This is a genomic window from Amycolatopsis albidoflavus (assembly GCF_039525725.1).
Classification (GTDB): domain Bacteria; phylum Actinomycetota; class Actinomycetes; order Mycobacteriales; family Pseudonocardiaceae; genus Amycolatopsis; species Amycolatopsis albidoflava.
On sequence record NZ_BAAAHV010000015.1, the window covers coordinates 7,325 to 63,709 of the forward strand.

Consider the following 56,385-nt stretch of genomic DNA (forward strand, 5'->3'; position numbering starts at 1 on the left):
CCGACGCGATCCCGCGTTGTGGCTGGGGGGGGGTGATCAGGCGCCGAGGCGGTTGGCTAGAACGGTGGCGAAACGCAGGGCGCTGCCGTCGCTGAAGGGGAGGTTGAGGGACGGTTCGCAGATGTCCAGTTCCAGCACCCGCGGCTGTCCCCGGTCGTCGCGGACCAGGTCGACGCGGCCGTACAGCAGCGGGCGGTCCAGGCCGAGATGGTTCGCGGCGGCGTCGAGAGCGGCGGACGCGACCGCGCGTTCGTCCTGGTCGGCTACGCGCGGTTTGCGGAAATCGAGCGTCGGGACGTGCACGGTTCCGTCCGGCATCAGCATCGCGGCCTTGCGGATCGCGTGGCTGTACTCCCGGTCGAAATAGATCAGGTTCGTTTCGCCGTCCCGGTCGACCGACTCGAGATACGGCTGGACGAGCGCGTGCCCGCCTTCGCCGAAGAGCTTCGACAGGTGCGCGGCAGCTTCAGCAGCAGCCGGCCGGGTGAATCGGCGGACATTACGCGAATACGCGCCGACCCCCGGTTTGACGACGATTTCCGTCGCGTCGCGATGCTGCTCCAGCACTTCCCGCACCACGACGTCCGGGTCGTCCCCGGGGGCGGCGAACCGGCTCGGGACGACCGGGACGCCGAGCGCGGCGAGGTCCGCGAGGTAGGACTTGTCCAGCGCCCACCGGGCGACCACCAGCGGGTTGAGCAGGAGCGTCGCCTCCTCGACCCGTTCGCACCACGCCAGGAACTCCGGCAGCTGGTCCACGTAGTTCCACGGCGAGCGCAGCACGACCGCGTCGAACCGGGACCACTCGACCTCGGCGTCTTCCCACTGGCAGACCTCGGTGTCCAGGCCGACTTTCGCGCAGGCCTCGCGCAGCAGCGGCATGTCGTAGTCGATGGGCAGGCTGACCCGGTCGGTCACGAGGGCAACGGTGCGGGTCACCACGGCAGGACCTTCCCGGCGTGCACGTAGCTGCCGCTCGGCCCGTCCTCGTCGAGAAGCGCGAGTTCGACGCTGGTCACGGCGCCGTCCGCCGGTTCTAGGTCGCCGGCTCCGTCGTTCATCCCGGTCTTGGTGTAGCCGGGATGCGCCGAGTTGACCTTGATCGGCGTGTCCCGCAGCTCGTACGCCAGGTGCACGGTCCACGAGTTCACCGCGCTCTTCGTGGCGCTGTAAGCCGGAAGCGCCTTGAAGGTGTCGCTGTGGGTGTAAGACTCGGGATCGCTGTGCCGGGTGAGCGAACCGAGCAGGCTCGACACGTTCACGATCCGCCCAGCGGCCGACTTGCGGACCAGCGGCAACATCGCCAGTGTCGTCTCGACAGTGCCGAACAGGTTGGTGTCGAAGGTTTCCCGCCATTCGGCGAGGGTCTGCTCGGACGGCTGTTTGCCGTACTTCTCGATCCGCACCGCCGCGTTGTTGACCAGGATGTCGAGCCGTCCGTACCGGGTTTCCAGCTCCGCCGCGGCGGCAGCGATGCTCTTCGGGTCGGTCACGTCGAGCTGAAGCCCTTCGACGGCGAGGCCCGCGTCGCGCAATCCCGTCGCGGCTGTCTCGACAGCGGTTTCGTTGCGTCCGCTGAGCACCACGCGGACGCCGCGTTCGGCGAGCTGCCGAACGATCTCGAACCCGATGCCGCGGTTGGCCCCGGTGACCAGGGCAATGGTGTCGTCCAAATCGGTCTCGCTCTCTTGTCTTCTCCGGCGGTCACAGGGTGGACAGGAATTTCGCCACCGGCGGCCCGAAACTCTCGAGGTCCGCCAGGAACGCGTCGTGGCCGAGGTCGGATTCCAGGGCGAGGAACTCGACGTCCGCGCCGCCCGCCCGCAATCCGTCGGCGATCTGCCGCTGCTGGTGCAGCGGGAACAGGATGTCCGTCTCGGTGCCGATCACGAGCGCTTGATCGACCCGCAGCCGCGCCAGCGCCTCCGCGGTGCTGCCGTCGCACAGTTCGCCGAGGTCGAACCAGTCCATGCTGCGGCTGAGGTAGAGGTAGCTGTTGGGATCGAACCGGCGCACGAAGCGGCGCGCGTGATGGTCCAAATAGAACTCGACGGCGAACTCGGGGCCGAACGCGGCGTCCCCGGCCCCGGATCTTTCGCGGCCGAACCGGCGTTCCCATTCCCGCGCCGACCGGTACGTGGTCATGCCGATCTTGCGCGCGGTCAGCATGCCGCGTTCCGGATAGCGTTCCGGAAGGTACTGCCCATCATTCCACAGTGGATCCGACCGGATCGCTTCCCGTTGCAGGGAACGGATCGCGATCGAGTACGGCAGCGAATGTGCGGCCGCGGAGATGCTGACGTGACTGCGCGCCAGCTCCGGATGCCGCGCCAGCAACGCGAGCGCGCTCATCCCGCCCATCGACGCGCCGACCACGCACGCCAGCTGCTCGAATCCCAGGTGCCGCACCGTGTTCGCCGCGGCGTCCGCGATGTCCTCAATGGACAGTTCGGGAAAACTGAGCCGGTACGGCTGCCCGGTCGCCGGATCGCGCGACGCGGGCCCGGTCGATCCTTGACAGCCGCCGAGCGAGTTCACGCAGATCACGTGCCACTGGTCGGTGTCGATCGGCTTGCCCGGCCCCAGCATCGACTCCCACCAGCCGGGGGCGGGGTCCTCCGGGCTGGACGCGGCGTGCGCGTCCGGCGAAAGACCGGTGAGCAGCAGGACGACGTTGTCCCCGGTCGCGGAGGGCCGTCCGAAGGTCTCGTAGGCGACGCGCGCGCCGTGCAGCACGCCGCCGCGTTTCATGGCGAATCTCTCCGGCAGCCGGGCGAACCGCGTGGCCGGAGGAATGAATTCGTGCATCATGCGTCCCAGGTGGTCGTGCGCTCACTCGCCGAGCGAGGCCAGCCATTCGTCGTCCGAACCGTCGCTGATCCCTTCGAACCAGAAGCCGGACAGATACCGTTCACCGGTGTCGGGCAGCATCGCGAGCAGCACCGCGCCCTCGGGCGAGCTCTCCGCTTCGCGCAGCGCGGCCGCGAGCGTCGCGCCCGCGGACATTCCGGCGAAAATCCCCTCCTCGGCGGCCAGGCGGCGCGCGGTGTCCCTGGCCAGCTCGTCGTCGATCGTCACCAGCTCGTCGATCACGGTGCGGTCCAGCACCCCGGGGACGAAGTTCGGAGCCAATCCCTGCAGCTGGTGCAGATTCCACGACTGCCCGGCCAGCACGGCCGCCTTTTCCGGTTCCAGCACGACGGTCCGCACGTCGGGCCGGGCGAGCTTGAGCATCTGCCCGACGCCGGTGATCGTGCCGCTGGTGCCGAATCCGGTGACGAAGGTGTCCAGCCGTTTCCCGGCGAAGTCGGAGAGGATTTCCGCGGCCGTCGTCTCGCGGTGGTACGCGGGGTTAGCCGGATTCTCGAACTGGCGGGCGCGGAACCAGCCGTGCTTCTCAGCCAGTTCGTCGGCGATCCGGTTGCCGCCGAGGCTGCCGAGATGGCCGGGGAACAACAGCACCTTGCCGCCGTACGCGCGGATCAGCTTGCGCCGCTCCACCGAATACGTGTCGCCGAGCACCGCGACGAACTGGTACCCGCGCGCGGCCGCCACCATCGCCAGCGCGATGCCGACGTTGCCGGACGTGCACTCCACGATCGTGTCGCCGGGCTTGAGCTCTCCCCTGGCCTCGGCGTCGAGGACGATGGCCAGCGCCAGCCGGTCCTTCACCGAGCCGCCCGGGTTGAACGACTCGACCTTGACGTACACCGAGACGTGCCCGGGCGCCATCCGGTTCAGCCGCACGATCGGCGTGCGGCCGATCGCGTCAAGAATGCTGGAGTACAGCGGCATGACGGAATTCTCCTTCGTACACAGTCGTGGCCGGACCGGCCAGGACGATCGGCTCCTCTTCGGACGGCCAGCCGATCCGGAGCTCTCCGCCGGGCACCTCGACCGTCACGTTCCGGTCGAGCCGTCCGGCCCGGATCAGCACCGCGGCGGCGGCACAGGCCCCGCTGCCGCAGGCGAGCGTCTCGCCAGCACCGAATTCGTGGACCCGCAACCGAATCCGGTCGCGAGCCACGACCTCGGCGAATCCGACGTTGACCGTCGGCGGCAGTCCGGGCAGCGCTCGCACAGCCGGGCCGAGCCGGGCCACCGGGGCGCTGCCGACGTCGTCGACCTCGAGGACCACGTGCGGGTTTCCGGTCGAGGCCGCGGCGAAGCGGACGGGAGTCCCGTCCGCCAGCGCGGCCTCGTACCGGCCGTCCCGGCTCGCGAAGCCGGACAACGGGATCTGCTCGGGAGCGAACCGAGGGACGGTGAGCCCGATGCTGAAGGCGTTGTCTCCCAGCACTTCCACCGGATGCGTCCCGCTCGGACTGTCGATCTCGAACGACGGCGGACGCGCCAGCCCGGCCCGGACGAGCCAGGAGGCGACGCAGCGGGCGCCGTTGCCGCACTGCATCGAGCTTTCGCCCGTCCCGGTCCAGATCTCGAACGCGGCGACCGCGGAAGCGCTGCGCGGCGGCCGGATCCCGAGGATCAGGTCACAGCCGACGCCGGTGTGCCGGTCGGCGAGCGCCCGGCACAGTTCCGGCGACGGCGCGGGCGCGTCCCGCAGGTCTAGTACGACGAAATCGTTGCCGCACCCGTGCATTTTGGTGAACGGAAGCGTAGGACTCACCCGCGCCGCCTTACGACGGCCGCCGGGTTCATCGCACCGCCGCGGTCGCGAACACCGGAGCGACCATGTCCATAATGGACTCGGTCGCGCGCGCGTCGGTGCTTTCGTCGCCGGTCGCGGCGAACTCGGCCAGTTCGAGGCCGAGGACGTCGGCGGCCGGAATCGCCTCCAGGATCTCGCGGATCCGGCCCGGCGCCAAGCCGTCGGGCACGTGGTAATCGGCGGGCACCGTGCCCGGTTCCAGCACGTCCCAGTCGATGTGCACCCACACCCGCGCGCCGCCGACGGCCGCCGCGACCCGCTGCCCGGTGACGTCCGCCGGGGCGAGGATCCGCACGCCCGCCTTGTCCAGCAATTCGCGTTCGGACGGATCGATGTCGCGCGCGCCGACGAGGACGACCCGGCTGGGGTCGACGCCCGCGCCGTGCCCGCTTTCCCACAGGCCGCACGCGCCCGACAGCGCCATTCCGCCGAGGTAGCCCGATTCCGTGGTGTCCGGGGTGTTGAAGTCGCCGTGCGCGTCTATCCACAGCACCGCGCAATCCGGGTGCGCCCGGACCGCGGCCGGCAGCGTCGCCAGGCTGGCCGAGCAGGTGTTGGCCGCGAGCACCGTGCGCCGTCCGGCCGCGACGCTCGCCGAAACCGCTTGCGCCAGGCCGGAAAGCGTCTCCTCCGCGGCCGGGAGGCTGACTGTCCAGTCGTCGTCCTCCGGGCCGGCGGGAGTGCCGACGAAGCGCGGCTCGACGCCGTACCGCTCGCGCAGCGCACGCGCCGTGCGGGCCGCGCCCTCGATCATTCCCGCGCCGCGATCTCCTATGCGGCCTTGGGAAACGATCACTTCCATCATCGCCTGTCTCCGATCAGGTAGGGGCCGCGGCCCCGTCCGGCTGCGCGGTTTCGGGTGCCCGGAAGGAAAACGGGCAGGAATCGGTCCGGTCGACGTCGTCCTCGGGCAGGCCGTACTGCCACCATTCGAGCCCGGCGACGCCGTAGGAGCCGAGCTGGCGGGCGCGCGGGGCCAGGTCGTAGCGGTCGATCCTCGCCCGGATGTTGCTGCGGACCTTGCGGCCGCTCGGGGTGTCGCCCGCGACCACGTCGAACCGCTCGCGCGGATTGACCACGAGCACGAAGTGCGCGCCGAGGTTGCGGCTGCGGCGGACCTCGTGCGCGGGGTTGCTCATGTTGACGAACAACGGCATTCCGTTGAAACACATGGACCAGGAGCTTTCGCCGGGGTCGGTGCCGACGTTTTCCGGCCACGGTGCCGGGTCGACGTGGTGCAGCTTCTGGATCACCTCCCAGCCGAACGCCTGGTACCCGGCGACCGACCGGGCCGAGACGGCCGAAGGCGAGAACACGATCAGCAACGGGTACGCGGTGTCGAGATGGCCGTTCCAGTTCCGGGAAAGCTCGACGTAATCGGCGAGCGCGGCGCCGAGTCTCGCCACGCCGTCCGGTCCGGCGTCCTCGGCGAAGGCGAACAGCAGCAGCCTCTTCCGGAACGCGTTTCTCGAGAAGACACAAGGGAAACCGCGGTCGGTGAGCCTGGACTCGACGTCGCGGAACGCCGCGGCGCGCCATCCGGCTCGGACTGTTTCGGCCTCCTGCTGGGTGATCAAGGTCGTGCTGCGGGATTCGAGCAATCGGTGCATTCCGGCCCTCCGGGAATATTCTTCCTCGGGATACGTGGTCCTCTCCGCCGTCCGGCCGGGCCTCAGTCGCGGGAGCCGGTCGTGCGGGATTTCTCCGGCGGACCCGCGGAACGGATTCCGGCTGGTCGACGGCCGCCCCGGTGCGGCGTCGATCGTCCGGGCATGCGAAGCGCCGCCAGCCGGTGCGGACGGAGGCGCGGGTGGTCATGGTGGTGCTCGGCTGCGCGGTGCTCGGGGCGTGCTTCACTGCCGTGCGGTTGCAGAGTGTTCGCGCAGCCGACCGGTCCGAATCCGTGCGCGGCGCGTCCGGGGCTCACCCGCACCCGTCCATACCCGGCACGGCCGTGTGCGAGCCGCGATGCGAAGCCGCTGGCGGTTATTCCCCCACTGGACCAGCGCTGCTCCTCAGACTCTATGGACCCGGGCAAACCGGCGCAGCGACCATCCGGGTGAACAACATTCTACGCGAAAAAATGGAATGTCGGAGAATTTGTCGAGACAATACGCGGAACCGAGCAATTCGCTTCCGGCATCCGGCGCAATTCCCGGACGGGAGGGTGCGGGATCGACCGCGACCGCCGGTCCGGACCGCGGAAAACGCCTGGCGGAGGGGACAAAACGGCTTCGTCCACAGTAGACTTCCAGTACTCGCCGGTTCCGCGCCGCGCAGGCGTTCCGCAGGACGAAGGCCAGGTCCGGCTCCGCCGGTCGGCCGCCGGACCTGCCGCGACCGTAGCCTGATCGGCCGCCGCGGATTCCGCCATTCCGCCCCCTGCGGAGGCGAAACTTCGCATATTCACGATGAAGCGGACTTTCGCCGACATCGGCCACGCGTGAGCGCGAGACTTCGAAGACATTCGGTATTTCTTGGCGAATTGCTCATCGGTGCTTCACCCGCCGGAGCAATCCCGATCGTGCACGGCAAACCGGGAGCGGAGCGCGCTAGGCCTCGCTGGCATCGGAATAGGTCGGAAGCCGCCCGTCTCCGCTACGGTCTTCTTGGGCGAATCGCGCCGCCAGTTCGGGAATCCGCAGAAACGCTGCGTCGCTGGACATCTCGCAAACGCGGCCGGGAGGTCGCCCGGGTTCTGGGTGAGCTCCCGGCCAGGACGCAGGCGCCGACCGGCACGGCGGAGGTGCCCGTGCCGCTGCGGGTAGAGCCGCAGTACCCGGCGTCCCGCATGCCTCCGAGGAACCGTCGGGGCTGCCGGCACCCGCCCCCAGGGCACGGGGGCGTCCGGACTGTCCGAACAGGACGCGCGGACGGCGATGCTCGCCACCAGCCGTTTCACCGTCGGGAGCGTCCTGGAGGAACCGGCCAACGCCGAAGACGCTCCGGAAATCGCCGGGCACCCCGGCCCGGACCCGGCGTCCGCGTTCAACGACGGCCTGGCCCAGCGCGGTTGACTCTCGTCGCCGGTCTCCGCTCGCCGGGCCGCCTCCGGGATAGCATTCGCGGCAGAGGATCGACCATGGGGGCGAAGATCGACGAGACGGACTGGGCCACGCTCACGCGCATGCCCGCGAAGCGCACCGCATACCGCCGCGAAACCTACTTCCGGGAAGGGGCCCGCGACGTCGCCCGGTTCCTCGGCGACCGCGCCGCGGAAGTCCTGCGCCGGCACGCGCTGCTGATGGTCAAACCGGACGGCATCGCCGCGGGCAAGGTGCGCCCGGTGCTCGACTGGCTGACCGAGCAGGGCTTCGCCGTCCAGGCCGTGCAGCGCCCGGAGTTCACCGGGTTGGTGTGGCGGGAGATGTGGCGATACCAGCTGACGTCGGCCACCGTGGACCGGCTCGCGCTGAACGACCTGATCTACGTCGGCTCCGGCCTGCTGTTGCTGCTGCGAGACGAGCAGCCAGGCCCGATGCCCGCGACGACGCGGCTGGCCTCGCTGAAAGGCTCAGCCGACCTGGCGCAACAGAAGCCTGGCACGCTGCGCGCCCTGCTGCGCCAGCACAACCGCAACTTCAGCTACGTCCACGTCGCCGACGAGCCCGCCGATCTGGTCCGGGAACTCGGCCTGCTGCTCGATCCGGCACAGCGGCGGGAAGCACTGAACGGACTGGCCTCCAGCGAGCCGACCGGTCTCCCGTTGCTTGAAGAAGCGCTCGCCGCCGAAGCCGCCGCTGTCCCGCAGATCTTCGACGCCGACGCGGCCGCCGATGCCGTGGCGGACGCGCTCAAGCGGTCCGAACACGGCAACCAGGCGCTCCAACTGCTGGAACGCTTGCGGTTCGGGGAATCCGTGCCTTGGGTCGAAATCGCCGAGGCCGTCGCCGCGAGCGGGGCCGAGGTCCATCGCTGGGACCTCGCCGCGGTCGGGGCGAGCCTGATCGAATGCGACGAACCCGGCGAGACGAAGCTGATCGCCAATCCGGAACCGGTGCTCTGGGACCGGCCGCGGGTGCGGCGTCCTTTGTAGACGAACTGGTCAGCCGACGACCGGGCGTTCCGTCCACGCTTCCGGCGTAACCGCCGGCAGCAAGGCATGCGGCACCGGGCGTTCGTTGTGCACCACGAACGACGCCGTCACGATCACGTCCCAGCGGTCGGCCTTCTCGAAGGGCACCCACTCGGCCAACTCGTCCCAGCCGATCCGATCGCCGCCCGCCACGACTTCCCGCAGCCGTGCGACCGTGGAATCGCCCGTTGCCGGAGCCAGCCGATCGAGCGTCGCGTCGATATCCAGGTCATGCGCGGGGCAATCCGCCTCGATGGCAGCGATTTCGGCCCGCGCCTGTGCCGTGCGGTCCTCCGCGAGATGCGCCCGCAGCTCCTCGAGAAACCGAAGCCGCGCCGGACGGTCGAGGAAGATCGCCAGCTCGCGCACGATGTCCGCCGGTTCGTCGCCGACGTGCACGAAATTCAGGATCCGGTTGGGCGGGTTCAGCTTCGTGCGCAGATGATGCGGCTTGCGCTGGGCCGGATCGCCGACGCCCTTCAGCTCGCAGAGCCGGACCGTCGCGGGCAATCCCGCGACCGGGCGGACGTCGCGCGCCAGGAAGAGCAGCACGTCGTTGGCGAGATAGTAGAAAGTGCACAGCTGCAGCCGGTCGACGGTGTAGATGTGCCAGTCGTAGCGCCACACCTCGCGCATCGAATGCCGGGTGTAGCCGAAGCGCGTGGTGGCGACCGGCACGAAACCGTTGTCCGCCAGGTACTCCATGACGATGCCGAGCCTTCGGCCGACCACCGCGTCCGGTTTGACCACGAGCATCGCCAGCCCGCCGAGCACACTGGTCGCTTCGCCGCCGAAGACCGAGAGCACGTCCGCCCAGCCCTCGCGGAAGTACAGGTCGTAGCCGAAAACCTCCCGTTTCTCCGGCACGGCCGACAACTGCCGCCACTCTTCGGCCGTCGGCATGCCGTCGACCCGGTCCTCCCTGCCCGGCGTCCAGATCATCTGTTCATCGTGCCACAGCGGCGCACTCCGCCATTCCCGTTCGCGCGGCGGCAATGCCTGCCGTCCGCTGCCGCCGGGGTATCGTCGACGGCCCGGACGACAGAAGGGGTTGAAGCGTGGCCAGGCAGCGGGTTCCGGTAGTTCTCGTCGCGGGTTTTCTCGGCGCGGGGAAGACCACAATGCTCAACCACCTGCTCGCCAACCGCCAGGGCGCCAGGGTCGGCGTGGTGGTCAACGACTTCGGCCGCGTGAACATCGACGCGCTCGCGGTCGCCGGGCAGGTCGACACGATGGTGTCGCTGGGCAATGGGTGTCTGTGCTGCGCGGTGGACGCCAGCGGGCTGGACGCGATGCTCGGCAAACTGTCCCGGCCGGAGGCTGGCATCGACGTCATCGTCGTGGAGGCCAGCGGGATCGCGGAGCCGCGGGATCTGCTGCGGTTGATGATTGCCAGCGAGAACCCTGATATTCGGTATGGCGGACTGGTCGAGGTCGTCGACGCGGTGGAGTTCGAGGCCACCCGGGAGCGGCATCCGGAGCTTGCCGAGCATTTGCGGGTGGCTGACCTGGTGGTTCTCAACAAGGTCGATCGGGCTGACGCCGACGCGGTGGCCAAGGTGCGGGGCGTGGTCGAGGAGTACGCGCCTGGGGTGCCCATGGTGCTGACGGAGCGCGGGCGGGTTGATCCGGCGTTGTTTTTCGATGCCCGGCCGCGGGAGAGTGACGGGCAGTTGTCGTTTGACGATCTTCGTGAGCATGATCATTCCGAGCATTTGCACGCGCGGTACGAGAGCGTCACGTTCACGTCTGATCGGCCGCTTTCTCCTCGGCGGTTAATGGCGTTTCTGGAGAGCCGGCCTGGTGGGTTGTATCGGGTCAAGGGACAGGTCGATCTTGGGCTCGAGGGCGGCCGGTCTCGGTTCGGGTTGCATACGGTGGGGGCGTTTGTGCAGGTCGAGCGGTCGGCTTGGCCTCGTGGGGAGCGTCGGACCGAGCTGGTGTTGATTGGGGCCGGGATTGATTCCGCCGCGGTGGAGCGGGAGCTTCGGGCCTGTGTGGATGAGCGTGCTGGGCATGACGAGCGGGGGCTTTTGCGGTTTCTCCGGTATGTGGACGAGCCGGACGGGGAGTCGTCGCGCCACGCCGAAGACGGCTAAAAGCGATGATTGGCGGGGTGGGAGTCGCAGTATGGCCGGGTAGCTCGAAGCAGCCTCTTTGGAGGACGAGTTCCCATGGCGGAGACGATTGCGGCTCGGTGGTATTTGGTCGGTGCGCTGCCGGAGGAGGATCCGGTCGCGCATCTCATGACTCGCGCGGATGATCTTCGGTATCGGCGGTCTGCGTGCGGGGAGCGGGATTCGCGGACCTGGACGCCGGTGGATTTGACTGAGCCTGGGACTGGGGATGTGACGCCTTGTCCTGGGTGTGTGGCCAGTCTTTCCGGGGCTTCGGCGGGGGCTGGTTCTGAGGAGCAGCTGGCGTTTGATCTGTCGTTGGGGTGACGGGGTGGCTCGTCGCCTGGCGGCGACATTGGCCTCCCTTGGTTGCGTGGGGCACCCCGAAGTTTGATTGTCCTGACGGCCTGGGGGTGCTTGTCAAGGCGGGAAAGATGCCTTGACAAGCACCCCCAGACCGCAGAGGAGGCTTCGTATCGGGGTTGGGGCAGGGCTGGGTGCCTCGATCGTTGGGTGCACCGGCTGCGGGGGGGAGGGGGTTGGGGTGTTACTCCTCGGTGGTGGCTGCTTTTTTTGCTCTGCTTGGTGCTACGCGTGGGGGTTCGTTCGGCATTTTTGGGTAGACCGGTGGCGAGGGGGCGTCCATTAGGCCGCTGGCCAGGTCTTCTTGTGACATTTTCAGCAGTGCTTCGATCGATTGGGGGTGGTCGTTGGCGGCTGCCCAGGGGTCGCCTCGTTCCTCGACCAGGGCGGGGACGGTCGAGAGGGTCAGGGTGTCTGGCTCCACTGTTGCCAGTTCGTCCCAGGTGATGGGCGTCGAGACTTGTCCGCCTACCCTTGGTCGGACGCACCAAGCGCCGAAAACTGTTTTGTGCGGGGCGTTTTGATTGAAGTCTACGAATACTCGTGAGCCGCGTTCTTCTTTCCACCATTGTGCGGTGATGAGGGTTGGGTGGCGGCGTTCCAGGGCCCGCGCCAATGCTACTGCGGCTGCTCTTACTTCGTAGCCGTTCCATCGTGGTTCCAGGATGGAGTACAGGTGCAGGCCTCGTGAGCCGGAGGTCTTTACGTAGACTTCGATTCCCAGTTCGGCCAGGAATTCGCGCACCAGTATCGCTGCTTCGCGCAGTTGCGGGAAGCCGATGCCGGGTGATGGGTCCAGGTCGATGCGCAGTTCGTCGGCGATATCCAACGCTGTTGCGCGGTTCGGCCATACGTGGAAGCCCAGGCAGCCTTGGTTTACCGCCCACAGGACGTGCGCCAGGTTCGCGGCCACCAGGGCGTCGCTGGTGGTGCCGTTCGGGGTGGAGACGACGGCCGTGGTCAGCCAGGAAGGGGCGTTCTTCGGCGTGCGCTTTTGAAACCAGGATTTTCCGCCTGCGCCGTCTGGATAGCGTTCCAAAAGGAGCGGCCGTCCGCCTAGCCGGGCCAGTAACGGTACCGCGACGGCTTGGTAATAGCGTACTAGATCAAGTTTAGTCTCGCCTCGTTCCGGGAAATAGACCTTGTCGGGACTGGAAATGGTCAGTTCCACGCCGTCCAGTTCCAGTGTCACGCCGCTCATCGGGCCTCCCCGAACAGGTCCGCCAATTCGGCCGGCGGGGCTTCGTCTAGTTGGGCGTAGGTGCACGAATCCGGAGTTCGGTCGGGACGGAAGCGGACCAGCCGGCCGCCGTGGCGGAAACGGCCGCCTTGGAGGTGTTCGTAGCGGACTTCGGCGACTTGTTCCGGGCGCAGCGGTTCCCACGACAGGTCCTTGTCGGGGGCCCATCGGCTGTTCGCGCCTGGACGGCGGACCTCGTCGGCCTGCCATTCCGCCCAACTGCGCCAGGGATGTCCGTCGAGTGCGTTCTCCCGCCATGGGGCCAGCTCTTCCACCAGCTCCCGGCGCCGCGCGGCGGTGAAGCTGCTCGCGACGCCGACGTGGTGCAGCGAACCCTCGTCGTCGTACAGGCCGAGCAGCAGCGAGCCGACGCCCTTGCCGTCCTTGTGCCAGCGGAAACCGGCGACGACGCAGTCCGCGGTGCGCTCGTGCTTCACCTTCAGCATCACGCGTTTGTCCTGCTCATACGGCAGATCGGCGGGCTTCGCCATGACCCCGTCGAAGCCCGCGCCCTCGAACCGGGTGAACCAGTCCTGCGCGGTGTCCGGGTCCGTCGTGAGCGGGGTCAGGTGCACCCGCTGCAAACCGCTCGAAGGGGCGAAAATCCCCTCCAACGCGCGCCGCCGCTCGGCGAACGGTTGCTCGGTCAGGTCCTGCTCCCCCAGCGCGAGCAGGTCGAACGCGACAAAGCTGGCGGGAGTCTCCTCCGCCAGTTTCCGGACCCGGCTGGCTGCCGGATGCAGCCGCAGCTGCAACGCGCCGAAGTCCAGGCCGCGCGGCGTGACCAGCACGATCTCGCCGTCGACGACGCATTTGTCCGGAAGCGCGTCCCGCAGCAGCTCGACCAGCTCCGGGAAGTACCGGGTGAGGGGGCGGTCGTTGCGCGAGCCGAGTTCGACCTCGTCGCCGTCGCGGAACACCACGCAGCGGAAGCCGTCCCACTTCGGCTCATACCAAAATCCGCCATCGCGCGGCACCTCGTGCACAGCTTTGGCGAGCATCGGCCGCACCGGCGGCATCAGGGGTAGCTCCACCTGCGCGATCCTAAGCGGAACAGACGCTGACCTGCACCTTTTTACCAGCGCGCTAGGACCAGCCCGCCCCGCGGCTTAGGTGTGAAGTACGTGGCCTTCCGCGGCATCCGGCGCCCCGCCGCGTGCACTGCCTGCACCGTCTCGAACGGCACCGGGGCCAGGTGCACCACGGCGTCCGCGTCCGGCGGGAGCGGGCTGCCCGGCAGCAGCGGGCGGACGTGCGGGCCGTCCGGGTCGAGGCCCAGCGCCGAGCCGAGAAGCAGCTGTTCCACCACCTCGTGGTCGATCACCAGCGGATCCGACCCGGGCAGCCGCACCCGCAGCACGCGCGATCCGGCCAGCACCACCGCGGTGCCGGGGCAGGAAGGCGGGGTCGGGTCATCCGACCAAGCCACGTCCAGCCCGGCCGCCTGCCAAGCCGTGAACAGGGCCTCGGCGGTGTGCCCGGTCCCGAGGAGCACGCGGTTGATCGCCCGGATCTCCAGCTGCGAACCCGCCGTGATCAACGCCAGCAGCTGACCGCTTCCGGCGGCGGCCGCGACCCGGTGGTTCCCGTCCGCCACCAGCAGATCGCTCGCCGACGCGGCCTCCAGCAGCCGTTCCTGCATCTCGCCGGGGCCCACCACCCACAGCTCGTGCGACAGCCCGGCTCGGTCCACAGTGGACACATCCGGATCCGCGGAACTCGCCGCTTCCTTGACCGCCGCGGTCAGGTCCGCGCCGTCGCCGACCGGCACGAGGAGCGCGGCGCTCGTCGCGCAGCCGAGGCCGTCCAGCACGGCCGCGCGTTCGGCGACCACCTCCGGATAGACCTCCTCGGTGTGCTTCACGTGCGCCCCGGCCGAGGTCAGCTCCCGGACGTCGACCACGCACAGCACGCCCGCGATGGTTTCGCCGATCCGATAGGCCGCGACGAACGCGGTTTCCGGCCGGTAATGCCCGGTCAGCAGCCGTTCGAGGGTCGCCCGCGCCTCCGGCAGCGCGGCCTCGACGTCCAGCCCGGCCGCCAGCGCCGCGGGAGTCCGCGCCGGATGCTGCGCGGCCAGCAGCGTGTCCCCGCGAGCCGTCGCGAGCGCCCTCGTCACCGCCTCGGGTTCAGCGAACTCGTCGACATCCGGTCCCGGCACCGTGCCCTCGACGACCCAGCCCCGGCCGATCGGCCGCACCCACCTGTCCATCCCTCCATGATGACGGCCAGGCGAACACCCGTGCACCGATCGATCGGCTGGGGAATGCTTGCCGGTGCGAAGGAGTTTATTCCCGGCATGGGAACCACGAGCAGTCCGCCCGCGGCGAAACGCGCCGCCGTAGGCCTTCGTTCCGAGCGGGGCCCCGTCCTCGCCGCCGTCATGCTGAGCACCGGCCTCGTGGCCCTCGACAGCACCATCATCGCCACCGCGGTCCCCTCGGTGGTCCGCGACCTCGGCGGGTTTTCCCAGTTCCCGTGGCTGTTCTCGATCTATCTGCTCACCCAGGCGGTCACCGTGCCGCTGTACGGCAAGTTCGCCGACGTCCTCGGCCGCCGCCCGGTGATGTTCTTCGGCATCGCCGCGTTCCTGCTCGGCTCGGTGCTGTGCGGGGTCGCCTGGAGCATGCCGGTGCTGATCGCGGCGCGCGCGGTGCAGGGCATCGGCGCGGGCGCGGTCCAGCCGATCAGCATGACGATGGTCGGCGATCTGTACACCGTCGAGGAGCGCGCCCGGGTGCAGGGCTACCTCGCCGGAGTGTGGGCGGTCGCCTCGGTGATCGGGCCGACGCTCGGCGGCGTGTTCGCCGAATACCTCAGCTGGCGGTGGATCTTCTTCGTCAACCTGCCGCTCGGCGCGCTCGCCGCGTGGATGCTCTACCGCAAGTTCACCGAGCAGGTGAAACGCACGCGGCACAAGGTCGACTACGCCGGCGCGACACTCCTGACGCTCGGCTGCGCGCTGCTGATCCTGGCCTTGCTGGAGGGCGGGGTCGCGTGGGGCTGGACCTCCGCGCCGAGCCTGGCGATCTTCGCCGTCGCCGTCCTGATGCTGGTCGCGTTCGTGCTCGTCGAACGGCGCGCGGAGGAACCCGTGCTGCCGCTGTGGGTGTTCACCCGGCGCACGCTGATCGGCGGAAACCTCGTCGCGCTCGTGACCGGCGCGGTGCTGCTGGGCTTCAGCTCGTTCCTTCCGACGTATGCGGAAGGCGTGCTCGGCACGGACGCGCTCACCGCGGGCTTCGCGCTGGCCGCGCTCACGATCGGCTGGCCCATTGCGGCGTCACTGTCCGGAAAGGTCTACCTGCGGATCGGATTCCGCGACACCGCGTTGATCGGCAGCGGATTCCTGCTCGTCGGAGCGGTCATGGCGACGTTCCTCGGCCTGGACTCGGTGGTCTGGATGGCCGCGGCGGCCGTGTTCGTGGTCGGCATCGGGCTCGGGCTTTCGTCGAGCCCGACCGTGGTGGCCGTGCAGTCGACTGTCGGCTGGGAGCGCCGCGGGGTGGTGACCGCGACCAACATGTTCAGCCGTTCGCTGGGCAGCGCAGTCGGCACGGCGATCTTCGGCGCGATCGCCAACGCCACCCTCGCCGGCCGGTTCGCTAACCCGCCTGCCGAGGTCGCCGGCCACCTTCCGGCGAGCGTCGACGCCACCAGCCGCATCCTCACCGGCGCACACGACAACTCGCCGGCCACGGCGTACGTGCGCGAATCGCTCGCCGGGGCCACGCACAACGTGTTCCTCGCGATCGTGGCGGTGTCGGTGCTCAGCGTTGTCGCGCTGCTGCTCATGCCCCGCAAGACCGAACAGCTGACGTTTTAGTTCTGCAGCGGAACGAGTTCGCGCACGAAATCGTCGAGGAACTGCCGGTAGTCGCCGGAGTATCCGGGCCGGACCACGAATTTCGTGAGTCCGGCCTCGATGTGCTGCTCGATCATCCGGCGCGCCTCGGCCCAGCTGGTGGGCACGAGTTCGGTGGCCGGACGGCCTGGGTTTCGCCGTTCGGCCACCTTCCGCAGCCCCTCCGGAATTCCGTGCAGCGCCAGGACCATGCTCAGGCCGAAGTGGTCTGATTCGACCTCTCGGTCGGCTTCGGCCGCGGCTTCCTGAATCGCGAGCCGCGCCGCGCGGGACTGCTCCGGCGTGTGGAAACTGCCGAGCCATCCGTCGGACAACCGGCCCGCTCGACGCAAGGCCGCCGGAGCAGCCCCGCCGACCCAGACGTCGAGCCGCTTCGCCGGACGCGGCCCGATCGTCACGCTGTCGACCTGGAAAAACTCGCCGTCGAAGGACACGTTGTCCTGTTCCAGCAACAGGCGCAGCAACGCGAGCGATTCGTCGAACACCGCCGCGCGACGGCCGTCCGGCACCGGGAACAGGGCGCGTTCGGCGGGCTGCGCGGGCATCAGCCCGAACACCGGAAGCACCCGTTTCGGAGCCAATCCAGCGAGCGTGACCAGCTGTTTCGCGACCAGCACCGGATTCCGTCCGGGCAGAATCGCCACGCCGGTGCCCAGTTTGAGCCGGTCAGTGCGAGCGAGCGCGTGCGTCATGCCGATCAGCGGGTCGACGTCCGGCGAATAGAGCACTTCCGACAGCCACAGCGAGTCGACGCCCGCCGCCTCCGTCAGCTCCGCCAAACCGGAGAATTCTTCCGGCCCGGTCCCGAGCCCCGGAGCCACCCCCACCCGGATCTTGTCCACGTTCGCTCCGCTCAGTCGGCACATTCCCTTGAGCAGAACCGGATCCGGGCGCTGGTTCTTCCCGCTAGGCGGTCGCTTCGATCACCCGGCCCAGCGCGGCGTGCAGCGCTTCCAGCTCGGAAACCTCCATGCCGAGCCGCTCCACGACGCGATACGGGATTTTCTCCGCCTCCGCGCGCAGATTCCGGCCCTTCTCGGTGAGCTCGACGGTCAGCTGGCGCTCGTCGGCCCTGCTGCGGCCTCGGGTCACGTACCCGACCGCCTCCAGCCGTTTGAGCAGCGGCGACAGCGTCGCGGGCTCGTGCCGCAACGCCGTGCTGAGGTCCTTCACCGAGCGCGGCGACTGCTCCCACAGCGCCAGCATCACCAGGTACTGCGGATGCGTCAGCCCGTGCGGCTCCAGCAGCGGCCGGTAAATCGCGATCACGCTGCGCGAGGCGACCGACAGCGCGAAGCACACCTGCCGGTCGAGCTTCAGCGGGTCCTCGCCAAGGTCGATCTCGGCCACTCGTCCTCCTCGTGCTCGAGCCCACCCTAGCGCGGGCTGCACCACACTAATAGTTAGTGTACTAATTATTAGGGTACCCTGGTCGCAGACTCCGAGGAGGCACGATGACCGAACGGCCCGGCGTTCTCCGCTGGTTCTGGTACGCCGTGAGCGGACGGCTCCCCGAGCGCTACCAGGACTGGCTGCTGCACGACGCGACGTCCAAGCACTGGAAGGCGCGGCACGTCCTGCGCGCGTCGGTGGGCATCGCGCCGCTGTGCCTGGTCTGGCTGCTGCTGCCGGCCCCGCTCGGGCTGCGGCTGGCGATCGTGCTGATGGCCGCGCTGGTGTCGTACTTCTACTCGTGCGCCTACATGGAGGAAAGCATCGACCACCGGTTGGCCCGCAACGGTTTCCCGCCCGGGACCGGCAAGCGGATCCGGCGCGAGAAAGCAGCCGAGGCCAACGCCGAGGCGACCGCCCGCTACATCGCGGCCTACCGGCGGAACCCCGCCGACTAGACTCGGGAGCCGATGAGACGCAAGCGCCCGGCCCCGATCCCGCCCCGGCACGGCCTAGACCCGGCCCGGCTGCGGCTGCCCGACGAGGGCCCGTGGACGACCCTGCTGGAGCACCTGGTCGAACGCCTCCCCCGGGTCGCTCCCGCGCGGATCGAGGAAATGCTGCACGAGCAGCGGATCCACGGCGAGGACGGTCCATTGGGGATCGACGCGGCGTACGTCCCCGGTTCGTTCATCTGGTTCCACCGCGACCTGCCGGACGAGGTCCCGGTGCCGTTCGACGTCACCGTCGTGCATCGCGACGAGCACCTGCTGGTGGTCGACAAACCGCACTTCCTGGCGACGATTCCACGCGGGCGGCACGTCTTGGAAACCGCTTTGGTGCGGTTGCGCCGATCGCTGGACCTGCCCGCGCTGTCCCCCGCGCACCGGCTCGACCGCGTGACGGCGGGGTTGGTGATGTTCGTGATCACGCCGTCCGCGCGAGGCGCATACCAGACGATGTTCCGCGATCGGTTGGTGCGCAAGGAATACGAGGCGATCGCGCCGTACGATCCTTCTCTGGAGCTGCCCCGGACCGTGCGCAGCAGGATCATCAAGGAACGCGGCGTGCTGGCCGCGCAGGAGATTCCCGGGCCGCCGAATTCGGAGTCCACAGTGGAGCTTCTGGAGCACCGGGAAGGGTTGGGCCGCTATCGCCTCACCCCCGCCACTGGGCGTACGCACCAATTGCGGGTCCACATGTGTTCCCTGGGCGTCCCCATCCTCGGCGACGATTTTTATCCGGAGCTGCACGAGAAACCGCTGGACGACTTCACCAAACCGTTGCAGCTGCTGGCGAAAGTGCTGGAATTCGACGATCCGCTGAGCGGCGAGCCTCGCCGGTTCACCAGCCGCCGGACGCTCACGGCCTGGGATTCGCTGGACGAATGGGCTGGTTGACCGCTACGGCAAGGAAATGCGCGCTGGCGTTGATCAGGAGCGGATCCTGCTCGACCAGACGGGCGCAGCGGAGGGCCGCGTCCACGCGTGCGTCGAATCCCCCGATCCCGGCGACGTCCAGCGCGGGCCAGGCCGGGCCTTCCACTCCGTACACCGAAATCTCCGACAGCCCAGCGGTTTCCAGTTCGCCGCGTAGCTCGTCCGCGGTGTGGAAATGCGCGGCGACGAAGCCGACGTGGCCGTCATAGCGTCCGGTATCGAGGACGGCTTCCACCGACGGTGTCAGCTGTTCGGTGAGCCGACCGTTGGTTCCGGTCTCCATGACCGAGAGATAGCGGCTGATCGCGGCGGCGAACACCATGCCGCCCGGACGAAGCACGCGCCGGGCTTCGGCAAGCGCTTGCGCGCGGTCGCCGGGTTCGGTCAAGTGATAGAGCGGACCCATCAGGAGGACGACGTCCGCGCTGTTGTCCGGCCAGGTCAAAGCTCGCGCATCGCCGACTTCCGCTGTGACGCCTTCGATTTCCGCCGCCTCCGCGACATGGCCGGCCACCGGATCGACTGCGTGCACTGAATGTCCGTCCGCGGCCAGCCATCTGGCGTGCGCCCCGGTCGCCCCGCCGACGTCGAGGATTCTCTGTCCTGGCGCGGATATCGCTCTTCGCACCAGTTCCTGCGTGCGCCGGAATTCCAGCCTGCCGTGCGGCGATCGGAGAAGCCGGGTGTTCTCGGTGGTTTCGGTGTCGTAATGCTCGACCAGAGTCATGACCGCCACAGTGACCGAATTTCGGTGCCGCGGCAACGGAAATTCGCCCGGGTTCGCCCGCCGGACGGATGCCAGGCGGCGGAGAAAGCACCCGTCCGGCGAGCAAGCGAATCACCTGGTCCAGAACTTGATTCCGCTCCACTGCACGGTAATCGGCCCGGCGCCGCTGGCCGTCCGGTACGACCCGAACTTGTCGTAATAACTACCCGATGGGCTGTCGTCCGTCTGCTTCAGCGAACCGTTGATGTATACCTTGTGGGAGCTGCCGACCTCGTTGATCGTGTTGACTCGCACCGAAGTCCCGACCGTCGCGCCGGTCGCCACCGTCTGGCCGTTCTCCACGGTGTAGAGCCTGCCGCCCTTCTCCACCGCCAGCAGGAAATACGGCCCGGCGTTGGAACCGTCGCGGAACGTCTGCTTCAGGCTGATCCGCGAACCGCCCATGCTGGTGATCTTGAACGAGCCCTCGAACTGGTGCGTGCCGCCGGTGTAGGTGTCGTAGCGGCGTTCGGCCCGCTGCTCGCCGCTGCCGTCGGAGCAGGCGAGCTTGAAGGTGAGCCCGCTGACCTGGCCGCAGCCCTTCTGCTGTTCCTTGTACCCCGGCGACCAGGGTTTCCAGGTGCCGCCGCCGACCTGGGCGTCCGCGACCGGGGCGAGAATCGCGACCCCGCACACCGCCGCCGCCAGTGCTCCGCCGATCCGGGTTCTCGTGCGCACGTGCCAACCTCCGTGGAACTCAGGGCGGCGGTAGCGGTACAGGTCCAGACCACTGGGTGATCACTGTAGGTCCCCGGCCGGTCGCGGACAAGAGCGTTTCCCTTGACGACTTTGTTTGTCACTGCTTGGCTCAGGGGATGCAGGACGTCGAAGTGATCGAGGACCCCGCCGTCGCGGCGGCCGCGCTGGACCCGGTGCGCGCCCGCCTGCTGGCAGCGCTGACCGAACCGGCGTCCGCCGCGGCGCTGGCCGCCAAGGTGGGCCTGACCAGGCAAAAGGTCAACTACCACCTGCGCGCGCTCGAATCGCACGGCCTGATCGAACCCGCCGGAACCCGACAGTGGGGCGGCCTCACCGAACGGCTTTTCGCCGCCACCGCCGGCGCCTACCTGGTCTCCCCCGCCGCACTCGGCGCTGCCGGTTCCGCCCGGGTAAAGCCGGACCGCCTGTCGGCGAGCTACCTGCTCGCCGTCGCCGGCCGAACCCTGCGCGAGGTCGCGGGCCTGACTCGACGCGCGGCCCGGGCGGGCAAACCGCTCTCAACACTGACCCTGGACGCGGAAATCGCCTTCGCCTCCGCCCGCGACCGGTCGGCCTTCACGGACGAGCTGACCACCCTCGTGACCGACCTCGTGTCCCGCTACCACAACGAATCCGCCCCCGACGCCCGCCTGCACCGGCTCGTCGTCACCACGCACCCCAAGCCCGCCGAGTAGTTCATCCGAACAGGTGTTCGATCGTCGTGTAGCTTGGAGGCATGAGTCAGGCATTTCAGGGCTCGCTGTTCGGTGCGAGCGGGCCGGCCACACTGGGCCCGTTGTCCGGCGTGCAGCGCACCGAACTCGGGCAGGGCGCGTGGATCGACGTGCTGCCGGGCTGGCTCGACGGCTCGGACGAGCTGTACGAGCACTTGGCGGCCGAGGTCCCGTGGTACGCGGAACGCCGGCAGATGTACGACCGGGTCGTCGCCGTCCCGCGGCTGCTGTGCTTCTACCGGGAGCACGCGCCGCTGCCGCATCCGGTCCTGACCGAGGCACGGGAGGCACTGTCCGCGCGCTACGCGGCCGAACTGGGCGAACCGTTCCGCACGGCCGGGCTCTGCTACTACCGAGACGGCCAGGACAGCGTCGCCTGGCACGGCGACGACCTCGGCCGCGGCCGGACCGAGGACACCATGGTGGCGATCCTGTCCGTCGGCGCGGCCCGGCACCTGGCGCTGCGCCCGAGAGGCGGCGGGGACTCGGTGCGATACCCGTTGGGACACGGGGATCTGATCGTGATGGGCGGGTCCTGCCAGCGAACGTGGGAACACGCGATCCCGAAGACGGCCCGGGCGGTGGGGCCGAGGATCAGCGTGCAGTTCCGGCCGAGAGGGGTGCGATGAGGCGAGAGGTGCGGCGAGGGAGCGGTGAGGGAGGTGCCGTGAGAGGGCTGAGGTGACGGGTTCCCGAGGACGGACGCTGTCGGTTCGAGCGTGCCCGCCGTGCGGACTACGAGGGTGCCGTTGAGGTGGCGGCGGCGTTCAGGTGACCGCGTTTTCGAGGCGAGCGCGCGATCCAGGCGAGCACGCCGCCCAGGCGATCGCGCCGTCCGCGTGACCGCGTTGTCCAAGCGAACGCGCCAGCCATCCGACCGCGCCTGCCCAAACGAACGCGCCATCTAAGCCATCGCGCCATCCCAGGCACCCGCGCCACCCACACGACCGCGCTGCCCAAGCAAGCACGCTGCCCAGGCAACCGCGTTTGTCCAAGCCACCGCGCCGTCGGCGCCGCCGCTGCCCCCAAGCCGTCCGCTGGGGCATTTCCGTCGCACCCGGCGGTCAGCCGGTCGGCGGTCGGCGGTCGACCCCGCCAACCGAGCCACCGCCGTGCTCAAATCCGGCGCGCCAGCCACGGCCCGCCCCAGGAAACCGCCCCTCGCCGCCCGGGGATTCGGCGTCAGTCCACCAGCACCGGCAACGAGTCGAGCCCGTACACGATCGACACCTTCCGGAACGCCAGTTCCTCCGGCTGCACCGCCAGCCGCAGGTTCGGGAACCTCCGGACCAGCGCCGGGTACGCCGCCCGGAGCTCCATCCGGCCCAGTTCCGCGCCGATGCACCGGTGGATCCCGTACCCGAACGCCAGGTGCGAGGACGGCTCCCGGGTCGGGTCGAAGCGGTCCATGTCGCCCTTGCCGAGCACCGGGTCGCGGTCCGCGACCGACAGCGACACCAGCACGATGTCGCCCTCGCTGATGTGCACGCCGGCGACGTCCAGGTCCTGCTTCGCGAACCGCGGGAACGCCATCTGCACCACCGTCAGGTACCGAAGCAGCTCCTCGACGAACCGGTGCACCGAATCGTCGTCGCCGCGGACCGCCTCGAACGCGGCCGGGTCGCGCAGCACCACCAGCGCGCCCAGCGCCAGCATGCTCGCGGTGGTCTCGAGGCCGCCGGTGAGGATGCCGTCCGCGAGACCGGCGAGTTCGCGGTCGTCGATCTCGTCGCCGTGTTCCTTGATCAGCATGCCGAGCAGGCCGTCGCCGGGCTGTTCGCGCTGCTTGCGGACGATCTCGAGCAGGTACCCCAGCGACTCCGAAATCGCGCCCAGCGACGCGCCCGCGCCGCTGAACAGGTCGAACCGCGCCGTGCTCAGCCGCTGGAAGTCGGCCCGGTCCTCATAGGACACGCCGAGCAGCTCGCAGATCGTGAGCGACGGGATCGGCAGCGCGAACTGCTCCCAAAGGTCCACCGGCCCGTCGGCGGCGGCCATCGCGTCGAGCTGGCCCGCCACGATCTCGTCGATCCGCGGCGTGAGCCGGGACAGCCTGCGCATCGTGAACTCCGGCGTCAGCAGCTTCCGCAGCCGCGTGTGCACCGGCGGGTCGGCGAAACCGAGGCCGCCCGGGTTCTGGTCCTCGGTGACGCCCGCGTTGCCGACGAGGTTCGTGAAGTCGTTGCTGAACTCCGTGCCCTTCCCGAGGACCGCCTTGGCCTCCTCGTACCCGGTCACGAGCCAGGCGTTCATCCCGAACGGCAGGTCCAGCTTGCTGATCGGCGCCTCGCCGCGCAGCCTGCCGAGGTCCGGAACCGGGTCGAGGCCCTGGCGGCGCAACGGCTCCAGCGCCGAATCCGGCAGCAGCGCCATCTTCTCGAGATCGAAACCGCGCTTCTGCTGGCGGGCGATGTACCGGCGGCCGGCCCAAGCGAGGACGCGCGAACGGAGACTCCCCATGCCGGCGACAGTACCGCAACCACCCCGCGCGCCGGTCCTCGGCGGAGACGCCCGTCACCCTGTGACCAGCGCCGGTCCACAGTGGACTCCCGTCACCCGGCTAGGTGACGAGGCACCGGAAATTGTCAGACCCCCCGGACAGAATGGCCCGCATCGACCGCGACCGACACGACCTGCGTGACCAGCCGGTCGCAGCCGGTGAAAGCACGAGACGGCATCGCGAGTCCGTGAGAGGCTCGCAAGGAAAGGGAGGAACCGGACATGACTGCGGCGCTGATCGGGCGGGCCCACCCCGCCTCGACACTGCGCGCGCAGCTCTCGCGCGCCACCGCCAGCCACGGCGGCCTCACCCTGGTCACCGGGGAGGCCGGGATCGGCAAGACCACGCTGGTCAGCGCAGTGGCCGACGACGCGCGCGAGGCAGGCGCGCTCGTCCTCGGCGGCACCTGCTGGGAGTCCGGAGCCGCGCCGGGCTACTGGCCGTGGGTCCAGGTCATGCGCGGGCTGCGCCGGGAAGCCGCAGCGCACGAATGGGCCGTCGCCAGCTCGCCGACGCTGTCCGCGCTGCTCGGCGAAACCCCCGAACCACCGGCTGACGACGGGTTCCAGCTGCCCGACGCCGTCACAAGGGCGCTGGTCACGGTGGCCCAGGAGCGCCCGGTGGTCGTCATCCTCGACGATCTGCACTGGGCCGATCCGGCGTCGCTTCGCCTGCTCGAATTCGCGGCCCGGCACACGTGGTTCGAACGGCTGCTGCTCATCGGCACCTACCGCGACGTCGAGGTGGACGCGCCCGGCCATCCCCTGCACCAGCTGATGCTGCCGCTGCTCGCGAAGGCGACCACGATCACGCTCACCGGCCTGGACGAAACCGGAGTCGCCGAGCTGATGAGCCGCACCGCGGGCACTGATCCAGATGCTGAACTGGCTTCCGACGTGCACCGGCGCACCGGCGGAAACCCGTTCTTCGTCGAGCAGACCGCGCGGCTGTGGCGCAGCGGGAACACGGTATCCGCGGTCGCGCCGGAAGTCGCCGACGCACTCCAGCGACGGCTGTCCCTCCTCCCCCGCCCCGTCACCGATCTGCTCACCAATGCCGCGGTGCTCGGCCGCGAGTTCTCCCTCCAACTGCTGGCCGCCACCGCCGGCGCGCCCGTCGCACAGGTCGACCATCTGCTCACGCGCGCCGTAGCCGCCCGGCTCGTCCTCGCGCTCGGCGAGGGCCGTTTCGCCTTCGCACACGACCTGGTGCGGGAATCGAGATACGCCGAACTAACCCCCGCCGAAGCGCAACGCCAGCACGCGGCAGTCGTCCGCGCCAGCGAACACACCCCGGCCCTGACCGGAGTCGCCGAACGAGCCCGGCACGCCTATCTCGCCCATGCCGACCTCGAACCGCGACACGTCGTCCGGCTGCTGCTCGCCGCGGCCAAAGACGCCGGCGCCCGGATGGCGTTCGAGGAATCCATCGCGCACCTGCGCCGAGCCCGCGAACGCGCCACGGACGAACGCGGCCAAGCCGTCGTCGCGCTGGAATTGGGGACCGTGCTCTGGCGCCTGGAGGAGAAGGACGAGGCCTGGCTCCTCTGCGAGGAAGCTGTCGCCCTAGCTCGCCGGCTGGACAACGCGAACCTCCTCGCCCGCGCCGCCCTCACCCTGTCGAAATTCGGCACCAGCGGCGCCCGGCGCGAGTTCACCGCTCACCTTCTCCGCGAAGCACACGAAAAACTGTGCGGCGGCAACGCGGCCGAACCTCTCTCGCTCGACCGCATCCGGCTGGAACTCACCGCCCGCGCCACGATCCTCGCCCGAGACGACGAGGACGACGATGCGCTGGCGTTTACCTTATGGGCGCGGCACGACGCGATCTGGGGCCTGGGCAGCGGCGCCGAACGCGAGCGGCTCACCGATGAACTGACGGCCGTCGCGAGGCGCACCAACGACCACGAGAACGAGTTCTTCGCCGCCTCGCTCAAATGGGTCGCGATGCTGGAACAAGGAGACCCGCGCTACCTGGACCAGTTCCAGATATTCCAAGCAATCGCCGACGAAGGCTTGCCAGCCGCGAAAGTGGCGGAAGCAATCGATCGCAGCATCATCTGCACCTTCCGCGGCCGATTCGCCGAAGCCGACACAGCACTCGCCGAAGCTATGGCCGCCCCAGAACTGTTCGGCACCAACGAGTACGGCTATCTGCCCGACCAATTGCGCTGGAGCGCCTTGCTCGTCCAAGGCCGCTTCGCCAAAGCCGCCGACCTCCCGGCAAAGATGACCGACGCCGGTTTCCCCCACCCCGCCCTGCTGCGCACCCTGACCGCGGCACTCGCCGGCGACGCCGCGACCACCCGGCACGAACTGTCCGAAGCATCCGCGGACGGCCCGTACGGCCGCGCCTTCACCCCGCTCTGGCTGCGCTGCCAAGCCCAAGCCGCCGCAGTGTTGAAAGACCGCGCCGCAGCGGAACGGCTCCTGCGCGAACTCTCCCCACACTCCGGCGAATGGCTGGTCTCCCTCTACGGCTGCGAATTGAGCGGCCCAGTAGACCTGTGGCTAGGCCTGCTCCACAAAACCCTGGGCGACGCCGAAACAGCCGCCGCGCGCTTCACTTCCGCCGCCCGGTCCGCAGATCGGCTGCGCGCCCGCCCGTGGGCAGCCGAAGCCCGCAACCACCTCGCCAGCACGGTGCAGGACCTGGGCGACACCGAGCGCGCAACCGCCCTGGCCGATGCCGTCACCGCCGAAGCAGCCGAACTGGGCTTGCAGCATCTCACCGCCCGCCCCCGCCCAGCACCGTCCGTTCCCGCCAACGAATTCCACCGAACCGACGCAGTGTGGACGCTGCGCTTCGCCAACCGGGAAGTACGCATGCCAGACGCGAAAGGCCTGCGAGACCTGAATTTCCTGCTGAGCAGACCAGGAACCGAAACCCCCGCCGCACAACTGCTCTCCCCCGACGGCGGCGCCGAATCAGAAGCCGCCAAAGCCTTCAGCGGCGACCCCATCCTCGACGACACCGCGAAAGCCGCCTACCGCCGCCGCCTCGACCAACTGGACGAAGCCATCGACGCCGCCGCCCTCCGCGGCGACGACGCCAAAGCCGCCGCGTTGGACACCGAACGCGCAGCGCTGCTCGACGAACTCCGAACGTCCACCGGCCTGTCCGGCCGAACCCGCCGCCTCGGCGACGAAACGGAACGCGCACGCAAAGCCGTGACCGCCCGAATCCGCGACACCCTCCGCAAACTAGGCGACCTCCACCCGGAACTGGCAGACCACCTCCGCACCACCATCACGACCGGCTCGTCCTGCAGCTACCAACCGGAGAAGCCCATGACCTGGCGCTTGTAACCGCCCAGCACGCCCAGGAGCGCCGCGCCGACCCCGCAGCCCGACCCGCCAGGCATCGGAACGAGCGCGCCGCCCGGGGGAGCCGACGCCGTCGGGCAGGAAGGACCGACTCGGCGAGCGCCGCGCGACAGCACCAACCGGGGCATGCGGGCCGCCGATCAGGGGTGACAGCGGTGCACGAGGTTCCTCGCGGAGGTGGCTAGCGGCGTCGCGAAACCGCGATACCCGCTGGCGGATGCCCGAGCGAGAGATCGAGTTCCTTCACCCGCTGCCGGTGAAGCGATTGCGGGAATCGTGGCGTCGGCGAAGCCGCGAAGAAGCGTCCGCAGCGCGAGCAAGCCGCCAAAAGCTGCTCGGGCCGTTGCGGAGGTCCAAGCGGCCGGGCCGAGCAGCCGGGCCGAGCGGCCGCGCGACGGGGTTGCCCGGGTGGCAACTCGCGGCGACCCTGCGCGGCGCGGCTCCGCAGTGGGTCAGCGCGACAACCCCGGTGCGGCGGGTCGGTACGGCGAGTCAGCGCGGCAACCCGGCGCGGCTAGCTGCATCGCGGCCTTGCCCACGTGTCGACCGCGCTGCGCATCGACACTCTTTCCCGGTTCCAGCAATGGGTCCCGGCGGTCCGACGGTTCTCCTACGCCCTCTCCCCACGACCTGAAGCCACCGCACCGGGACGAGGCGGGCAGCCCCCGACGCCGGGCGTAACGAGCGGAAGCTGACACGACTGACTCGGACGGCCCTCCGGTGCGCGGCTCCCGCTGAGCACCGGAGGGCCTCCCGTGCGAGGCCTCCCGCTGAGTCCGGGTCATTTCCGGTTGTACAGCCGCATCGTCAGCGTCCCGAACACCGCGGTCAGCGCGGCCGCCGCGATCAGGGTCCACATGATGGCGCTGCCGTCCCAGGCGCCGGACATCGTCGAGCGCACTGCGGTCACCAGGTGGCTGATCGGGTTGGCCGAGACGCCTGCCTGGAGCCAGCCGGGCATGGTGGACGGGTCGACGTAGATGTTGCTGAGGAACGTCAGCGGCATGATCACCATCATGCTGACGCCCATCACCGATTTCTCGGACCTCAGCAGCAGCCCGAACATCGTCCACACCCACGACAGCCCGAACGAGAACACGAGCAGCAGCAGGACGCCCACGGCCACGCCGCCGATTCCGCCGTCCGGGCGGAAGCCGAGGATCAGGCCCACGACCATGATCACCACGGACGCGATCAGGTACCGCAGCACGTCGCCCAGGAGGTAGCCGACCATCGGGGCGGGCCGCCAGATCGGGAGGGTGCGGAAGCGGTCGAACACGCCCTTCTCGATGTCGGTGTTCACCGCGACGCCGGTGTACATCGTGATCATCACGACGCTCGACGCGAGGATGCCCGGCAGGAAGAACTGCAGGTACTGCGTCGGCGAACCGGCCAGCGCGCCGCCGAACAGGTAGGTGAACATCAGCGTCATCATGATCGGGAACGCGGTGACGTCGAACAGTTGCTCCGGCACGTGCTTGATCTTCAGCACGGCTCGCCAGCCGAAGGAGAACGACGCGGATAGCGCGCTCGGCCGCGGCGGGCGTTCGGTGGCGAGCAGGACCCCGGCCAGTTCGTCCGGCTTCGGGGCCGCGAGGTCGAGATCGGGTTCCTTGACGGTGGTCACGCCGCCTCCTCGGTGGCTGTGCGGTCGGTGAGGGCCAGGAAAACCTCGTCGAGGCTGGGCTGGCCGAGCGAGAACGTGTCGACGGTGACGCCGGCCTTGGCGAGTTCCGCGAGAGCCCGCGACGCGCGGTCGGCGGCGGCCTCCTGTGCGTCCGACGACAGCCGGGCGGTGATCGCGACCGGGTCGTGATCCAGTTGCACGGTGGCGGAAAGCGCGCGCTCCAGCACTTCGGCGGCGGTCGCGCGCTGGTCGGCGTCGCGCAGTCGCAAGTGGACAGCGCCGACTCCGACCGAGGCCTTCAGCTCGCCCTTGGTGCCCTCGGCGATGACGCGGCCGTGGTCGATCACCGCGATGCGCGACGCCAGCTGGTCGGCCTCGTCGAGGTACTGCGTGGTGAGCAGGACGGTGGTGCCCTGCGCGACGATCGCGCGGACGATGTCCCACACCTGGTTGCGGCTGCGCGGGTCGAGGCCGGTGGTCGGCTCGTCGAGGAACAGCAGGTCCGGCGTGTTGAGGATGCTCGCGGCGATGTCGAGCCGCCTGCGCATGCCGCCGGAGTAGTTCTTGACCTGCCGGCGCGCGGCTTCGGTGAGCCCGAACGCCGCGAGCAATTGGGCCGCCCGATCGCGTGCGGCAGCGCTGCGGTGCCCCAGCAGCCGGCCGAGCAGCACCAGATTCTCTTGCCCGGTCAGGTCTTCGTCGACCGACGCGTACTGGCCGGTGAGGCTCACCCGGCTGCGCACGGCGTCTGCCTCGCGCACCACGTCGTGGCCGAACACCCGCGCCTCGCCGCCGTCCGGGCGGGACAACGTGGCGAGCATCCGGACGGTGGTGGTTTTGCCCGCGCCGTTGGGCCCGAGGACGCCGTACACCGTTCCGGCGGGCACCACGAGGTCGACCCCGTCCACCGCGCGGGTCTCGCCGAACACTTTGACGAGCCCGGAAGTCTCGATCGCCGGTTCCCCGGCTGCGTTGCTCATGCCTGTCCTTTCCCCTCAGTTCCTCATCCGCGATACGGCCGCGCGCGGCGGCCCTCGCGCAGTGCCAGTCCCCACCAGATCAGCTCGTCCAGTAGAGCAGAGGCCGCGTGACCTGCGGATTCCCCGTGCGGACCCGCGCCGGGGTCGCCGCATTCGTGCTCGAGCAAGTCGAGGCACACCGAATCCCGCACCGTCGCCGTGTGCAGTTCGGTGAAGACGTCCCGAAGGTGCTCCACCGCGTAGCGCCCGGCCGCGCGGTAGCCGTAGGAGACGAAGCCGACCGGTTTGGCCCGCCATTCCTCGTACGCGCAGTCGATCGCCTGCTTCAGCGACGCCGGGAAGCTGCGGTTGTACTCGGGCGTGACCACCACATACGCCTCGGCCACCGCGATCCGCTTCGCGAACCCGGCCATGCCAGCCGTCGGCTCGGCGGGCAGCCGGGCCGGGATCGCGAACGTCGCGAGGTCGAGCACGTCGAGCACCACCCCGCCGTGCCCGGCGGCCCGCTCGACGAACCATCGGCCGATCTCGCCGCCGACCCGGCCTTCCCGGGTGCTGGCGACGAGCACGGCTACCCGCAGCTCCTCGTCCACACTTCTTGGGCGCCAGATCGGTGCGCGAGGGTGCCAGGTTGGATCTAGCGGGCGTTGTGGCCGGTCAGACAGACGATTCGGTGCGCGACGGCACCAAGTCAGATCTAGCAGGCGTTGCGGCCGGTCAGACAGACGATTCGGTGCGCGACGGCACCAAGTCAGATCTAGCAGGCGTTGCGGCCGGTCAGACAGACGATTCGGTGCGCTACAGCACCAAGTCAGATCTAGCAGGCGTTGCGGCCGGTCAGACAGACGATTCGGTGCGCTACAGCACCAAGTCAGATCTAGCGGGCATTGTGGCCGGCCAGAGAGACGATTCAGTGCGCTACAGCACCAAGTCAGATCTAGCGGGATGTTGTGGCTGGTCAGAGAGATGACGACGAAGAAAGAGGAAGCGGCGGCGAGTGCGCCAGGCGAGGCTTCCAGAGGTGCGAGGCCAGATGTGGCGCGGCTGGCCACGCCCCGGCTCGAGCTTCTTCGCCGTGGCCGTCAGCGATTCGCCGCCAATCGAATGGGACCGAGACCGCCATCGCGGGCAGGATCACCGGCATGGACTCGGATCTGCCCACAGTCGGCCTGCGTTTGTGGCGCGCTGATGCCGTGGTGCTGTTCGACTGGCTGATGACAGTCGACCTGAACACGGTGCCGATCACCCACCCCGCGCAGAAACAAGCGCTCGCCGACCTGCTGTCCCGATTGGAATACGCCACGGACAGCGACGTCGCCGGGTCCACAGCCGAAGAAATCGCGGCCGCGCAGGAGGAAGTCGCCAAGGACCTGGGCTGGTAGACGCGGGCAATCACGTCAACCGCGTCGGTGCCCTACGCCAGGAGCGGCGCGCAAGAAACCCGGCGAATACTTGGTACCCGTGACCGGCGAAGCGTCCAAACAACCCCGCCGGTCACGGAGTCTTACTCGGCCCGCAGCGCCAACGCCACCGCGCCCAGCAGCGCTGCGTCCTGGTCAAACCGCGCGGGCACCAGCTCCGGCGGGAACGGCACCGCGGCCGCCAAACGTTCCCTCAGGGCAGGCAAAAGCACATCAGCCGACCGAACCAACCCGCCACCGACGGCAATCCGCGCGGGGTCAAAGGCGATCGCCAGGTTGGCCACGTGCATCGAGAGCTCGTCCAAAGCCGACGCGACCAGCTCTTTGGCCTCCGTATTTTCCCGCGCCAAGGCGAACAACTCCCCCGCCGTGACCGGGCGGCCGAGCAGCGCGGTCGCCCGCGTGCCCAGCCACCGGCCTCCGACGGCTTCCTCCAGCGGCGCCGCTCCGCTGGCGAATCCGTCGGCGTCTTGAGGGGTGCGCAGGTTGTACCCGATCTCCCCGGCCGCTCCGTTGGCACCGGTCAGCAGGCGGCCGCCGACCAGGACCGCGGCCGCGATGCCGGTGCCGAGAGAAAGGAAAACCGCGGGGTCGGCACCGGTCAGGGTGCCCCAGGTCCATTCCGCCAGTGCGGCGGCTTTCGCGTCCGTGCCGACGGTGACCGGAACCGCGGGGAAGGCCGCTGACACCAGCTCGGCCAGGTGGAGTTCTTCCCAGCCGGGCACGTTCGGGGCCAGCAGGATCCGGTCCGGCAGCACGATTCCGGGACTCACCACGCCGATCGCGGCGAGCTGAGCACCGGAAGACAGCTCGACAGCGGCGGCCAGCGCCCGGGCGACCACCTGTTCGGCGCCCGCTTCGGCGTCGGTGTCCAGGCGGCGGGTCGCCCGCAGCGTGCCGGTCCGGTCGGACAGACCGAGCGCCACTTTCGTGCCGCCGAAGTCGATGCCCAGGATCAGGTCTTCCGATGTCACTCGCGGGTCCCCTCGATGACCGGCGGGACAGCGCCCTGGCTGTCCCGGTGCGGACCGGCCGGTACCACGACCCGGCCGGTGTTGAACCCGTCGACGCTGACGGTCGGTCGGGCGCCGTGGAGGTCGGCGGCCCGGTAGCGGACGGTCAGCGTCTGCGACTGGCCCGGCCACAACGTGATGTCGTTGTCGTCCCAGGTCGCGGCTGGCAGCTGGGACCCGTCCGTGGAGCGGCGCACGTCCGCGCGCAGGAAGAAACTGACCGCGGTCTTGGACGTATTGGCGACCGTGACCGTCGTCGCGGTGTCCGTGCCGTCCGGGCCACGCGACGGGCGCGTCGAGGCAGACACCCCGACCTGCGACTTCGGCAGATCGCGCAGCGCGGTCAGATCGCTGTACTGGCTCATCGTCGCCTGCGGATTCTGCAGCGTCTTCGCCCAGTCCACGACGTCCTTCTGCGTCGACATCCAGTAGACGTTCCGGTCCACGACCTTCCCGGCCTGCCGCACCTGCAGTTCCACGAAGTACACCTGCGCCTTCGCCGGTGCCTTCGTCTCAGCCGGGACCTTCGGCTTCAGCAAACCGGTCGCGACGCCCTGGCTGTCCAGCGAAACCGCCGGAGCGGTCTGGTCGTCAAGCACCTTGCCCGCGGTGTCGTACACCTTGGCCTGCACGGAAATCCCGTTCTGCCGCGCGGCGCCCAGGTTGGACAGCGCGACCGCGCCGGTGTCGTAGGCGTACAGCGCGTGCAGCGGCTTATTCGCCTTCTGCGCACCGAAATACGCGCCCGGCTGGTCGCCGTCGTTGTTGTACAGCGACCACAGCAGCGTCGGCCAGCCCTTGTTCAGCTGCCAGTACACCACGCCGGTCGACGGGTTCTTCTTGTCGTTGGCGTGCGCGAGGAACGCCTCGAACTGGGAACGGGTGTTCTCGTAGTTCGCGATCTGCGCGGACTCCACATAGGACTCCAGCGAATCCCATTTCCCGTACCGGCGGGCGATCGACTCGTCCAAGGTATACAGCGTGCCGAACTTGTAGCCGCCGTGCCCGGATTCGTAGTTCGCGTGGTACTGGTTGTACGCCGGGTCCTGCCACAGCTTCGCCTGCTCCTCCGGCGACAAGAACCGCCGGATCGAATCCAGGGTCGGCACGGTGTGCCCAGCGCTCTGCTCGCTGGCGAAACCCCAGGCCCCGCCTGCGTTCGTGCGGCTCGGGTCGGTCTTGTCGAAGGTCGACGAGTCGTACCAATAGGCCGGCGGGACCCAGTCGTAAGGGCCTTCCTTCTCCCCCGACGGGCCGAGCGTCTTGGTGCTCTTGTACTCCGCCGACGCGATCACCGGCACGTCCCAGTCGGCTGCCTTGAACGCGCTCAGCGTCTCGGTTTCCTGCCGCGGGATCGGCTCGTTGTCGCTCCAGCCGTAGGTGATCACGCTGGGGTGGCTGCGTTCGCGCTGCGCGATCGAGTACGCGGAATCGTGCATGATCCGGTAGTCGCGGTCGGTCAGTTTCTCCGGATGTTCCGGCTGCCAGGCGTCGCAGCAGAGGAATCCGCCGAGCACCAGCAGTCCGGCGCGGTCGGCCTGCTCGTAGAAGTCCGCGGGCATGTCGTGGCCTTCGAGCCGGACGCCGGACAGGCCCAGGTTCTTGATCAGCGCGAGCTGGTGCGCGATGTCGGCCTTGTCGTAGCGCAGGAACAGATCCGGCGCGAAACCGCCGCCGCGGAACACGAAGTCCCGGCCGTTGACCGCGAATTTCCGCGCGCCGTCCGGCAGTGCCGGGGACTTGCCGATCAGCTTCGATGTCACTGTCCGGATCCCGAACGTGTCCGACGACGAAGTCGACACCACGCCGCCCTGCGAAACTGTCGTACCCAAGGTGTACAACGGCTGTACACCCATTGAGTACGGCCACCACACTTGCGGCTTGACGATCTTCAACTGCGGGAACTTCGTCGGCGTGAACGTCACGGTTTGCTTGGCATGCGCGGGAATCGTCACGTTCTGCTTCACCACGATCGGCGCGCCGCGGCCCGGCGGCGTCACCGTCGCGGCGACCTCGCCGGTCTGCGGCGTGCCCGCGTCGTTGGTGACGTCGACCTTCGCGGTCAGCGAGGACGTCGACAGATCCGCCGCGTTGTCCTGCACGACGTGCGCGTTGTCGCCGCTCAGCGCGTCCGACAGCTCAAGCGTGGGCGGGTACTGCAGGCCGGTGTTGTTGTCCGGCACGATCTGCGCCCAGTCGGCCTGGTCGAGCGTGTACATCGAATTCGGGTCGTTCGGGTACATCTTGACCGCGAGCGTGTTCTTGCCCGGCCGCAGGAGCTTCGTGATGTCGAAGCTGTGGCCCGCGTACGCGCCGCTCACCACGTCCTTGCCCGCGACGAGCGTTCCGTTCACCCACACGTCGCCCTCGCCGACGACGCCCGGCACGGTCAGCTTCGCGTTCTTGCCCGGACGGAAACCGGGGTCGAAATCGGTGCGGAACCACCACGGGTCCTTGAACTGCTGCGTGGTGACCGGCCCGCGCTTCGTCTGGTAGCCGAAGCACTTGCGCATGTTGTCGGAGTAGAAAACATTGGGGCACTTGCCGTTTTGCACGAGCGCGTTGATCTCGGTGCCCGGCGCGCCCGCGTCGTCCGGCTTTACCTTGAACCAGCCGTGCGTCGGGTAGCCGGGCTTCGACACCGCCGTGCCGTCGTCCTTGACCTGCGCGGTCGTCAGCACCTGCCAGCCGCCGAGGCCGATCGCCGACGGGCTTTGCGGACGAGGACGAGCCGCCGCCGCTTCCGGCTCCTGCGCCGAAGCAGTGGCTGAAACGATGCCGGGGAGGAGGACCAGCGCGGCGATCCCGGCGATCAGCGGTTTCTTCACGACTCCACCCCCGCGGGCTGGGTCGCGAACGCCTCGCGGATTTCCTTGGGACCGAACGGCCACACCTTTTCCTTCGAGGCATAGACCAGGAAGGCGACGACCCCGAGAACGATCCAGCCGATCGACAGCCAGATCGAAAGCCAGCTGGCCGATATGTACACGTAGACCCAGCCGACCAACGCGATGATCGTCGGCACCGGGTACAGCACCTGCCGGTAAGGCCGCTTGAGGTGCGGCTGCCGACGGCGCAGCACCACGATCGCCGCGACCTGCGCGAGCGACTGGATGATCACCAGCACGGTCACCGCCGCGTTGATCACGTCAGTCAAGGTGAACAGCGAGCCGATCGCGGTGATCGCGCCCATCGCGAGCACGCCCGCGGTCGGGAGGTTCAGCTTCGGGTGCAGTTTGCCGAACACCGGCAGGAACACCTTGTCGCGCGCGGCTTCGAACGGCACCCGCGACCCGCCGAGCAGACCGGCGAACACCGAACCGACCGCGGCGATCACGATGAAGACGGTGATGATCTTCGCGGTCACCGAACCCCACGCCTGCTCCAGCACCGACGACGCCACCGATGTCGCGTTCTTGAGCTCCTCCAGCGGGGTCGAGCCGAGAACGCCGACCTGCAGCAGGAAGTAGAGCGTCATGATGCCGAGGATGGAGAAGATGATCGAACGCGGGAGCGTGCGGCCCGGGTTCCGGACCTCGCCGCCGAGGTACGCGCTCGTGTTGTAGCCGAGGTAGTCGTAAACGGCGATGACCAGGCCCGCGCCCAGTCCGGACCAGAACGCGCCGCCCGAGCCGAAGGCTCCCGGGGTGAAGTCGAACGCCTGGTGCGCGTCGAAGTGCGAGAAGGCCGCGATGATCACCGCGAGGACGGCGAACAGCATGATCAGGAACAGCGCGGTGGTGAGCTTGCTGATCTGGCCGATCCTGCGGAACAGCGCGAGCACGATCAGCACGACGAGGCCGATGCCGATGACCTTGCCCAGCGGGGTGACGCCGCCCGCGTCGGTCACGCCCGGCACCAGATAGCCCAGGTACTGGACCAGCCCGATGATGCCGGTGGACATGATGAGCGGGATGAACAGCACCGCGCTCCAGGCGAACAGGAACGGCATCAGCCGCCCGGAGCGGTACTGGAACGCTTCGCGCAGGTAGATGTAGGTCCCGCCGGCCCCGGGCAGCGCGGCGCCCAGTTCGGCCCACACCAGCCCGTCGGCGAGCGCGATGATCGCGCCGATGATCCAGCCGAACATCGCCTGCGGGCCGCCCATGGTCGCGACCATCGCGGGGATGGTGACGAACGGGCCGATCCCGCACATCTGCGTCATGTTGATCGCGGTCGCCTGCAGCGGCCCGATCCGGCGTTCGAGACCGTTCCCCGGAAGGGTCGCGGAGTCCCCCGGGCGGGTGGGTGAGCTCACGTCGTGCCTCCATCCAATAGTTAGTAAAGCTTCTTAACATAAGATGAACGGGGTGCGGAAGGGCTGCGTCCGGAAAGTTGCCGAAACCGGTGCGGGAGTGGGAGAAGGGGACGGTGGGGCGCGGGTCCGCCGGACAGGTCGCGTCCCGGCGGGAGCAGGCGTCTCCGGCCGGACGGCGCCGCTGGCCGGGAAGCGCCGAATCCGCGGCGGTCTGCGCGGACCAGCGGAAAATCAGCTGACGAAGCACCCGTCCGGCTGCGAGACTGATTCCCGTCGTCCACCTGGCCGGGAGCATTCGCGTGATGTCCCAACCGATCTTGCACACCGAGCGCATCCGGCTGGCTCCGTTGTCCGCCGGACATCTCGAGCACCTGGTCGAACTCTCCGCCGACCCGGAGGTGATGCGCTATCTGACCGGGGTGCAGACCCGGGAGCAGTCCGCGGACGAGCTTCGGCGAACCCTCGCGTACGCCGGTCGCGGCCTCGGTTGCTGGGCCGGCTTCGTCGATGCCGCTTTCGCCGGTTTCTGGTCCCTGCGCCCCGGCGAAGCCCCGAACGAGGCGGAGCTGGGATACCGGATGCTTCCCGGGTTTTGGCGTAAAGGACTCGGCAAAGAGGGCGCTGGCGAGATGCTCCGCCACGGTTTCCACGACCTAGGACTCGACCGCGTCTACGCCAGGACGGCAGCGGGCAACCAAGCCTCCCAGGCAACCATGGCCGCCATCGGGCTCCGGCACATCCGCGACTTCGTCGCCGACCCCGAGCACTTCGCCCCGGGTGCCGACCTGCACGCGGTCGAGTACGCCGTCGACCGCGAAGACTGGCTGGCCCGGAACTTCGCCTGATGTCCCAACCGATCTTGCACACCGAGCGCCTCCGGCTGGTCCCGCTGTCCGCCGGACATCTCGAGCACGAGGTCGAACTCTCCGCCGACCCGGAAGTGATGCGCTACCTGGGCGGCGTGCGGACCCGGGAGCAGTCCGCTGAAGCGCTTCGGAAACTGCTCGTGGACACCACCCCGGGCCTGGGTTGCTGGGCCGGGTTCCGCGAAGCCGATTTCGCCGGTTACTGGGCCCTGCGCCCCGCCGAGGCACCGGGACAGGCCGAACTCGGGTACCGCCTGCTTCGCAGACATTGGCGCAAAGGACTCGCCAAAGAAGGCTCGCTCGAACTGCTTCGGTACGGATTCCGCGACGTCGGCCTCGACCGCATCTTCGCCGGGACGGCCGTGGGCAACAAGGCCTCCCAGGCGACGATGGCCTCGGTCGGGCTCCGGCACATCCGCGACTTCGTCTCCGACGACCCCGACTACTTCGCGCCAGGCGACGACCGCCACGCCGTCGAGTACGCGCTCCGCCGCGAGGAGTGGCTGGCCCGGAACTAGCGTTCACTCCGGCGCGCCGCGGAGGCGGATGGCACCGCGCCCCGGCGACCCCATATCGTTGCGCGGGCAGCCGTCCGGAGGTGGAACCCGAACCGTGCCCGACTACTACGCGGTACTCGGCGTGGGCAAAACCGCGTCCCCCACGGAGATCAAGGCCGCCTACCGTCGGCTGGCCAAGACGCTGCACCCGGACGCGGGCGGCACGGTCGGCACCTTCCAGCTGTTGCGCGAGGCCTACGACACCCTCGCCGACCCCAACGAACGCGCTCGTTACGACGCCGGGGTCCCGGCCGCCTCGGTGCCCAAACCCCGGCCCCGGCGGCGATTCGGCGAGCAGCCCGGCTACCGCCCGGAGGCGCCGGACATCGATCCGGAAAGCCTGGAGTGGTGGTCGTTCGCCGCGGCCGACCCGCGGATGCGGCACGGCCGGCGGCGCGGACCGGGGCACACGCCGGTCGTCGCGGCGGTCGCCGGCGCGGTGCTGGTGCTGTTGCCGCTGCTCGCCGGGATCGACTTCACGCCGCCGGTGCTGATCGTCTGGCTCGCGCTCACCGCGGGCACCGCGCTGCTCGTGCACCGGCTCGCCCGCGGCTACCTGTCCGCGCGTCGCGCCCGGCACGAGTTCGCCGAGGAATTCGGCGGCAGCGCGGTGTTCGGCTCCCCCGGCGCGGAGGCCGACGAGCTGGCCGAACGGCTCACCGCGGACCTGCTGGAGCGGTATCTGACCCGGCTGCCCGGCGCGCGCATCTTCCACGGTCTCGCGTGGCCCGGTTCGGTGTTCGCCGACGTGGACCACGCGGTGCTGTGCGGGAAACGTCTGGTGCTGGTCGAGTCGAAGCTGTGGCTGCCCGGGCATTACGAGACCGCCGAGGACGGACGGCTGCTGCGCAACGGGCGTCCGTTCCGCGGCGGCGGCACCCAGCTGGAAGAAAGCCTGGAGCGCTACCGCGAACTGCTGCCCGGCGTCGCGCTGCGCGGCGCGATGATCGTGTACCCCAGCCGAGACGGCGAGGTCACCACCGCCGATCCGGACGGCGAACCCGGCCCGCCGATGACACCCGAGCAGTTCCTGCACGAGATCGGCGGCTGGCTGTCCGCCGAACCGTCCACTGTGGACCACAACGCGCTGCGCACGGTGCGCGCGCAGGTCACCGGGTCGGGCCGGGCGGCCTGACTCACCGGGGACATATCCGGCGCGTGTCACGCTCTGTGCATGACAACAGTGTCCGCTGACCGCCGCCCCGCCGTGCTCGCGCTGGCCGGGATCGGCGCGCTCGCTCTCGGCGCCGTGCTGATGCTGCTGTTGCAGGTGGTGCCGCCGACCGACGAGATCAGCGCGACCTGGCGGACCATCAGCGAATACGGGCTGTCGGACCACAAATGGGTGTTCGACCTGGCTGTCGTGCTGGTCGCGGCCGGTTCGGCGGTCGCGTTCGCCGTCCTGCGGCTGCAGGGACGGCTGCCGGTCCTGGCCGCGGTGCTCGGCGCGTTCTGGACCGCCGGGCTGCTGGTGATCGTCGCGTTCCCGAAGACCGACTGGGCCAACGCCGCGGCGACTGGCGCGGGCGGCACCCTGCACCGGATTGCCAGCGTGGTCGCCTTCGTCTGCCTTCCGCTCGCCGTGCTCATCTCGGCGCGCACGGTCTTCCCGGACGCGCCGCGCCGCCGGTTTCTCGCCCGCGCCCTCGCCGTGGCGTCGCTCGCGTGGTTCGCGGTGATTCTCGGCGCGGTGGCCGTCGCCGCGCTGACTGACCAACGCTGGTGGCTGCTGATCCCGCTGGGCCTCGTCGAACGCGGGATGGCGCTCACCGAACTCGTCGCGCTGGCCGCACTCGCCGCCCCGGCTCGGCAAGCGACCCCCTCGCCAGCCGGACCATGAGCACCGCGCCGACGGCCAACGCACTCAGCACATAAGCGTTCCCGAACACCGTCTCGACCGGATTCCACGACAGCTCCCGGTGCCCGCCCTGGGGAACCAGCATCAGCGCGACCCCGCTGAAAACCGCTCCAGCGCAGATCAGCGCGGCCCGTCCGCCGGAAAGAAGACCGACCAGCGGCACTGCCCAAATCCAGTGGTGCGTCCACGAAATCGGGCTCACCAGCAGCCCGCACCCCGCCGTCACGAGCAGCGCGGCCCGCGGGTCGCCGCGCCGGTGGAAGTCGCGAACCAGCAGCGCACCCGCCAGCAGGCACAGCGCGGCCGCCGCCGCGTACCAGCCGAGCGAGGTCGCGCCCAGCCTCGCGAACATCCCGTGCAGGGACTGGTCGAGCACCCAGTCGACGGCTCCGGCGTTGCGGTTGTCCAGCATGGCCGAGGTCCAGTACCGGATCGAGTCCCCCGGCAGGATCAGCGCCCCGGCCGCGCTCGCTCCGAGGAAGGTCGCCAGCGCGCGCCACGCGTCGGCACGCCGGCCGGTCAGGAACAGGTGCGGGACGAAGATCAGCGGGGTCAGCTTCACCGCCGCGGCAAGCCCGATCAGCACGCCGCCGGATTTGCGGTCGCGGGCGGGCAGCGCGTCCAGCACCGCCATGGCCATCAGCACGCCGTTGACCTGGCCCAGCGAAATCATCCGCCACACGGGTTCCAGCACCGGCAGGAGACAGAGCGCCAGCAGCGGCCGTTCGCGGGCGAACCGGCGCGACACCGACCACAGCGCGAACACCGAACCGACCGCGAGCAGCAACCACGCGAACTGCGCCGGGAGCGCGGCCAGCGGCAGGAACAGCAACGCCGCGCTCGGCGGGTAGGTAAAAGGCAGTTCCAGCGCGGACTTCGGGTCGAGCGCGAGGAGAGGCTCGTAGAGCGGCTGTCCGCGCAGCACGGCCAGCGCACCGGCGCGGTACACCGCGCTGTCCACCCCGAGCTGTGCGCCGCCGAGCCAGCGGACGACGGCGATCCCGGTCAGCGCGGCGATCGCCGCCGCCAGCCCGAGAAGAATCTTTTTCTCTTGGCGCACAAGGGAAAGCTAGGGAGACCAGCTCCTCGGAATCGTCGGTCCGCGGAGCCGTCTTCGGCTGCTCCCCCGGTAGCGTCCCTCGCGGCGAGTGCTACCCGGGTATCACTGGCCCGGCACCACGAACTTCGCCTCGTAGGCCAGCACCACCGCCTGCGCGCGGTCGCGGACGCCGAGCTTTCCCAGCACGCGGCTGACGTGCGTCTTGGCGGTCTGCTCCGCGATCACCAGCTGCGCGGCGATGTCCGCGTTGGACAGTCCGCGCGCGATCAGCCGCAGCACCTCGAGTTCGCGCGCGGTCAGCTCGGACAGCCTGCCGACGTCCTGGGCCGGCGGCCGCGTCCCGGCGAACCCCTCGATCACCCGGCGGGTGACCGCGGGCGCGAACAGCGCGTTGCCCGCGGCCACCATCCGGACCGCGACGACCAGGTCGTCCAGCGGGGAGTCCTTCAGCAGGAACCCGCTGGCACCGGCGCTGAGCGCACCGTAGACGTACTCGTCGGCGTCGAACGTGGTCAGCACGAGCACGCGCGGCCCGGCGTCGCGGCCGTCGCCGAGGACGAGCCGGGTGGCGGCCAGCCCGTCGAGGTCCGGCATCCGGATGTCCATCAGCACCAGGTCCGGGCGCAGCGCACGGCACGCGGCCACCGCCTCGGTCCCGGTGGCCGCCTCGCCGATCACCTCGATGTCCGGCTGAGCGTCCAGCACCGCGCGAAAGCTCTGCCGGACCATGGTCTGGTCGTCGGCGATCACCACTGTCACCGCCATGGCTGTCCCCCTAGTCCAGCGGGACGGTCACGACGACCTCGAACCCGCCGCCGTCCCGTCGTCCCGCCGAGAACGTACCGCCGAGGGCCGCCGCCCGTTCCCGCATCCCGAGCAGCCCGTGCTTCTCCCGGCCCGCCGTGTCCTCCGGAGCGCTCGCGGCGGCGCCGGTGTCCCGCACGACGAGCCGCAGCTGTCCCGGACCGACGTGCACCACCACCTCGACCGGTGCGCCAGGCGCGTGCCGCACCGCGTTGCTGAGCCCTTCCTGGACGATCCGGTAGGCCGACAACCCGACGCCCTCGGGCAGGCCGCGGCAATCTCCGTGCAGGTCGAACCGCACTTCGGTGCCAGCCGCGCGGACGCGTTCCACCAGCTGCCCGATCTGCTCGGCTCCCGGCTGGGGCTCGGTCTCCTGGCCGGCTTGCCCGGCGCGCAGCAGCCCGAGCAGCCTGCGCATCTCGGTCATCCCGTTGCGAGCGGTGTCCTGGATCGACTGGAACTCCTCGCGCAGCCCGTCGTCGAGGCCGGGGAACCGGTAGCGGGCGGAATCCGCGCGCATGGCCAGCACCGACATGTGGTGCGCGACCACGTCGTGCAGCTCGCGGGCGATCCGGGCCCGCTCCTCCAGCACCGCCCGGCGGGTGGACTCCGCTTCCAGGTCGCGTTCGGCGCCGCGCAGCCGCGAGACCAGCCAGCCGAACGCCAGCGGCACCGCGAGCAGCACGGAGATCACGACCAGCTCGCCGCGCACGTTCGCCAGCAGGGCGCTGACCCCGGTCGAGATCAGCCAGACCCACGCCAGCACGCCCGGCCGGTGGTTGCGGCCGACCGCGGCGAGCACCGGGATCGCCGCGAACGCGAGGCCCTCGCTCCACGGCCAGCCGAACCGGGCGTGGATCCCGTACAGCTGGTCCGCGCAGCCCACGACGACGATCAGCACCCGCCAGGCCCACAGCGGACGCACCAGGGCGAGCCCGACCGCGAACATCGTCAGCGCGGCCGCCAGCACTCGCGTGCCCTCGTTCGCGCGGTCGGCGGGAAAGAACGCGAGCACTCCGGCGACGACCGCCGCGAGCCCGGTCAGCGCCTGGTGCGTCCGGCCGGGCGCGACGGCCGGCCCGCCGCCTCCGGCGACCGTCTCCCCCAGCGCGCGTCCCGCCGCGACAACGGGCGCGCTCGTGATCTTCATCGGCGGCGACCCTACTCGCCGGGACCGACATTCCGGCCGCACCCGGCGAACCGCTCTTCCGAGGTCTCGCGAAATTCTCGTACTAAGCGTACGCTTAGCGCCGCTGCCGAACGCTTTCTCGACGATGAGGAGATCCCCCGTGACCGCTTCCCGTGTGGCCATCGTGACCGGAGCCGGCCGTGGCATCGGCGCCGCCGTAGCCCGCCGCCTCGCTTCCGACGGGTTCGCCGTCGGCCTGCTGGACCTCGACGAGGCCGGGGTCAAGCAAGGCGCGGAGGCGATCGTCGCCGACGGCGGCCGCGCGGTCGGCGTCGCGCTGGACGTCAGCGACGCCGGGCAGGTCGAGGCCGCGGTGACCCGCGTGGCCGAGGAGCTCGGCGCGCCGACCGTGCTGATCAACAACGCCGGCATCACCCGCGACAACCTGCTGTTCAAGATGACCGAACAGGACTGGGACTCGGTGCTGAACGTGCACCTGCGCGGTTCGTTCCTGATGACCCGCGAGGTGCAGAAGTACCAGACACAGGAGAAGTGGGGCCGGATCGTCAACCTGTCCAGCACTTCCGCGCTGGGCAACCGCGGGCAGGTCAACTACTCCGCGGCCAAGGCGGGCATGCAGGGCTTCACCAAGACGCTGGCGATCGAACTGGGCAAGTTCGGCGTCACCGCCAACGCGATCGCGCCCGGGTTCATCGCCACCGACATGACCGCGGCGACCGCCGAGCGCGTCGGCATGAGCTTCGAAGACTTCAAGGCCGCGGCCGCCTCCCAGATCCCGGTGCAGCGCGTCGGCACGCCCGAGGACATCGCGAACGTCGCGTCGTTCCTGGTCAGCGAGGGCGCGGGATTCGTGTCCGGCCAGGTCATCTACGTCGCCGGCGGACCGAAGGACTGATCGCGATGCGCGTGTTCTCCGACGTCGCCGAACTCGCCGAAGCGGTCGGCAAGCCCTTGGGCACGAGCGAATGGCACACCGTCTCCCAGGAGCAGGTGCAGCTGTTCGCCGACGCCACCGGCGACCACCAGTGGATCCACCTCGACGCCGAAAAGGCCGCAGCGGGCCCGTTCGGCACGACCATCGCGCACGGGTTCCTCACGCTGTCGCTGATCCCGTCGTTCCTGCCGGAGATCTACCGGGTCGAGGGCCTGAAGATGGGCATCAACTACGGCCTCAACAAGGTGCGGTTCCCGCAGCCGGTGAAGGTGGGCTCGCGGGTGCGCGGGACCGCCGAGCTGGTCGAGCTGACCGACGTGCCCGGCGGCAAACAGGCCGTCGTGCGCTGGACCGTCGAAATCGAGGGCGAGGACAAACCCGCCTGCGTCGCCGAGATGATTTCCCGGCTCATCCTCTGAACCCCTTGACCTCGCACGAACTGGAGTCCTTCCGATGACCGAAACCGACCCGCCCGGCCTCGATCTGGCGAGGCTGCGCGCCCATCTCGACCGCGAGCGGCCCGGGCTCGTCTCCGGCGCCCTCGCCGCGGACGTGGTGCAGGGCGGGCGGTCCAACCTCACCTATCTCGTCACGGACGGCACGCGGCGCTGGGTCGTGCGCCGTCCGCCGCTCGGGCACGTGCTGCCGACCGCGCACGACATGCGGCGCGAGTTCCGCGTGATGAGCGGGCTGGCCGGAACTCCGGTGCCGGTGCCGGAAACCGTTCTGCTGTGCGAAGACGCGGACGTGCTCGGCGCGCAGTTCTACGTGATGGAGTTCGTCGAGGGCACGCCGTACCGGACCGCCGACGAGCTGGAGCAGCTCGGCCCGCAGCGCACGAGGGCGATCGCCGATTCGCTGGTGGACACGCTGGTCGACCTGCACGCGGTCGATCCGGAGGCGGTCGGGCTCGGCGATTTCGGCCGTCCGGAAGGATTTCTGGAACGCCAGCTGCGCCGGTGGAAGAAGCAGCTCGACGGTTCGCGCAGCCGCGACCTGCCCGGCGCGGACCGGCTGCACGACCAGCTCGCCGCGGCGATCCCGGCGTCCGGACCGCCCGCCATCGTGCACGGCGACTACCGGCTGGACAACGTGCTCGTCGACGGGGACGACCGGATCACCGCGGTGCTGGACTGGGAGATGTCCACGCTCGGCGACCCGCTCACCGACCTCGGCCTGATGATCACCTACGCGCAGCGGGACCAGCTCTCGCTGCCGATGGTGTCCAACGCCAGCAGCGCGCCCGGCTACCCGGACACCGACGAGACGATCGCCCGCTACGCGCAGCGTTCCGGCCGCGATCTGTCCGCGCTGAACTGGTACGTGAGCTTCGCGTACTTCAAGCTCGCGGTGATCCTCGAAGGCATCTACTTCCGTTTCCAGCAAGGCAAAACCGTCGGCGAGGGCTTCGACCAGATCGGCGCCGCCGTCGCCCCCCTGATCGAGCAGGGCAGCAAGACGCTCACCAAGGAGAACTGATGGACTTCGCGTTCGACGCCCGTACCGAGGAACTGCGCGGGCAGCTGCTCGAATTCATGGATTCGCACGTCTACCCCGCCGAGGCCGTGTTCCACGAGCAGCTGGCCGCGCGCACCGATCCGTGGTCGCCGCCGCCGGTCGTCGACGAGCTGAAGGCCGAAGCACGCAAGCGCGGGCTGTGGAACTTCTTCCTGCCCGGCGACCACGGCGCGGGGCTGACCAACCTGCAGTACGCGCCGCTCGCCGAGATCACCGGCCGCAGCCCGCACCTCGCGCCCGCCGCGGTGAACTGCGCCGCGCCGGACACCGGGAACATGGAAGTGCTGACCATGTTCGGCAGCGAGCAGCAGCGCAAGCAGTGGCTGGAACCGTTGCTGGCCGGGGAGATCCGCTCCGCGTTCGCGATGACCGAACCCGACGTGGCGTCGTCGGACGCGCGCAACATCGCGACGAGCATCCGCCTCGAGGGCGACGAGTACGTGATCAACGGGCGCAAGTGGTACATCACCGGCGCGATGAACCCGAACTGCAAGGTCTTCATCGTCATGGGCAAGACCGATCCGGACGCGCCGGCGCACAAGCAGCAGAGCATGATCCTGGTCCCACGCGACACTCCGGGCCTGACCGTCGTGCGCGGCATGCAGGTGTTCGGCTACACCGACGGTGATCACGGCGGGCACGCCGAGGTGCTGTTCGAGGACGTGCGGGTGCCGGCGGAAAACCTGATCGCCGACGAGGGTTCCGGGTTCGCCATCGCGCAGGCCCGCCTCGGGCCCGGCCGCATCCACCACTGCATGCGCGCGATCGGCATGGCGGAGCGGGCGCTGGAGGCGATGTGCCGCCGTACGTTGTCGCGCGAAACGTTCGGCCGTCCGATCGCTGATTCGGGCGTGGTGCAGGACTGGATCGCCGAGGCGCGCGTGCGGATCGAACAGCAGCGGTTGCTGGTGCTGAAGACCGCGTGGCTGATGGACACCGTCGGCAACCAGGGCGCGCACACCGAGATCCAGGCGATCAAGATCTCCACTCCGCTGGCCGTCGAATGGATCCTGGACAAGGCGATCCAGGCGCACGGCGCGGGCGGCGTTTCGCAGGACTTCCCGCTGGCGGAGATCTGGGCCGGGGTGCGCACGCTGCGGCTCGCCGACGGTCCGGACGAGGTGCACAAGCGGTCGCTGGCGCGGCGCGAGCTGAAGAAGTACCGGACGGAGGCGGGCAAGTGACCGCCGAGGAACTGCGGGCGCAGGTCGCCGCTTTCCTTGCCGCGCATGATCCTTCTTCGTTGTCCACAGTGGACTTCCTGCGCGCTCGCTTCGACGCCGGGCTCGCCTGGGTGCATTTCCCTGAAGGCCTTGGCGGGCAAGGCGCTCCGCGTGCGTTGCAGGGCGAGGTCGAGGCCGCGTTCGCCGCCGCTGGCGCACCGGACAACAACCCGCGCCGGATCCTGATCGGGCTCGGCATGGCCGCGCCGACGATCCTCGCGTTCGGCACCGAGGAGCAGAAGAAGCGCTACCTCCGTCCACTGTGGACCGGCGAGGAGGTGTGGTGCCAGCTGTTCAGCGAACCCGGCGCGGGTTCCGACCTCGCCGCGCTGGCCACGCGCGCGGTCCGAGACGGCGACGACTGGGTCGTGACCGGGCAGAAGGTGTGGACGTCCAGCGCGCATCTCGCGCAGTGGGCCATCCTCGTCACCCGCACCGACCCGGACGTGCCGAAACATCAGGGCATGACGTACTTCCTGTGCGACATGACCGCGCCCGGGGTCGAGGTCCGGCCGCTGCGGCAGATCACCGGCGAGGCGGAGTTCAACGAGGTTTTCCTTACTGAGGTGCGGATTCCGGACTCGCAGCGAATCGGCGCGGTCGGCGAGGGCTGGAAGGTCGCGCAGACGACGCTGATGAACGAGCGCGTCGCGATCGGCGGCACCGCGATGCCGCGCGAGGGCGGCATGATCGGGCTCGTCGCGAAGACCTGGCGGGACCGTCCCGAACTGCGGACGCCGGAACTGCGCGACCGGCTCGTGCAGCATTGGGTCGAAGCCGAATCGCTGCGGCTGGCCGGAGAGCGGCAGCGGCAGCAGCTCGCGGTCGGCGCGCCCGGCCCGGAGGGTTCGGCGATGAAGGTGGCGTTCGCCGAGCTGAACCAGGAGCTGTCCGGGCTGGAGCTGGAACTGCTCGGCGAGGAGGGCCTGCGCTACAGCGACTGGACGATGCGCCGTCCGGAACAGGTCGACTTCTTCGGCCGCGACGCCGGGTACCGGTACTTGCGCGCCAAGGGAAACTCGATCGAAGGCGGTACCTCGGAGGTGCTGCGGAACATCATCTCCGAACGCGTGCTGGGGCTGCCGTCCGAGCCGCGGGTGGACAAGGACGTCGCCTGGAAGGACCTGCCGCGATGAGCACGCCGGACCTGCTGTACTCGGAGGTGGAAGAGGACCTGCGGTCCTCGGTGCGGGCGCTGCTGACCGACCGCGCCGGGCCGACGGCTCTGCTGGCGCGGGTCGAGACGGACGCGCCGTACGACCTCGCCCTGTGGAAGACCCTGGCCGCCGATCTCGGCACGGCCGGGCTGATGGTGCCGGAATCCCTTGGCGGACACGGGGCTTCGACGCGCGAGGTCGCGGTCGTCATGGAGGAACTGGGCCGGAGCGTCGCGCCGGTGCCTTATCTGGGCAGTGCGGTGCTCGCGACTGCCGCGTTGCTGGCCGCGGGCTCGGAGCTGCTGCCCCAGCTCGCTTCCGGCTCGGTGATCGGCGCGCTGGCGGTGCCTTTGTCGACTGCTCCGGGTTCCGCTTTCCCTGCCGCGGTTTCTTTTCTCGACGGAACCTTGACCGGGCGAGTGTCCACAGTGGCCGATGCTTCGGTCGCCGATCTGCTGATCGTTCCGGCTGTCGGTCCTGCTGGCCCTGGCCTTTACGCCGTGGACGCTTCCGCGGCGACCGTGACCGAGGCCGTGTCGCTGGACCTGACGCGGCGGGTGGCCGATGTGACCCTGGATTCCGCTGCGGCACAGGTGATTTGCACTGGCTCGGCCGCTGCGGAGGCTTTGGAGGCCGCTTTGACCACCGCGGCCGGGCTGCTGGCTTCGGAGCAAACCGGGATCACCGAGTGGGCGTTGACCGAGACTGTGACTTATCTGAAGGGGCGGTACCAATTCGGCCGTCCGGTCGGGGGTTTTCAGTCGCTGAAGCACCGGTTGGCGAACCTGTACACGGAACTGGTGAACGCGCGCGCGACGGCCCGGTACGCGGCGGATGCGCTGGCGACCGGGAACGACGTGCCGATCGCGGTGGCAGTCGCGCAGGCACGGGTGTCGCCGATCGCGGTGCGCGCGGCCGAGGAAGCTGTTCAGCTGCACGGCGGGATCGGGATGACGTGGGAACATCCGGCGCATCTTTATCTCAAGCGGGCCAAGAGCGATCAGATCGCGTTCGGCACGCCGGGGCGGCATCGGGCTCGGCTGGCTGATCTGGTGGATCTGCCTGCTTGACGTTTTTTGTCGGTGGCCGGGGTTACGGTGGCTGGCATGTCCGTTACCCCGGATTGGGCCTATGAGCGGCCTGAAGTCCATCCCCCGGACCCGACGTGGGCGTCGCGGGGCTCCGCATTGTGCGCGGAGCTCACGCGACTGCTCTCTCCATGGCTTGCCGCTGGACAGGTAGAGCACGTCGGCTCGACAGCGGTGCCCGGTTTGGCGGCCAAACCGGTGCTCGACGTGATGGCCTCGATGCGGGATCTCTCAACGGAAACAGTCTCGGCGGTAGTGCCGGTGCTTTCCGCGGGCGGGTGGTGTTTTGTGCCGCCGGAGCTGGATGTCGCCGCGCCATGGCGACGGTTCTTCGTCCTGCCGGACGCGGCGGGACGGCGGCGGGTGGCGCATCTGCATCTGCTTCCGGAGGGACATCCGAGGTGGCAAGCACAGCTGAAATTCCGGGACGCTCTGCGGGCGGATCCGGGGTTGGCTGAGGAGTATGCCGAGGTGAAGCGGCGACTGGCCGGGGAGGTGACCGATCGGGAGGAATACACCGCTGGAAAGACGGACTTCGTGCGGCGAGCGCTGGGCGGCTGATGGGGCCATCCGCGGCGGCCGGTACCGGTCTTGCCGTTCGAGCCACGTCGGACCCGGCACGGTCGCGCCCCCACCGCGCGACCGTGACCGGCTTCCTTGCGCCACGTTCGTACCCCGGGCCTCTTCATCCTGGAACGACCACGGCGCGGGGGCCTGTGGCTGCTGCCCAGCCGTGCTCCGTGCGGGAGGCTGGCTGCGGCGCGAATCGTCTGGTCCGCTCCAGTTCGGTCGTTCCTGCTGCCCCCGCAAGCGACTTTCTGACGCGAAGCCGCCGCGTAGGGACCCGCCGCTGCCAGGTTCCCCGGCTGACCGGGTCTCCTGGCAGGTGACGACGAGGCCGCACCCCTCGGAACGGCGGCCTCGTCGCCAAGCTCAAACGCGGGCTCAGACCGGGTCGGGGCAGGTCGGGTTGGGTTGGCCCGTCCCCGCCAGGACGGCCCAGCCAGGCCCGGTCAAGTCGCCCAAGCCCGGTCAACCTCGCCAGGCCGACCCCGCCCGGCCAGGTCGGCCCCTGCCTCACCTCGCCAGAACGGCCCTGCCAGGCTCGGTCAATGCGGCCCAGCCAGACCCCGATCAGGTCAGCCCAGCCCGGTCAACCTCGCCAGGCCGACCCCGCCCGGCCAGGTCGGCCCCTGCCTGGCCCCGCCAGAACGGCCCAGCCAAGCCCGGTCAATGCGGCCCAGCCAGACCCCGATCAGGTCAGCCCAGCCCGGTCAACCTCGCCAGGCCGACCCCGCCCGGCCAGGTCGGCCCCTGCCTGGCCCCGCCAGAACGGCCCAGCTAGGCCCGGTCAGATCAGGTCGGCCCAGCCCGGTCAGCCTGACCAGGTCGGCCCCGTCCGGTCGGGTCAGCCTCTCCAGGTCAGGTCGACCCCGCCCGGCCAGGTCAACCCCGCCCGGCCAGCCCCGCCAGGTCGGGTCGGCCTCCTCCTAGCCAGGCCAGCCAGGCCAGGTCTCGTCAGGTCGGGTCAGCCTGTCCAAACCAGGCCAGCCAGGCCAGGCCGACCAGCCCAGGTCTGAGCCGAATCAGCCGTGGTACCCGGCCACGATCTTCGTGAACGCGTACTTCGGCTGCGAGATTCCGCTGCACTCCCCGCCGCCCGAGCAGTCCCGGTTGGTCGCCCAGAAGGTGAAGCGGCCCAGGTGATGGCCGGCCGCGTAGTCGCGGATCGCGGTGAAGTCCGCCACCGAGACGACCTCGCCCGCGTTGTCCGTCTTGCCGTTCATCGACGACAGGCCCGCGTGCCGGTACGCCGTGGCGCTGTCCCAGCCGAAGGTCGACTTCAGCTGGCCCACGAGACCGTCCACCGCGGACTTCGTCTTGCCCGCCATGTCGCCGCCGCTGGAGAAGTCGAACGGCATCACCGACCACACGTCCACCGGCGCGCCGATCGCCTTCGCCTGCTTGATCAGCCGCTTGCCCCAGTCGTTCGGGCCGGACGTCTCGGTCCCGATGGTGATCACGACGCGCACGCCCGGGTTCTTCTGCTTCGTGATCTTGACCGCGTTCAGGATCCGGTCCTGCACGGTCGCGTTCTCGAACTCGTCGGTGTTCTCGATGTCGAGGTCGATCGCCTTGAGCCCGTACGCGTCGATCACCTTCTGGTACGCCCCAGCCAGCGCGCTGGCCGACGAGCATTTCGCGCCCAGTTTCGTGCCGGACCAGCCGCCGAAGGACGGGATGACGTCGCCGCCCGCGTCGCGGATGCTCTTGATCAGGGTTTTGTCCGAACCGGTCAGCGAACGGTCGCCGTCCCATTTCGGGTTGCACGAGCCGTCGGACAGCATGAACGCGAGCGTGAACGTCTTGATCCCGGTCGCGGACATCGCCGCCGACGCGCTGGTCTGCCCCGCCCACTGGTACAGGTACGGCGAAGCGAGAACCGGGTCCGGAGCGGCCGCGAGCCGCGGAACGGACGCGGGCTCGGGTGCGGCCGTGGCCACCCCGGCCGCGGTCGCGAGAGCCGCCCCTGCCGCCGCCGCGAGCGCGGCCAGCCGACGCACTGATTTCATCGTGTTCCTCCCACGAGCACCACGGAACACCTCCGGTTTGAGGCGGCGGGATCAACCCGGGAGGAGTGCACCCGGAAGGGTGCCGTCACACACTGGACTAGACCAAATCAGCGTGTCAAGAGCCGCAGCCCGAACGGCGCACCGGGCCGGAAACGGTGTGCCGCGCCAGGTTTGTCCCCCGGCCGGGTGGGGCCGAACGTCAGGTGCGGCCGGCGGCGGTCTCGTCGCCGAGCCCGTCGGAGAAGTCGTGGTCCCGGGTTTCCGGCAAGCCGAGAACACACAGGAAACTGAGCACCCCGAGCGCGACCAGCACCAGCGAAACCGGCACCGTCGAACCCGTCGACGCCCAGAGGTTTGTCGAAATCAACGGCACGACCCCGCCGCCGATCACCCCGGCGAGGCTGTACGCGATCGACGCGCCGGAATACCGGTACCGCACCCGGAACAGCTCCGGCAGGAACGCGCCCATCGGCCCGTACAGCATCGCGAAACACGCCAGGCCGCCGACGAACCCGAGCGTCAGCAGCACCGGATTTCCCGTCTGCAGCAAGGCGAACAGCGGAAACGCCCACACCACCACGGACACCGCGGCCGCCGCGCTCAGCCGCCGGCGGCCCCACTGGTCGGACTTCATCGCGAACACCAGCGTCGCCACGCCCATCACCGTGGCCGCGATGAGCAGGCCGATCAGGACAGTCGTGCGCGGGATGCCGAGGGTGGTCGTCGCCATCGAAAGGCAGAACGTCGTGACAGTATAGAAAAGCGCGTGCGCGAGCACGAACGACAACGTCGACAGCACCAAAACCCGCGGCTGTTTCCGGAGCAGTTCGAACAGCGGGACTTTCGCCTGTTCGGCCTTGTCCAAAGCAGCCTGGAAAACCGGCGTCTCGGCGATCTTGATCCGGATGTAGAACCCGACGGCCAGCAGCACCGCGGAGAACAGGAACGGCAGCCGCCAGCCCCAGGACAGGAACTCGGCCGTCGGGAGCACCGCGTCCAGCACCAGGAACAGCAGGTTGCCCAGCACGAATCCGATGGCCGGACCGAGCTGCGGGAACGCCGAGTACAGCCCGCGCTTCCCCGGCGGCGCGTACTCGGTCGACATCAGCACCGCGCCGCCCCATTCCCCGCCGAGGCCGATGCCCTGCACGAAACGCAGCACTACCAGCAGAATCGGCGACCAGAGGCCGAGCGTGCCGTACCCCGGGACCAGTCCGACGGCCACTGTGGACAGTCCCATCACCAGCAAAGACGTGACCAGCATGGACTTGCGGCCGATCCGGTCGCCCCAGTGTCCGAAAAGGACCGCGCCGACCGGGCGCGCGACGAAACCGACCGCGAAGGTGCCGAGCGAGGCCAGCACCCCGGCGGTCGAGGAGAACGTCGGAAAGAACACCTTCCCGAACACCAGCGCCGCCGCGGTTCCGTAAATGTAGAAATCGTAGAACTCGATGGCGGTGCCGATGAAACTGGCGGTGGCGATGCGCGACACGTCGGCCCGCGCGGGTGCGGTCATTCCGGCTCCCTGTGCTCCCCTGCGGCCCCGTGCCGCCCGAGGGAGGGTATCGGGTCACGCGTCGCCGGGCAGTTCCTCCATTTTGCGCTGCAGCTTGTTCATCCCGCCGAGCCAGCGGTCGGTTTGGGTGGCGCGCAAGGCGTAGAAGTCGGCGACCTCGGCGTGCGGCAGCACCAGGAACCGGTTCTCGGCGATGGCGGCGAACAGCGCGTCAGCCACCTGCGGCGGGTCGATCGCGGACGCGCCCATCAGCAGTTTGCCGCGTTCTCCGGTCTCCTCCAGCATCGCGGTGCGCACCCCCTGCGGGCAGATCGCGTGCACGCTGATCCCGCGATGCCGATAGGTGGCAGACAGCCATTCCGCGAACGCCAGCGCGCCGTGCTTGGTCACCGAATACGGCGCCGAGCCAAGGCTGGTGAGCACGCCCGCCGCGGACACCGTCGCGATGAATCGGCCCTCGCCGCGCTCCAGCCACTCCGGCAGCAGCAGCCGGGCCGCGCGGACGTGCGCCATCACGTTCACGTCCCACGCCAGCGACCACGCGTCCTCGTCGGCATTGGCGTCGCCGAACGGCGCTACCCCGGCGTTGGCACAGAAAATGTCGATGTCACCGAGCGTTTCACGGGCCGCGGCGATCAGGTCCGCCACGCCGGATTCGCTTGCCACGTCACCGGCGAACGCCGTACCGCCGACCTCCGCCGCGACTTCGGCCGCGCGGTCGCCGTCAAGGTCCGCGACGACGATGCGAGCACCGTCCGCCGCGAACCGACGCGCCAGCGCCGCCCCGATCCCGCCGCCACCGCCGGTGATGACGACCCCGGCGCTCACAGACCGCCGCCGAGCGTCACGCCGCCGTCGAGAACGACCGTCTGCCCGGTCATCCAGCCCGCTTCGCCGGACAGCAGGAACGCCACCGCGCCCGCGATGTCCTCCGGCACGCCGAGCCGCTTCAGCGGATACGCCGCCGCGACCTCTTCTTCGCGACCCTCGTAAAGCGCGGTCGCGAACTGCGTCTTGACCACCGCCGGAGCCACCGCGTTCACCCGGATCTTCGGCCCGAGTTCGCCGCCGAGTTCCTGGGTGAGCCGGATCAGCGCGGCCTTGCTGACGCCGTACATCCCGATGCCCGGCGAGGTGCGGATGCCCGCGATCGAGGCGACGTTGACCACCGACCCGCCGTGCTCGCCCATCCACGCGTCCCGCGCGACGCGGATCCACGACAGCGGCGCGACCACGTTCACCGCGAAGATCTTGGCCGCCGCGGCCGGGTCGATGTCCACCATCGGGCCGTAAACCGGGTTGATGCCGGTGTTGTTGACCAGCATGTCGAGACTGCCGAACTTCTCGACCGCGGCGGCGACCGCCTCCTGCTGGTGCGCGGCGTCGTCGGCCTTGCCGGGCACCGCGACCGCGACGTCCGGCCCGCCGAGCTGCTCAACGGCCTCAGCGAGCGGCTCCGGCTTGCGCGCGGTGATGACCACCTTGGCCCCGCGCTCGACAAGCCCCTTCGCGATGGCCAGCCCGATCCCTCGGCTGGCCCCGGTGACCAGGGCAACGCGATCCTTGAACGACTCCACCACACCGTCTCCTTGTCCGCCGCTGGACAGCTATCGCTAAGCGGTTGCTTAGTCGCAGGATAACGGCGCGGCTCCCGAATGCAACCGCGGGAGGCGACATCGGCGGTCACAACACGGCGAGTCAACGGGGTCGACCGTGCGTATCCGCCGGGACCGCGTCGTCCGCGACCGAGGTCTGCCGAGACAGCCTCGACACTCCAGCCGAAGCAGCGCTCGCCCGAACCCTCCACAACGCCAACTCGGCGATATCACCGCATCCGACATCGAGCAACTGGACGAAACGCAGTCAATCCGCTTTGCTCTTAGCCCAGTCCCAATCGGGATCTCGAGAAAATCTCGCGAGGACCTCTTCGAATTCTATGAGCTCGTCGAAATCCGTGTCCACAAGGCCGGAGAGACCGCTCAGCACAACCTGCAGGAGCGGGCGAATGCACGAAACCTTCGAATACTCGATAGCGACCGGCGCGACCGACCCGAATCGTTCGACGAGTTCCGATTTCTCATAGTCGTAGTAATCATCCAGAACGTCATCGGAGAAATCGACGCCGAAACTACAGTCTCCCGCCAAGAGATGGTCGAAAATTTCACCATTCTTATAGAGTCCCGCTCCGCGCAATCGAGCCTCAAGTTTCTTGCGCGTATCCGGGTCGCACAAAAGCACTATGATCGGCCGCACAGCAACCCTCCTCCTACTGGCCTCAGCAATCCAATAATGAAAAAGGAAGGTACACGATCACGAGGTAGTCAGCGAGGCCCGATCAACCCGCTGCTCGTATCCAGCAGCCACCTGGCACTCTGCTGCCTCGCCGGACGAATGGTCGCCACCGACACGCAACGGGTATTCGTCATGCTCGCGCCCCTGGCAATCGGCGTGGTCGCGGTTACTCTCGACAACCAGCGCAGCGACATCCGGCGTTTCCTCGTCGGCCTTCTCGCCTTCCTCTACATCGCGCTTAACCTGCGAATCGTGCCCGACGAGACGAAATTCCTGGTCGGAATCTGCGGCCTCATTGTCTTCGCCGTTCTGATCTATTCGCAGTCCTGGCTCCCGCGAGACCGTTCAAAGACAGTCGCAGGACCACTGCGCCGCCCCTAGCGCAACTGGTCCAGGGTGCGCTCGACGTTGCGGCGAGTAGCCAGCGCGGCGGCCTCCGCGTCACCGGCCTCGATCGCGGCTAGGAGGCCGTGGTGGGCCTCGTGCAGCTCGTCCATGCTCACCTCGGCGGCGTCCAGGGTGGTGACGTCGGCGGAGACCGCGCGCATGGCGTCCAGGAAGGAGTCGAACACGTCGATCAGCACCGGGTTGTGCGCGGCCAGCACGACTGCCCGGTGGAAGGCGAGGTCGGCGTCGAGCAGTTCGGGGAGCGAACCGGCCCGGTCGCGAGCCGCCAGTGCCTCGCGGAGCGCCTTGAGGTCGGCGGCGGTGCGGCGGGTCGCGGCCAGGCTGCCCGCCTCGACTTCCAGCGCGACGCGGACCTCGTACACGTCGATCGCCGCGGCCGTGCGCAGCTTCCGGTCCAAATCGGACAGTGGGGTGGCCGAGGCGACGTAGGTGCCCGAGCCCTGCTGGGAGTACAGCTGACCGGCGGAGATCAGAGCCCGGACCGCCTCCCTCGCGGTGGACCGGCCGACGCCGAGCAGCTTGCTCAACTCGACCTCGTTGGGCAGTTTGGCCCCGACCGGCCACTCGCCCTCGCCGATCAGCCTGCGCAGCTCCGCCGTCGCCGCGTCGACCAAGGAGGTTCGCTGCACCGACCGGACCGTCATGTCGCATTCCTCTCTCCGCCTGGCGTCCGGCAATCTATCAGGTCACCAGCTCCTCAGATGAATCCAAAGACGGCTGAACAGGCAGGACGCGGTCGCGCAGCCGGATGCCGAACAGCACGGCGACGCAGAACACCGCGAGCACCGAGCCGAGGGTGAACCGCAACCCCTCGGAGTCGGCCAGCCAGCCGAACAGCGGCGAGGTCAGCCCGCCGACCGACATGGCCAGGCCGAGAGTCAGCCCGCTGGCGGT

General features: G+C 69.4%; 54 protein-coding genes (1 of these 54 running past the window's edge). 22 read left to right on the forward strand and 32 right to left on the reverse strand.

Annotated elements, in window-relative coordinates; all coding sequences use genetic code 11:
• Positions 1-36 precede the first annotated feature (36 nt).
• From ABD156_RS24670 to ABD156_RS24700, 7 genes are read right to left on the reverse strand one after another with little or no spacing between them, the layout of a single operon-like run.
• Positions 37-939 (reverse strand): ATP-grasp domain-containing protein, encoded by a 903-nt coding sequence (locus ABD156_RS24670; RefSeq protein WP_344278172.1) that lies wholly within the window; start codon positions 937-939, stop codon positions 37-39.
• A complete protein-coding gene (locus tag ABD156_RS24675; RefSeq protein ID WP_344278175.1) occupies positions 936-1,673 on the reverse strand; it encodes an SDR family oxidoreductase in 738 nt (245 codons plus the stop codon). Before ABD156_RS24675 ends, ABD156_RS24670 begins: the two co-directional genes overlap by 4 nt.
• A gap of 31 nt (positions 1,674-1,704) precedes the next feature.
• Complete coding sequence (metX, locus tag ABD156_RS24680; RefSeq protein ID WP_344278177.1) at positions 1,705-2,811, reverse strand: homoserine O-acetyltransferase MetX; 1,107 nt, start codon at positions 2,809-2,811, stop codon at positions 1,705-1,707.
• 21 nt (positions 2,812-2,832) lie between these two features.
• Positions 2,833-3,795, reverse strand: a complete 963-nt coding sequence (gene cysK / locus ABD156_RS24685) for a cysteine synthase A (protein WP_344278179.1) — start codon at positions 3,793-3,795, stop codon at positions 2,833-2,835.
• Entirely contained in the window at positions 3,770-4,630 is an 861-nt protein-coding gene (gene dapF, locus ABD156_RS24690) for a diaminopimelate epimerase (protein ID WP_344278182.1), read from the reverse strand. The genes cysK and dapF overlap by 26 nt, the downstream gene beginning before the upstream one ends.
• A gap of 28 nt (positions 4,631-4,658) precedes the next feature.
• Complete coding sequence (locus ABD156_RS24695; protein ID WP_344278185.1) at positions 4,659-5,477, reverse strand: arginase family protein; 819 nt, start codon at positions 5,475-5,477, stop codon at positions 4,659-4,661.
• 13 nt (positions 5,478-5,490) lie between these two features.
• Positions 5,491-6,282 carry a YqcI/YcgG family protein gene (locus ABD156_RS24700; protein ID WP_344278187.1) on the reverse strand — a complete coding sequence of 264 codons (792 nt, stop codon included), beginning with the start codon at positions 6,280-6,282 and terminating at the stop codon, positions 5,491-5,493.
• Positions 6,283-7,551: 1,269 nt separating this feature from the next.
• Between ABD156_RS24700 and ABD156_RS24705 the strand changes: the two genes are divergently transcribed.
• Positions 7,552-7,689: a hypothetical protein gene (locus tag ABD156_RS24705; RefSeq protein WP_344278190.1), complete on the forward strand. Its 138-nt coding sequence runs from the start codon at positions 7,552-7,554 to the stop codon at positions 7,687-7,689.
• 65 nt (positions 7,690-7,754) lie between these two features.
• The gene (locus ABD156_RS24710) at positions 7,755-8,708 is read left to right on the forward strand and encodes a nucleoside-diphosphate kinase (RefSeq protein WP_344278193.1); all 954 of its coding nucleotides are present in this window, start codon (positions 7,755-7,757) and stop codon (positions 8,706-8,708) included.
• Between the two features lie 9 nt (positions 8,709-8,717).
• Here ABD156_RS24710 and ABD156_RS24715 read toward each other — a convergent pair whose 3' ends face one another.
• Positions 8,718-9,689, reverse strand: coding sequence for a nucleoside-diphosphate kinase (locus ABD156_RS24715; protein ID WP_344278195.1), 972 nt, complete (start codon positions 9,687-9,689; stop codon positions 8,718-8,720).
• A gap of 116 nt (positions 9,690-9,805) precedes the next feature.
• On the opposite strand from ABD156_RS24715, the gene ABD156_RS24720 reads away from it, so the two are divergent.
• A complete protein-coding gene (locus ABD156_RS24720) occupies positions 9,806-10,846 on the forward strand; it encodes a CobW family GTP-binding protein (protein ID WP_344278198.1) in 1,041 nt (346 codons plus the stop codon).
• Between the two features lie 565 nt (positions 10,847-11,411).
• Here ABD156_RS24720 and ligD read toward each other — a convergent pair.
• From ligD to ABD156_RS24740, 3 genes are read right to left on the reverse strand one after another with little or no spacing between them, the layout of a single operon-like run.
• Positions 11,412-12,428, reverse strand: coding sequence for a non-homologous end-joining DNA ligase (ligD, locus tag ABD156_RS24730; RefSeq protein ID WP_344278204.1), 1,017 nt, complete (start codon positions 12,426-12,428; stop codon positions 11,412-11,414).
• Positions 12,425-13,501: an ATP-dependent DNA ligase gene (locus tag ABD156_RS24735; RefSeq protein WP_344278207.1), complete on the reverse strand. Its 1,077-nt coding sequence runs from the start codon at positions 13,499-13,501 to the stop codon at positions 12,425-12,427. Before ABD156_RS24735 ends, ligD begins: the two co-directional genes overlap by 4 nt.
• Before the next feature lie 41 nt (positions 13,502-13,542).
• Positions 13,543-14,679 carry a DUF1015 family protein gene (locus ABD156_RS24740; protein ID WP_344278210.1) on the reverse strand — a complete coding sequence of 379 codons (1,137 nt, stop codon included), beginning with the start codon at positions 14,677-14,679 and terminating at the stop codon, positions 13,543-13,545.
• 87 nt (positions 14,680-14,766) lie between these two features.
• Between ABD156_RS24740 and ABD156_RS24745 the strand changes: the two genes are divergently transcribed.
• Complete coding sequence (locus ABD156_RS24745; protein ID WP_344278213.1) at positions 14,767-16,293, forward strand: MDR family MFS transporter; 1,527 nt, start codon at positions 14,767-14,769, stop codon at positions 16,291-16,293.
• Here ABD156_RS24745 and ABD156_RS24750 read toward each other — a convergent pair.
• Both ABD156_RS24750 and ABD156_RS24755 read right to left on the reverse strand, forming a co-directional pair.
• A complete protein-coding gene (locus ABD156_RS24750; RefSeq protein ID WP_344278215.1) occupies positions 16,290-17,174 on the reverse strand; it encodes a TIGR03854 family LLM class F420-dependent oxidoreductase in 885 nt (294 codons plus the stop codon). The two genes, ABD156_RS24745 and ABD156_RS24750, sit on opposite strands and share 4 nt — an antisense overlap.
• Before the next feature lie 64 nt (positions 17,175-17,238).
• A complete protein-coding gene (locus ABD156_RS24755) occupies positions 17,239-17,682 on the reverse strand; it encodes a MarR family winged helix-turn-helix transcriptional regulator (protein WP_116203003.1) in 444 nt (147 codons plus the stop codon).
• A gap of 104 nt (positions 17,683-17,786) precedes the next feature.
• Between ABD156_RS24755 and ABD156_RS24760 the strand changes: the two genes are divergently transcribed.
• Entirely contained in the window at positions 17,787-18,182 is a 396-nt protein-coding gene (locus tag ABD156_RS24760; protein ID WP_344278220.1) for a DUF5313 domain-containing protein, read from the forward strand.
• A 12-nt stretch (positions 18,183-18,194) separates the two neighbouring features.
• Positions 18,195-19,124, forward strand: a complete 930-nt coding sequence (locus ABD156_RS24765; RefSeq protein ID WP_344278223.1) for an RluA family pseudouridine synthase — start codon at positions 18,195-18,197, stop codon at positions 19,122-19,124.
• Here the strand turns inward: ABD156_RS24765 and ABD156_RS24770 are convergent.
• Positions 19,087-19,890 carry a class I SAM-dependent methyltransferase gene (locus tag ABD156_RS24770; RefSeq protein WP_344278227.1) on the reverse strand — a complete coding sequence of 268 codons (804 nt, stop codon included), beginning with the start codon at positions 19,888-19,890 and terminating at the stop codon, positions 19,087-19,089. The two genes, ABD156_RS24765 and ABD156_RS24770, sit on opposite strands and share 38 nt — an antisense overlap.
• 111 nt (positions 19,891-20,001) lie before the next feature.
• On the reverse strand, positions 20,002-20,607 hold the full coding sequence (locus ABD156_RS24775) for a hypothetical protein (protein ID WP_344278229.1): 606 nt from the start codon (positions 20,605-20,607) through the stop codon (positions 20,002-20,004).
• Positions 20,608-20,744: 137 nt separating this feature from the next.
• On the opposite strand from ABD156_RS24775, the gene ABD156_RS24780 reads away from it, so the two are divergent.
• On the forward strand, positions 20,745-21,323 hold the full coding sequence (locus ABD156_RS24780) for an ArsR/SmtB family transcription factor (protein WP_344278232.1): 579 nt from the start codon (positions 20,745-20,747) through the stop codon (positions 21,321-21,323).
• A gap of 41 nt (positions 21,324-21,364) precedes the next feature.
• On the forward strand, positions 21,365-21,991 hold the full coding sequence (locus ABD156_RS24785) for an alpha-ketoglutarate-dependent dioxygenase AlkB (RefSeq protein WP_344278235.1): 627 nt from the start codon (positions 21,365-21,367) through the stop codon (positions 21,989-21,991).
• 553 nt (positions 21,992-22,544) lie between these two features.
• On the opposite strand, the gene ABD156_RS24790 is transcribed toward ABD156_RS24785, so the two are convergent.
• Positions 22,545-23,822 carry a cytochrome P450 gene (locus tag ABD156_RS24790; protein ID WP_344278238.1) on the reverse strand — a complete coding sequence of 426 codons (1,278 nt, stop codon included), beginning with the start codon at positions 23,820-23,822 and terminating at the stop codon, positions 22,545-22,547.
• 261 nt (positions 23,823-24,083) lie between these two features.
• Between ABD156_RS24790 and ABD156_RS24795 the strand changes: the two genes are divergently transcribed.
• The gene (locus ABD156_RS24795; RefSeq protein WP_344278241.1) at positions 24,084-27,170 is read left to right on the forward strand and encodes an ATP-binding protein; all 3,087 of its coding nucleotides are present in this window, start codon (positions 24,084-24,086) and stop codon (positions 27,168-27,170) included.
• Between the two features lie 799 nt (positions 27,171-27,969).
• On the opposite strand, the gene ABD156_RS24800 is transcribed toward ABD156_RS24795, so the two are convergent.
• From ABD156_RS24800 to ABD156_RS24810, 3 genes are read right to left on the reverse strand one after another with little or no spacing between them, the layout of a single operon-like run.
• Positions 27,970-28,815, reverse strand: a complete 846-nt coding sequence (locus ABD156_RS24800; protein WP_377927703.1) for an ABC transporter permease — start codon at positions 28,813-28,815, stop codon at positions 27,970-27,972.
• Complete coding sequence (locus ABD156_RS24805; RefSeq protein WP_344278244.1) at positions 28,812-29,795, reverse strand: ATP-binding cassette domain-containing protein; 984 nt, start codon at positions 29,793-29,795, stop codon at positions 28,812-28,814. Before ABD156_RS24805 ends, ABD156_RS24800 begins: the two co-directional genes overlap by 4 nt.
• Positions 29,796-29,818: 23 nt before the next feature.
• The gene (locus tag ABD156_RS24810) at positions 29,819-30,388 is read right to left on the reverse strand and encodes an NADPH-dependent FMN reductase (RefSeq protein WP_344278247.1); all 570 of its coding nucleotides are present in this window, start codon (positions 30,386-30,388) and stop codon (positions 29,819-29,821) included.
• 549 nt (positions 30,389-30,937) lie between these two features.
• On the opposite strand from ABD156_RS24810, the gene ABD156_RS24815 reads away from it, so the two are divergent.
• On the forward strand, positions 30,938-31,177 hold the full coding sequence (locus ABD156_RS24815; RefSeq protein WP_344278250.1) for a hypothetical protein: 240 nt from the start codon (positions 30,938-30,940) through the stop codon (positions 31,175-31,177).
• A 122-nt stretch (positions 31,178-31,299) separates the two neighbouring features.
• On the opposite strand, the gene ABD156_RS24820 is transcribed toward ABD156_RS24815, so the two are convergent.
• Genes ABD156_RS24820 through ABD156_RS24830 form a run of 3 tightly spaced genes read right to left on the reverse strand, consistent with a single transcriptional unit; the run spans position 31,300 to position 36,487 of the window.
• On the reverse strand, positions 31,300-32,190 hold the full coding sequence (locus ABD156_RS24820) for an ROK family protein (protein ID WP_344278253.1): 891 nt from the start codon (positions 32,188-32,190) through the stop codon (positions 31,300-31,302).
• Positions 32,187-35,057: a glycoside hydrolase family 2 protein gene (locus ABD156_RS24825; RefSeq protein ID WP_344278256.1), complete on the reverse strand. Its 2,871-nt coding sequence runs from the start codon at positions 35,055-35,057 to the stop codon at positions 32,187-32,189. Before ABD156_RS24825 ends, ABD156_RS24820 begins: the two co-directional genes overlap by 4 nt.
• Positions 35,054-36,487 carry an APC family permease gene (locus tag ABD156_RS24830; RefSeq protein WP_344278259.1) on the reverse strand — a complete coding sequence of 478 codons (1,434 nt, stop codon included), beginning with the start codon at positions 36,485-36,487 and terminating at the stop codon, positions 35,054-35,056. The genes ABD156_RS24825 and ABD156_RS24830 overlap by 4 nt, the downstream gene beginning before the upstream one ends.
• A gap of 302 nt (positions 36,488-36,789) precedes the next feature.
• Between ABD156_RS24830 and ABD156_RS24835 the strand changes: the two genes are divergently transcribed.
• From ABD156_RS24835 to ABD156_RS24850, 4 genes are all read left to right on the forward strand, one after another.
• Positions 36,790-37,332: a GNAT family N-acetyltransferase gene (locus tag ABD156_RS24835; RefSeq protein WP_344278262.1), complete on the forward strand. Its 543-nt coding sequence runs from the start codon at positions 36,790-36,792 to the stop codon at positions 37,330-37,332.
• Positions 37,332-37,871, forward strand: coding sequence for a GNAT family N-acetyltransferase (locus ABD156_RS24840; RefSeq protein ID WP_344278265.1), 540 nt, complete (start codon positions 37,332-37,334; stop codon positions 37,869-37,871). The genes ABD156_RS24835 and ABD156_RS24840 overlap by 1 nt, the downstream gene beginning before the upstream one ends.
• Positions 37,872-37,965: 94 nt before the next feature.
• On the forward strand, positions 37,966-39,045 hold the full coding sequence (locus ABD156_RS24845; protein WP_344278268.1) for a J domain-containing protein: 1,080 nt from the start codon (positions 37,966-37,968) through the stop codon (positions 39,043-39,045).
• 39 nt (positions 39,046-39,084) lie between these two features.
• Positions 39,085-39,750: a DUF998 domain-containing protein gene (locus tag ABD156_RS24850; protein ID WP_344278271.1), complete on the forward strand. Its 666-nt coding sequence runs from the start codon at positions 39,085-39,087 to the stop codon at positions 39,748-39,750.
• On the opposite strand, the gene ABD156_RS24855 is transcribed toward ABD156_RS24850, so the two are convergent.
• The 3 genes from ABD156_RS24855 to ABD156_RS24865 all read right to left on the reverse strand — a co-directional run bounded on the left by ABD156_RS24855 (position 39,677) and on the right by ABD156_RS24865 (position 42,782).
• On the reverse strand, positions 39,677-40,828 hold the full coding sequence (locus ABD156_RS24855) for a glycosyltransferase 87 family protein (RefSeq protein ID WP_344278274.1): 1,152 nt from the start codon (positions 40,826-40,828) through the stop codon (positions 39,677-39,679). The two genes, ABD156_RS24850 and ABD156_RS24855, sit on opposite strands and share 74 nt — an antisense overlap.
• A gap of 102 nt (positions 40,829-40,930) precedes the next feature.
• Complete coding sequence (locus ABD156_RS24860) at positions 40,931-41,593, reverse strand: response regulator (protein WP_344278276.1); 663 nt, start codon at positions 41,591-41,593, stop codon at positions 40,931-40,933.
• Between the two features lie 10 nt (positions 41,594-41,603).
• Positions 41,604-42,782, reverse strand: a complete 1,179-nt coding sequence (locus ABD156_RS24865) for a sensor histidine kinase (RefSeq protein ID WP_344278279.1) — start codon at positions 42,780-42,782, stop codon at positions 41,604-41,606.
• A gap of 124 nt (positions 42,783-42,906) precedes the next feature.
• Here ABD156_RS24865 and fabG point away from each other — a divergent pair, with 124 nt between their 5' ends.
• From fabG to ABD156_RS24900, 7 genes are read left to right on the forward strand one after another with little or no spacing between them, the layout of a single operon-like run.
• Entirely contained in the window at positions 42,907-43,677 is a 771-nt protein-coding gene (gene fabG / locus ABD156_RS24870) for a 3-oxoacyl-ACP reductase FabG (protein WP_116203018.1), read from the forward strand.
• A 5-nt stretch (positions 43,678-43,682) separates the two neighbouring features.
• Complete coding sequence (locus ABD156_RS24875) at positions 43,683-44,135, forward strand: MaoC family dehydratase (RefSeq protein WP_344278282.1); 453 nt, start codon at positions 43,683-43,685, stop codon at positions 44,133-44,135.
• Between the two features lie 34 nt (positions 44,136-44,169).
• Positions 44,170-45,195 (forward strand): phosphotransferase family protein, encoded by a 1,026-nt coding sequence (locus tag ABD156_RS24880; protein WP_344278285.1) that lies wholly within the window; start codon positions 44,170-44,172, stop codon positions 45,193-45,195.
• Positions 45,195-46,418 (forward strand): acyl-CoA dehydrogenase family protein, encoded by a 1,224-nt coding sequence (locus tag ABD156_RS24885; protein ID WP_344278288.1) that lies wholly within the window; start codon positions 45,195-45,197, stop codon positions 46,416-46,418. The genes ABD156_RS24880 and ABD156_RS24885 overlap by 1 nt, the downstream gene beginning before the upstream one ends.
• A complete protein-coding gene (locus ABD156_RS24890) occupies positions 46,415-47,593 on the forward strand; it encodes an acyl-CoA dehydrogenase family protein (protein ID WP_344278291.1) in 1,179 nt (392 codons plus the stop codon). Before ABD156_RS24885 ends, ABD156_RS24890 begins: the two co-directional genes overlap by 4 nt.
• Positions 47,590-48,684 (forward strand): acyl-CoA dehydrogenase family protein, encoded by a 1,095-nt coding sequence (locus ABD156_RS24895; protein ID WP_344278294.1) that lies wholly within the window; start codon positions 47,590-47,592, stop codon positions 48,682-48,684. The genes ABD156_RS24890 and ABD156_RS24895 overlap by 4 nt, the downstream gene beginning before the upstream one ends.
• Positions 48,685-48,720: 36 nt before the next feature.
• On the forward strand, positions 48,721-49,263 hold the full coding sequence (locus tag ABD156_RS24900; RefSeq protein ID WP_344278297.1) for a GrpB family protein: 543 nt from the start codon (positions 48,721-48,723) through the stop codon (positions 49,261-49,263).
• Positions 49,264-50,288: 1,025 nt separating this feature from the next.
• Here the strand turns inward: ABD156_RS24900 and ABD156_RS24905 are convergent.
• The 5 genes from ABD156_RS24905 to ABD156_RS24925 all read right to left on the reverse strand — a co-directional run bounded on the left by ABD156_RS24905 (position 50,289) and on the right by ABD156_RS24925 (position 55,044).
• The gene (locus ABD156_RS24905; RefSeq protein WP_344278300.1) at positions 50,289-51,275 is read right to left on the reverse strand and encodes a chitinase; all 987 of its coding nucleotides are present in this window, start codon (positions 51,273-51,275) and stop codon (positions 50,289-50,291) included.
• Between the two features lie 199 nt (positions 51,276-51,474).
• Positions 51,475-52,791 (reverse strand): MFS transporter, encoded by a 1,317-nt coding sequence (locus ABD156_RS24910; protein ID WP_344278302.1) that lies wholly within the window; start codon positions 52,789-52,791, stop codon positions 51,475-51,477.
• A gap of 54 nt (positions 52,792-52,845) precedes the next feature.
• Entirely contained in the window at positions 52,846-53,619 is a 774-nt protein-coding gene (locus ABD156_RS24915) for an SDR family oxidoreductase (RefSeq protein ID WP_344278305.1), read from the reverse strand.
• Positions 53,616-54,368 carry an SDR family oxidoreductase gene (locus ABD156_RS24920; RefSeq protein WP_344278308.1) on the reverse strand — a complete coding sequence of 251 codons (753 nt, stop codon included), beginning with the start codon at positions 54,366-54,368 and terminating at the stop codon, positions 53,616-53,618. The genes ABD156_RS24915 and ABD156_RS24920 overlap by 4 nt, the downstream gene beginning before the upstream one ends.
• 286 nt (positions 54,369-54,654) lie before the next feature.
• Entirely contained in the window at positions 54,655-55,044 is a 390-nt protein-coding gene (locus tag ABD156_RS24925; protein ID WP_344278310.1) for a hypothetical protein, read from the reverse strand.
• Positions 55,045-55,080: 36 nt separating this feature from the next.
• Here ABD156_RS24925 and ABD156_RS24930 point away from each other — a divergent pair, with 36 nt between their 5' ends.
• Entirely contained in the window at positions 55,081-55,464 is a 384-nt protein-coding gene (locus tag ABD156_RS24930) for a hypothetical protein (protein WP_344278313.1), read from the forward strand.
• Here ABD156_RS24930 and ABD156_RS24935 read toward each other — a convergent pair.
• Together ABD156_RS24935 and ABD156_RS24940 are read right to left on the reverse strand one after the other, a co-directional pair.
• Positions 55,461-56,135: a FadR/GntR family transcriptional regulator gene (locus ABD156_RS24935; protein WP_344278316.1), complete on the reverse strand. Its 675-nt coding sequence runs from the start codon at positions 56,133-56,135 to the stop codon at positions 55,461-55,463. The genes ABD156_RS24930 and ABD156_RS24935 overlap by 4 nt on opposite strands.
• Positions 56,136-56,172: 37 nt before the next feature.
• Positions 56,173-56,385 carry the 3' portion of an MFS transporter gene (locus ABD156_RS24940; protein ID WP_344278319.1) on the reverse strand. It continues 966 nt past the right edge of the window, so the window shows 213 of its 1,179 coding nt (coding positions 967-1,179); the start codon falls outside the window, past its right edge; its stop codon occupies positions 56,173-56,175.

Bases quoted from the DNA above. Each gene is read 5' to 3' on its own strand.
- metX (WP_344278177.1), bottom strand. From the start codon at position 2,811: ATGATGCACGAATTCATTCCTCCGGCCACGCGGTTCGCCCGGCTGCCG.
- cysK (WP_344278179.1), bottom strand. From the start codon at position 3,795: ATGCCGCTGTACTCCAGCATTCTTGACGCGATCGGCCGCACGCCGATC.
- ABD156_RS24695 (WP_344278185.1), bottom strand. From the start codon at position 5,477: ATGATGGAAGTGATCGTTTCCCAAGGCCGCATAGGAGATCGCGGCGCG.
- ABD156_RS24700 (WP_344278187.1), bottom strand. From the start codon at position 6,282: ATGCACCGATTGCTCGAATCCCGCAGCACGACCTTGATCACCCAGCAG.
- ABD156_RS24705 (WP_344278190.1), top strand. From the start codon at position 7,552: ATGCTCGCCACCAGCCGTTTCACCGTCGGGAGCGTCCTGGAGGAACCG.
- ABD156_RS24710 (WP_344278193.1), top strand. From the start codon at position 7,755: ATGGGGGCGAAGATCGACGAGACGGACTGGGCCACGCTCACGCGCATG.
- ABD156_RS24715 (WP_344278195.1), bottom strand. From the start codon at position 9,689: ATGATCTGGACGCCGGGCAGGGAGGACCGGGTCGACGGCATGCCGACG.
- ligD (WP_344278204.1), bottom strand. From the start codon at position 12,428: ATGAGCGGCGTGACACTGGAACTGGACGGCGTGGAACTGACCATTTCC.
- ABD156_RS24740 (WP_344278210.1), bottom strand. From the start codon at position 14,679: ATGGACAGGTGGGTGCGGCCGATCGGCCGGGGCTGGGTCGTCGAGGGC.
- ABD156_RS24745 (WP_344278213.1), top strand. From the start codon at position 14,767: ATGGGAACCACGAGCAGTCCGCCCGCGGCGAAACGCGCCGCCGTAGGC.
- ABD156_RS24760 (WP_344278220.1), top strand. From the start codon at position 17,787: ATGACCGAACGGCCCGGCGTTCTCCGCTGGTTCTGGTACGCCGTGAGC.
- ABD156_RS24765 (WP_344278223.1), top strand. From the start codon at position 18,195: ATGAGACGCAAGCGCCCGGCCCCGATCCCGCCCCGGCACGGCCTAGAC.
- ABD156_RS24770 (WP_344278227.1), bottom strand. From the start codon at position 19,890: ATGACTCTGGTCGAGCATTACGACACCGAAACCACCGAGAACACCCGG.
- ABD156_RS24780 (WP_344278232.1), top strand. From the start codon at position 20,745: ATGCAGGACGTCGAAGTGATCGAGGACCCCGCCGTCGCGGCGGCCGCG.
- ABD156_RS24785 (WP_344278235.1), top strand. From the start codon at position 21,365: ATGAGTCAGGCATTTCAGGGCTCGCTGTTCGGTGCGAGCGGGCCGGCC.
- ABD156_RS24790 (WP_344278238.1), bottom strand. From the start codon at position 23,822: ATGGGGAGTCTCCGTTCGCGCGTCCTCGCTTGGGCCGGCCGCCGGTAC.
- ABD156_RS24795 (WP_344278241.1), top strand. From the start codon at position 24,084: ATGACTGCGGCGCTGATCGGGCGGGCCCACCCCGCCTCGACACTGCGC.
- ABD156_RS24805 (WP_344278244.1), bottom strand. From the start codon at position 29,795: ATGAGCAACGCAGCCGGGGAACCGGCGATCGAGACTTCCGGGCTCGTC.
- ABD156_RS24815 (WP_344278250.1), top strand. From the start codon at position 30,938: ATGGACTCGGATCTGCCCACAGTCGGCCTGCGTTTGTGGCGCGCTGAT.
- ABD156_RS24835 (WP_344278262.1), top strand. From the start codon at position 36,790: ATGTCCCAACCGATCTTGCACACCGAGCGCATCCGGCTGGCTCCGTTG.
- ABD156_RS24840 (WP_344278265.1), top strand. From the start codon at position 37,332: ATGTCCCAACCGATCTTGCACACCGAGCGCCTCCGGCTGGTCCCGCTG.
- ABD156_RS24850 (WP_344278271.1), top strand. From the start codon at position 39,085: ATGACAACAGTGTCCGCTGACCGCCGCCCCGCCGTGCTCGCGCTGGCC.
- ABD156_RS24860 (WP_344278276.1), bottom strand. From the start codon at position 41,593: ATGGCGGTGACAGTGGTGATCGCCGACGACCAGACCATGGTCCGGCAG.
- ABD156_RS24865 (WP_344278279.1), bottom strand. From the start codon at position 42,782: ATGAAGATCACGAGCGCGCCCGTTGTCGCGGCGGGACGCGCGCTGGGG.
- fabG (WP_116203018.1), top strand. From the start codon at position 42,907: ATGAGGAGATCCCCCGTGACCGCTTCCCGTGTGGCCATCGTGACCGGA.
- ABD156_RS24875 (WP_344278282.1), top strand. From the start codon at position 43,683: ATGCGCGTGTTCTCCGACGTCGCCGAACTCGCCGAAGCGGTCGGCAAG.
- ABD156_RS24880 (WP_344278285.1), top strand. From the start codon at position 44,170: ATGACCGAAACCGACCCGCCCGGCCTCGATCTGGCGAGGCTGCGCGCC.
- ABD156_RS24885 (WP_344278288.1), top strand. From the start codon at position 45,195: ATGGACTTCGCGTTCGACGCCCGTACCGAGGAACTGCGCGGGCAGCTG.
- ABD156_RS24895 (WP_344278294.1), top strand. From the start codon at position 47,590: ATGAGCACGCCGGACCTGCTGTACTCGGAGGTGGAAGAGGACCTGCGG.
- ABD156_RS24900 (WP_344278297.1), top strand. From the start codon at position 48,721: ATGTCCGTTACCCCGGATTGGGCCTATGAGCGGCCTGAAGTCCATCCC.
- ABD156_RS24905 (WP_344278300.1), bottom strand. From the start codon at position 51,275: ATGAAATCAGTGCGTCGGCTGGCCGCGCTCGCGGCGGCGGCAGGGGCG.
- ABD156_RS24910 (WP_344278302.1), bottom strand. From the start codon at position 52,791: ATGACCGCACCCGCGCGGGCCGACGTGTCGCGCATCGCCACCGCCAGT.
- ABD156_RS24930 (WP_344278313.1), top strand. From the start codon at position 55,081: ATGAAAAAGGAAGGTACACGATCACGAGGTAGTCAGCGAGGCCCGATC.
- ABD156_RS24935 (WP_344278316.1), bottom strand. From the start codon at position 56,135: ATGACGGTCCGGTCGGTGCAGCGAACCTCCTTGGTCGACGCGGCGACG.